Annotated in this window: 48 protein-coding genes and 1 pseudogene (1 of these 49 only partly in view); 28 read left to right on the top strand and 21 right to left on the bottom strand. The window is 67.2% G+C overall.

The window, feature by feature from the left end; all coding sequences use genetic code 11:
- Window positions 1-1500, bottom strand: partial view of a DUF1254 domain-containing protein gene (locus GA0116996_RS11405; RefSeq protein WP_244159813.1) — the 5' portion only. It extends 30 nt beyond the left edge of the window; the window shows 1500 of its 1530 coding nt (coding positions 1-1500); its start codon is at window positions 1498-1500; its stop codon lies beyond the left edge, outside the window.
- Window positions 1501-1872: 372 nt separating this feature from the next.
- The gene (locus GA0116996_RS11400) at window positions 1873-3183 is read right to left on the bottom strand and encodes an MFS transporter (protein ID WP_092310885.1); all 1311 of its coding nucleotides are present in this window, start codon (window positions 3181-3183) and stop codon (window positions 1873-1875) included.
- A gap of 344 nt (window positions 3184-3527) precedes the next feature.
- Between GA0116996_RS11400 and GA0116996_RS11395 the strand changes: the two genes are divergently transcribed.
- Complete coding sequence (locus GA0116996_RS11395; RefSeq protein WP_167355495.1) at window positions 3528-7505, top strand: DUF748 domain-containing protein; 3978 nt, start codon at window positions 3528-3530, stop codon at window positions 7503-7505.
- A gap of 106 nt (window positions 7506-7611) precedes the next feature.
- Window positions 7612-7809, top strand: a complete 198-nt coding sequence (locus GA0116996_RS11390) for a rubredoxin (RefSeq protein ID WP_018008339.1) — start codon at window positions 7612-7614, stop codon at window positions 7807-7809.
- Window positions 7810-7847: 38 nt separating this feature from the next.
- Here the strand turns inward: GA0116996_RS11390 and GA0116996_RS28615 are convergent.
- The 3 genes and pseudogenes from GA0116996_RS28615 to GA0116996_RS11385 all read right to left on the bottom strand — a co-directional run.
- Window positions 7848-8000, bottom strand: a pseudogene (locus tag GA0116996_RS28615) (Zn-dependent hydrolase); the annotation flags it as partial.
- Between the two features lie 21 nt (window positions 8001-8021).
- On the bottom strand, window positions 8022-8186 hold the full coding sequence (locus tag GA0116996_RS28265) for a hypothetical protein (protein WP_167355494.1): 165 nt from the start codon (window positions 8184-8186) through the stop codon (window positions 8022-8024).
- 44 nt (window positions 8187-8230) lie between these two features.
- Entirely contained in the window at window positions 8231-8410 is a 180-nt protein-coding gene (locus GA0116996_RS11385) for a hypothetical protein (protein ID WP_041228702.1), read from the bottom strand.
- Window positions 8411-8692: 282 nt separating this feature from the next.
- Between GA0116996_RS11385 and GA0116996_RS11380 the strand changes: the two genes are divergently transcribed.
- The 6 genes from GA0116996_RS11380 to GA0116996_RS11355 all read left to right on the top strand — a co-directional run bounded on the left by GA0116996_RS11380 (window position 8693) and on the right by GA0116996_RS11355 (window position 14326).
- Window positions 8693-9196 (top strand): hypothetical protein, encoded by a 504-nt coding sequence (locus tag GA0116996_RS11380; RefSeq protein WP_092310879.1) that lies wholly within the window; start codon window positions 8693-8695, stop codon window positions 9194-9196.
- A gap of 236 nt (window positions 9197-9432) precedes the next feature.
- Complete coding sequence (locus GA0116996_RS11375) at window positions 9433-10791, top strand: cytochrome c oxidase subunit II (RefSeq protein ID WP_092310877.1); 1359 nt, start codon at window positions 9433-9435, stop codon at window positions 10789-10791.
- Between the two features lie 10 nt (window positions 10792-10801).
- Window positions 10802-12559 (top strand): cytochrome c oxidase subunit I, encoded by a 1758-nt coding sequence (gene ctaD / locus GA0116996_RS11370; protein WP_092310875.1) that lies wholly within the window; start codon window positions 10802-10804, stop codon window positions 12557-12559.
- Window positions 12556-13203, top strand: a complete 648-nt coding sequence (locus tag GA0116996_RS11365) for a cytochrome c oxidase subunit 3 family protein (protein WP_092310872.1) — start codon at window positions 12556-12558, stop codon at window positions 13201-13203. The genes ctaD and GA0116996_RS11365 overlap by 4 nt, the downstream gene beginning before the upstream one ends.
- 23 nt (window positions 13204-13226) lie before the next feature.
- Complete coding sequence (locus tag GA0116996_RS11360; RefSeq protein WP_092310869.1) at window positions 13227-13943, top strand: heme-copper oxidase subunit III family protein; 717 nt, start codon at window positions 13227-13229, stop codon at window positions 13941-13943.
- 8 nt (window positions 13944-13951) lie between these two features.
- Window positions 13952-14326 (top strand): cytochrome C oxidase subunit IV family protein, encoded by a 375-nt coding sequence (locus GA0116996_RS11355; RefSeq protein ID WP_092310866.1) that lies wholly within the window; start codon window positions 13952-13954, stop codon window positions 14324-14326.
- Window positions 14327-14392: 66 nt separating this feature from the next.
- On the opposite strand, the gene GA0116996_RS11350 is transcribed toward GA0116996_RS11355, so the two are convergent.
- The gene (locus GA0116996_RS11350) at window positions 14393-15820 is read right to left on the bottom strand and encodes an NAD-dependent succinate-semialdehyde dehydrogenase (protein WP_092310863.1); all 1428 of its coding nucleotides are present in this window, start codon (window positions 15818-15820) and stop codon (window positions 14393-14395) included.
- A 130-nt stretch (window positions 15821-15950) separates the two neighbouring features.
- Complete coding sequence (locus GA0116996_RS11345; RefSeq protein WP_092310860.1) at window positions 15951-16745, bottom strand: MHYT domain-containing protein; 795 nt, start codon at window positions 16743-16745, stop codon at window positions 15951-15953.
- Window positions 16746-17002: 257 nt separating this feature from the next.
- Here GA0116996_RS11345 and GA0116996_RS11340 point away from each other — a divergent pair, with 257 nt between their 5' ends.
- The 5 genes from GA0116996_RS11340 (at window position 17003) to GA0116996_RS11320 (ending at window position 22588) form a co-directional block, all read left to right on the top strand.
- Window positions 17003-18493 (top strand): MATE family efflux transporter, encoded by a 1491-nt coding sequence (locus GA0116996_RS11340; RefSeq protein WP_092310857.1) that lies wholly within the window; start codon window positions 17003-17005, stop codon window positions 18491-18493.
- A gap of 434 nt (window positions 18494-18927) precedes the next feature.
- On the top strand, window positions 18928-19389 hold the full coding sequence (locus GA0116996_RS11335; protein ID WP_092310854.1) for a tripartite tricarboxylate transporter TctB family protein: 462 nt from the start codon (window positions 18928-18930) through the stop codon (window positions 19387-19389).
- Window positions 19390-19402: 13 nt separating this feature from the next.
- Window positions 19403-20905 carry a tripartite tricarboxylate transporter permease gene (locus GA0116996_RS11330; protein ID WP_092310851.1) on the top strand — a complete coding sequence of 501 codons (1503 nt, stop codon included), beginning with the start codon at window positions 19403-19405 and terminating at the stop codon, window positions 20903-20905.
- Window positions 20906-21117: 212 nt separating this feature from the next.
- Window positions 21118-21444 carry a helix-turn-helix transcriptional regulator gene (locus tag GA0116996_RS11325; RefSeq protein ID WP_092310830.1) on the top strand — a complete coding sequence of 109 codons (327 nt, stop codon included), beginning with the start codon at window positions 21118-21120 and terminating at the stop codon, window positions 21442-21444.
- A 259-nt stretch (window positions 21445-21703) separates the two neighbouring features.
- The gene (locus tag GA0116996_RS11320; RefSeq protein WP_092310828.1) at window positions 21704-22588 is read left to right on the top strand and encodes an alpha/beta fold hydrolase; all 885 of its coding nucleotides are present in this window, start codon (window positions 21704-21706) and stop codon (window positions 22586-22588) included.
- 4 nt (window positions 22589-22592) lie between these two features.
- Here GA0116996_RS11320 and GA0116996_RS11315 read toward each other — a convergent pair whose 3' ends face one another.
- Window positions 22593-23480, bottom strand: coding sequence for a LysR family transcriptional regulator (locus GA0116996_RS11315; RefSeq protein ID WP_092310825.1), 888 nt, complete (start codon window positions 23478-23480; stop codon window positions 22593-22595).
- A 188-nt stretch (window positions 23481-23668) separates the two neighbouring features.
- Here GA0116996_RS11315 and GA0116996_RS11310 point away from each other — a divergent pair, with 188 nt between their 5' ends.
- From GA0116996_RS11310 to GA0116996_RS11250, 13 genes are all read left to right on the top strand, one after another.
- Complete coding sequence (locus GA0116996_RS11310) at window positions 23669-24664, top strand: Bug family tripartite tricarboxylate transporter substrate binding protein (RefSeq protein WP_092310822.1); 996 nt, start codon at window positions 23669-23671, stop codon at window positions 24662-24664.
- Between the two features lie 19 nt (window positions 24665-24683).
- Complete coding sequence (locus tag GA0116996_RS11305) at window positions 24684-26069, top strand: MmgE/PrpD family protein (protein WP_092310819.1); 1386 nt, start codon at window positions 24684-24686, stop codon at window positions 26067-26069.
- A 442-nt stretch (window positions 26070-26511) separates the two neighbouring features.
- On the top strand, window positions 26512-27066 hold the full coding sequence (locus tag GA0116996_RS11300; RefSeq protein ID WP_092310816.1) for a carboxymuconolactone decarboxylase family protein: 555 nt from the start codon (window positions 26512-26514) through the stop codon (window positions 27064-27066).
- A gap of 43 nt (window positions 27067-27109) precedes the next feature.
- Window positions 27110-27910: an SDR family NAD(P)-dependent oxidoreductase gene (locus GA0116996_RS11295; protein WP_092310813.1), complete on the top strand. Its 801-nt coding sequence runs from the start codon at window positions 27110-27112 to the stop codon at window positions 27908-27910.
- A 45-nt stretch (window positions 27911-27955) separates the two neighbouring features.
- Complete coding sequence (locus tag GA0116996_RS11290; RefSeq protein ID WP_092310811.1) at window positions 27956-28291, top strand: tripartite tricarboxylate transporter substrate-binding protein; 336 nt, start codon at window positions 27956-27958, stop codon at window positions 28289-28291.
- 16 nt (window positions 28292-28307) lie between these two features.
- Window positions 28308-29270 carry an SMP-30/gluconolactonase/LRE family protein gene (locus GA0116996_RS11285; RefSeq protein ID WP_092310808.1) on the top strand — a complete coding sequence of 321 codons (963 nt, stop codon included), beginning with the start codon at window positions 28308-28310 and terminating at the stop codon, window positions 29268-29270.
- 53 nt (window positions 29271-29323) lie between these two features.
- On the top strand, window positions 29324-30283 hold the full coding sequence (locus tag GA0116996_RS11280; RefSeq protein WP_244159811.1) for a Bug family tripartite tricarboxylate transporter substrate binding protein: 960 nt from the start codon (window positions 29324-29326) through the stop codon (window positions 30281-30283).
- Between the two features lie 283 nt (window positions 30284-30566).
- Window positions 30567-31562, top strand: a complete 996-nt coding sequence (locus tag GA0116996_RS11275) for a tripartite tricarboxylate transporter substrate binding protein (RefSeq protein WP_092310805.1) — start codon at window positions 30567-30569, stop codon at window positions 31560-31562.
- Between the two features lie 50 nt (window positions 31563-31612).
- Window positions 31613-32407 (top strand): enoyl-CoA hydratase/isomerase family protein, encoded by a 795-nt coding sequence (locus tag GA0116996_RS11270; protein ID WP_092310802.1) that lies wholly within the window; start codon window positions 31613-31615, stop codon window positions 32405-32407.
- A 2-nt stretch (window positions 32408-32409) separates the two neighbouring features.
- Window positions 32410-34512: an acetate--CoA ligase family protein gene (locus GA0116996_RS11265; RefSeq protein WP_208601244.1), complete on the top strand. Its 2103-nt coding sequence runs from the start codon at window positions 32410-32412 to the stop codon at window positions 34510-34512.
- Between the two features lie 39 nt (window positions 34513-34551).
- Window positions 34552-35367 (top strand): alpha/beta fold hydrolase, encoded by an 816-nt coding sequence (locus GA0116996_RS11260; protein ID WP_244159810.1) that lies wholly within the window; start codon window positions 34552-34554, stop codon window positions 35365-35367.
- A gap of 30 nt (window positions 35368-35397) precedes the next feature.
- The gene (locus GA0116996_RS11255) at window positions 35398-36732 is read left to right on the top strand and encodes an MmgE/PrpD family protein (RefSeq protein ID WP_092310793.1); all 1335 of its coding nucleotides are present in this window, start codon (window positions 35398-35400) and stop codon (window positions 36730-36732) included.
- Between the two features lie 148 nt (window positions 36733-36880).
- The gene (locus tag GA0116996_RS11250) at window positions 36881-37705 is read left to right on the top strand and encodes an IclR family transcriptional regulator (RefSeq protein WP_092310790.1); all 825 of its coding nucleotides are present in this window, start codon (window positions 36881-36883) and stop codon (window positions 37703-37705) included.
- Between the two features lie 126 nt (window positions 37706-37831).
- Here the strand turns inward: GA0116996_RS11250 and GA0116996_RS11245 are convergent, their stop codons facing one another.
- The 8 genes from GA0116996_RS11245 to GA0116996_RS11210 form a co-directional block, all read right to left on the bottom strand.
- Window positions 37832-38611, bottom strand: a complete 780-nt coding sequence (locus GA0116996_RS11245; RefSeq protein ID WP_092310787.1) for a DUF4397 domain-containing protein — start codon at window positions 38609-38611, stop codon at window positions 37832-37834.
- A gap of 359 nt (window positions 38612-38970) precedes the next feature.
- Entirely contained in the window at window positions 38971-40005 is a 1035-nt protein-coding gene (locus GA0116996_RS11240) for a diguanylate cyclase (RefSeq protein ID WP_181487065.1), read from the bottom strand.
- Between the two features lie 52 nt (window positions 40006-40057).
- A complete protein-coding gene (gene cheB / locus GA0116996_RS11235) occupies window positions 40058-41095 on the bottom strand; it encodes a chemotaxis response regulator protein-glutamate methylesterase (protein ID WP_092310784.1) in 1038 nt (345 codons plus the stop codon).
- Window positions 41092-43410, bottom strand: coding sequence for a hybrid sensor histidine kinase/response regulator (locus GA0116996_RS11230; RefSeq protein ID WP_092310782.1), 2319 nt, complete (start codon window positions 43408-43410; stop codon window positions 41092-41094). Before GA0116996_RS11230 ends, cheB begins: the two co-directional genes overlap by 4 nt.
- Window positions 43407-44135, bottom strand: a complete 729-nt coding sequence (locus GA0116996_RS11225) for a chemotaxis protein CheW (RefSeq protein WP_092310779.1) — start codon at window positions 44133-44135, stop codon at window positions 43407-43409. The genes GA0116996_RS11230 and GA0116996_RS11225 overlap by 4 nt, the downstream gene beginning before the upstream one ends.
- Window positions 44128-45423 (bottom strand): CheR family methyltransferase, encoded by a 1296-nt coding sequence (locus GA0116996_RS11220; protein WP_092310776.1) that lies wholly within the window; start codon window positions 45421-45423, stop codon window positions 44128-44130. Before GA0116996_RS11220 ends, GA0116996_RS11225 begins: the two co-directional genes overlap by 8 nt.
- Window positions 45420-45896, bottom strand: coding sequence for a chemotaxis protein CheW (locus GA0116996_RS11215; RefSeq protein WP_092310773.1), 477 nt, complete (start codon window positions 45894-45896; stop codon window positions 45420-45422). Before GA0116996_RS11215 ends, GA0116996_RS11220 begins: the two co-directional genes overlap by 4 nt.
- Before the next feature lie 39 nt (window positions 45897-45935).
- On the bottom strand, window positions 45936-47552 hold the full coding sequence (locus tag GA0116996_RS11210; RefSeq protein WP_092310771.1) for a methyl-accepting chemotaxis protein: 1617 nt from the start codon (window positions 47550-47552) through the stop codon (window positions 45936-45938).
- A 254-nt stretch (window positions 47553-47806) separates the two neighbouring features.
- On the opposite strand from GA0116996_RS11210, the gene GA0116996_RS11205 reads away from it, so the two are divergent.
- Window positions 47807-49135: a putative bifunctional diguanylate cyclase/phosphodiesterase gene (locus GA0116996_RS11205; RefSeq protein WP_092310769.1), complete on the top strand. Its 1329-nt coding sequence runs from the start codon at window positions 47807-47809 to the stop codon at window positions 49133-49135.
- 338 nt (window positions 49136-49473) lie between these two features.
- On the top strand, window positions 49474-52170 hold the full coding sequence (locus GA0116996_RS11200; RefSeq protein WP_244159807.1) for a DUF6600 domain-containing protein: 2697 nt from the start codon (window positions 49474-49476) through the stop codon (window positions 52168-52170).
- 93 nt (window positions 52171-52263) lie between these two features.
- Here the strand turns inward: GA0116996_RS11200 and GA0116996_RS11195 are convergent, their stop codons facing one another.
- From GA0116996_RS11195 to GA0116996_RS11175, 5 genes are all read right to left on the bottom strand, one after another.
- Entirely contained in the window at window positions 52264-53436 is a 1173-nt protein-coding gene (locus tag GA0116996_RS11195) for an ABC transporter substrate-binding protein (RefSeq protein WP_092310764.1), read from the bottom strand.
- A 121-nt stretch (window positions 53437-53557) separates the two neighbouring features.
- Window positions 53558-54265, bottom strand: a complete 708-nt coding sequence (locus GA0116996_RS11190; protein ID WP_062803471.1) for an ABC transporter ATP-binding protein — start codon at window positions 54263-54265, stop codon at window positions 53558-53560.
- Entirely contained in the window at window positions 54252-55016 is a 765-nt protein-coding gene (locus tag GA0116996_RS11185) for an ABC transporter ATP-binding protein (RefSeq protein ID WP_092310761.1), read from the bottom strand. Before GA0116996_RS11185 ends, GA0116996_RS11190 begins: the two co-directional genes overlap by 14 nt.
- The gene (locus GA0116996_RS11180) at window positions 55009-56040 is read right to left on the bottom strand and encodes a branched-chain amino acid ABC transporter permease (protein ID WP_092310758.1); all 1032 of its coding nucleotides are present in this window, start codon (window positions 56038-56040) and stop codon (window positions 55009-55011) included. The genes GA0116996_RS11185 and GA0116996_RS11180 overlap by 8 nt, the downstream gene beginning before the upstream one ends.
- Before the next feature lie 10 nt (window positions 56041-56050).
- The gene (locus tag GA0116996_RS11175) at window positions 56051-56914 is read right to left on the bottom strand and encodes a branched-chain amino acid ABC transporter permease (RefSeq protein WP_092310755.1); all 864 of its coding nucleotides are present in this window, start codon (window positions 56912-56914) and stop codon (window positions 56051-56053) included.
- Window positions 56915-57038 lie beyond the last annotated feature (124 nt).

The following is a 57038-nucleotide window of genomic DNA, read 5'->3' as shown; positions in this document are numbered from 1 at the left end:
CCAGGACTTGTCGAACCAGGGCTGCAGCGGACCGTACAGGCGGAAAATCGTAAACCAACTCTTGCCCGGAACCGTCTGCACCCAGTTTTCAACATTAGCGGGTCGCTCAGGGCTGAAGTAGACATCCACGCTGCCGTCCGGATTCGACTTCGGTCTGGTCTGGCTGGAGAGGCTGGGGAACCGCTGGTCCGTTTGCAGCATGGAGCGCGTCTGTGTGTCATATAGGACAACCGACCAGAAATCCTTGACCGGCACCTTGGCGGGTACGCGCAAACGATAGGTCTTTGCACCATCGAACGGCTGGCCGCTCGCATCCAGATTGGCCGTTGCGTATTGTGAACCGACCCCCGGCATCGCCACGGCCATTGCCGGTGTGTTGACCGTGGCCGCATAGAAGAACAGGGTCCGCGCGTCGAAATTGCGGGCCCCGCCCCTGGTCAGCCATTCGTAGCTGCCGCCGATGAACGGTGTATTCCAGTGGGCATCCGGATAGATCTTCGCTTCCTTGGCGCGGTTGCGAAAATCAATCGAACGGGCAATGGCGTTCCCGGTGGCGACTGCGTCGGTGAGGATTTTCTTCATGCGGGCATCGGGCGCAAAGGGCTGGCCCTTGACCAGTCCGATGGCATTAAAGATGCCCATCATGTCGGGGCCGTAGGAATCCTCCGGTTCTTCCTGGATGATCTGGTCAACCTCGGAAAAGAAGCTGAAATCGTTGGCGTGCACCGTATTCATTTCCCGGCCAGAAAGCTCGACGAATTTTGGCGCGTGCGGCCGGCCAGCCTCGGCGAGCGGGTAGACGCGCATGTGTTGCCGGATGCTGTCCACTGCCGCCCGGGTCGACCCGTCCTTCATAAAGCCGCGACCCAGCACCAGGTTGCCGTAGGTCGGGGATTTGAAGGTGAAATAGCCTTTCGGCACGGTACCCTTGTAATCCGGCGGCAGGATCAGGTACTTCCCGCCCTTGCCCTTGTCAGGGCCGGCATTGCCCAGGTCGGCAACATAGCGGAACCAGAAGTCATTAACCACGCCCAGCACGCCAGGCGGACTCTCGATGACGATGGGTCCGTTCCTGAGGTCAATCCAGGTTGCGTAGTAAATGCTTTCGGTATTGGCCGTCAGGTACAGCGACCTTGAATCCATCAGGTCCTGAAAGATGCCGATGGTCCCGTTGACTGCGCCGACGGCACGACTGCCGGTGCGCAGGGCCACCATGGAGGCGCCGGGAATACCGTTGAGAAAGGCTTCGATGCCGCGGCTGAAATCCAGCTGGTCATAGACCCTGGTTGCGGTTTCCTCGGTCGGCACACCGTCGAAGAAGCGCAGCGTGCCGATGCGTGTTTCAACCTTGTCCGGCGTCGTGATCTGCGGCGGAATCGGCGTCGTCATCTTGTACGTTCGCTGCTCGGCCCGGGCGGGCACGGTGGCGAGCATGGCTATCGCGACGGCCAATACGGCCCTCTTCAGTACTCTCGGGGTGCGGTGCGGGCCGTTCGACATGAACTCCTCCTTGCGCAAATCGTTTCCGGATCGGCGGCTTCGGGCCTTTTGCCAGAAAATCCTGCCCGGGACTGGGACGCGGGCGACCCCGAGGAGCCATCCCAGGGGTATACGTCTGTCACGGCACATTGGCACAACGACGTTACGGATCATCCCTTAAGGATCTTTTGTTCGGCAATTGAAAGATTTAGTGTTGCGAAGTAAAAGATCCCTCAGCAAGGTATTGCGGGGCGCGATCGCATTTGATGCGTGAATTCGGCGCAATCAAGCGTTATTTGGTGCTGTCGGTCTGCAGGGCAGGTGGGTGCCCGTCGGTCCGCGCAAAAAAAGGAGGGCGCCCGCCCTCCCTTCTTGCCTGTCGCAACGGCGGTATCACCCCCGCGACCGGTCCTTGACGAACAGCGCCGTCACCATGCCAAGCACGCACAGCGCCACCACATAGTGCGCGGGCGCCAGCGGATCGTTCTTCAGCATCAGCGTCACCACCATCGGCGTCAGGCCGCCGAAGATCGCATAGGACACGTTGTAGGAGAACGATAGCCCCGAGAACCGCACCTGCGCGGGGAACGCGTTGACCAGCACGAACGGCACCGCGCCGATGGTGCCGACCAGGAAGCCCGCCAGCGCATAGAGCGGCAGCAGCAGGTCGGGGCGGGTGAAGATGGTGGTGTAGAACGCGTAGGCGCAGACCGCCAGCAGCAGGCCGCCGAAGAACAGCGTGCGGCGCGCGCCGATGCGGTCGGCCAGCGCGCCCGAGACGATGCAGCCGAACGTCAGGCACAGCGTGGCCACGCTGTTGGCGACCAGCGCCGTGCGCGCGTCGAAGCCATACAGCTTCTGCAGGAAGGTGGGCGTCATCAGGATCACCACCACGATGCCGGCCGACAACATCCAGGTCAGCAGCATCGATACCGCGACGCTGCCGCCGTGGTCGCGCATCACCGACTTCAGCGGCATTTCGGCAGCCAGCGCCTTGCGCTGCTGCAATTCGGCAAAGACCGGCGTCTCATGCAGCCAGCGCCGCAGGTACATCGAGGCGATGCCGAACACGCCGCCGATCAGGAACGGCACCCGCCAGCCGTAGTCGGCCAGTTCGGACGGGGTGAACACCGTATTGATGCCGGTTGCCACCAGCGAGCCCAGCAGGATGCCGGCGGTCAGCCCCGCCGTCAGCGTGCCGCAGGCATAGCCGACATGGCGCGCCGGCACGTGCTCTGAGACGAAGACCCAGGCGCCCGGCACTTCGCCGCCGACGGCCGCGCCTTGCAGGATGCGCAGCACCAGCAGCAGCACCGGCGCGGCCAGCCCGATCGACTGGTAGGTCGGCATCAGCCCCATCAGCAGCGTGGGCACGGACATCAGCAGGATCGACAGCGTGAACATCTTCTTGCGGCCGAGCAGGTCGCCGAAGTGCGCCATGATGATGCCGCCCAGCGGCCGCGCCAGGTAACCGGCCGCGAAAATGCCGAAGGTCTGCAGCTGGCGCAGCCAGTCGGGCACTGACGGCGGGAAGAACAGCTGCCCGATCACCGTCGCGAAGAAGACGAAGATGATGAAGTCGTAGAATTCGAGCGCGCCGCCCAGGGCGGCAAGGGAAAGGGTCTTGTAATCCTGGCCGGTGAGCGCGCGCGCGCCGGCGCGCGGCGTGCCGACACCCGCGGCGGTACTGCTGGTGGTAGACATGGAATGGACTCGCATGGAAGAGAACGCATGCGAAGCGCGCAGCACGGAATAACGTGATGGGTGTGGCCGGAGGGTACAGCGCAGGGGAGGCAGGCACGACGCGGCGGGTAAGCCACAGGCTTGCGACGGGACGCTTCGCAAAGGACGTAAAGATACCAGATCGGCGCACGGGCCGTTGAGCGGTCAAAACCGGCGCCGACCAGCGGCAGTCACGCGCGAGAGCCGCGCCGGGCCCAATTTCTTTGCTTTGTCCTGAACCGTTGCCATAATGTCGAAAAATGTGAAATCCGGGGCACAAAGCAGCGTGCAGCGCCGGGTTGCGGGGTCGGAATTTCTGGAACGTCATGGCATTCAAGCAATCCATCCAGGTGGCAGCCACGGTGGCTGCCACGCCGCGCGGCCGGCTGGCCGTGCGCATTGCGGGCGGCGTGGCGGCGGCGCTGGCGGTGTTCGGGCTGGCGGGGTATTTCGGCGGCCCGCCGCTGATCAAGTACCTGGTCGAAAAGAACGCGACCGAGGCGCTCGGGCGCAAGGTCACGCTGGGGCAGGCGCATGTGCGGCCGTTCGAACTGGCGGCCACGCTGACCGACCTGACCATTTACGAGCGCGATGGCAAAACGCCGGCGCTGACGCTGGGCGAGGCGCAGGCCAATACCTCGCTGGCCTCCATCTGGCATCTGGCACCGGTGGTGGACAACCTGCATGTCGACCGCCTGGCCGTGCACGTTGTGCGCGGCGCCGACGGGCGCATGAGCTTTGCCGATGTGCAGGAGAAGTTCGCGGCGCTGCCGCCCAAGCCGGCCGATGCCGAGCCGGCGCGCTTCTCGGTGAACAACATCGCGGTTACGGGCAGCAGCCTGCGCTATGACGACAAGCTGCTCGACACCACGCTGCGCGTCGACAACCTGACGCTGACGCTGCCGTTCCTTTCCAACCTGCCGCACGACGTCGAGATCGTGACCCGCCCCACGCTGAGCGCCAAGGTCAACGGCACGCCGCTGGCACTGGACGGCGAGGTGCTGCCCTTTGCCGATTCACGCCAGACCCGGCTCAACGTCAACCTGGACGGGCTCGAGGTGGCGCGGATGATGGCGTTTGCGCCGGCTTTGCGCGATGCCGAGGTCAAGTCCGGCAAGCTCGATACGCGGCTGACGGTGGCGTTCCGCCAGCAAAAGGACACGCAGGAGATGGTGGTGATGGGCACCGCCGCGCTGCGCGATGCCGACGTGCGCACGCACGCCGGCCAGCCGCTGGTCCGCAGCGGCAAGCTGGCGGTCGATATCGCCAGGCTGGAGCCGCTGGCGCATCGCGCGCAGCTGCGCAGCGTCGAGATCGAAGGACTGGCGGTGGAGGCGGCGCGGCGCGCGGACGGCTCGCTGAACCTGGCCACGGCTTTCCTGCCGCAGGCGGTGAGCCGGTCCACCGATGGCGTGGCGCCGGCACCCGCGCCGGCCTCGGCCCCGGCTGCCGCTTCGGCCGCACCGGCCGCCCCGGCGACGGCCGCGTCCAAGGAAGTGCCGTGGCGCTACGCCGTCGACCGCATCGTCCTCAGGCAGGCCCGGCTGGGCTTCGAGGACGCGCTGGCGCCGTCGGGGCCCGGCAAGCTCGCGCTCGGGCCGCTCGATGCCGAGGTCAAGGGCTTTGCCGGCACCGACGGCGACAAGCCCGTGCGCGTCGAGGCCACGCTTGCGGTGGCCGACGGCCAGACTCTGCACCACACCGGCGACCTGCTGCTGCGCGACGGCTCGATGGCCGGCACCCTGGAAACCACCGGCTTGCGCCCGCAGGGGTTTGCCGCCTGGTGGCCGCGCGAGCTGCGCAGCCAGTTCGGCACCACCGCGGTCAATGCGGAACTGCACTACCGCATGGCGTGGGGCACGCCGCAGTTCCAGTTCGTGCTGGAAAAATCGAGGCTGGAGCTGGCACCGCTGTACCTCGCCACGCGCGACCCGGTGGTGATGCCGGCGGCCGCCGCGCCGCGCGGCAGCGAAGCCAACGCGCATGCCGGAGACAGGCCGCAGGGCGCCGGCCGCAGCACGCGTGAGCGCGCCGGCGACCGCAGCAGTGGCCGGGATGGTGCCGCGCTGCCGCTGCTGCAGGCGCAGAAGCTGGTGCTGGACGATATCCAGTTCGACCTCGCCAAACAGACCTTTGCCACCAGCCAGGTCACGCTGGCGCAGCCGCAGATCGCCGCCACGCGCGACCATCGCGGCGAACTGCTCGAGATGGCGCGGCTGTGGGCGAGCGAATCCGCGCAGCAGGCGCGCGCCGCGCCGCGGCGCACGGCCCCGGCCAGCGCCAATGGTGCCAACGGCGCTGCTGCCGGCGGCGGCTGGAAGGCCAATATCGGCAAGGTCGTGGTGGAAGGCGGCAGCGCCCGCCTGGCGGACTACCAGCCGGCGCAGGCCAACCGCGGCCGCCCGGTGATCCACCAGTTCCGCAATATCGGGCTGAGCACCGGCGCCGTGGCCTGGCCGCTGACGCCGGCGGCGGTGCCGGTCAAGCTGCATGCCGAATCCGGCCGCCGCGGCGTGATCGGCCTCGATGGCACCGTGCTGCCGGCGCTGCCGGCCAGCCGGCTGCAGCTGGACCTGCGCCAGGTCGACGTGAGCCCGTTGCAGCCTTACCTGGCCGACCGCTTCAACGCCGCGCTGCGCAGCGGCACGCTCACGGTCAAGGGCCGGCTCAATGTCGATGCGCCCGCCGGCAAGCCGCTTGCCGCGCATTTCAACGGCAATGTGCAGACCGGCAATGTGCGCACGGTGGACCGCGTCAGCGGCGACGACTTCCTGCGCTGGCGCTCGCTGGCAGTGTCGGGAATCGACTTTGCGATGGACGAGAGCAAGGGCCCGATGCGCGTCAGCCTGGGCAATATTGCGCTGTCCGACTTCTACGCCCGCGTGATCCTGAACGCAAACGGGCGCCTGAACCTGCAAGACGTGCTGGCCGGCGGCGCGGAGAAGGGCGAGGCCGCACCGTCGACCAGCCTGACCCAGGCCAACCCGGCCTCGGCGCCGGCCTCGGCGTCGGCCGCGCCGGTGCAGGTCGGCGACACACGTACCGCCCAGGTCGAGCAGAAGCCGGGCGGGCCCAAGCCGCAGATCCGCATTGGCGGGGTCTCGGTCGACAAGGGCAACATCAATTTCTCGGACTTCTTCGTCAAGCCCAACTACACCGCCAACCTGACCGGCATGAAGGGCTCGGTGTCCAAGGTGTCGTCGGGCGATCCCACGCCGGCCGACCTGGTGCTGGACGGCCGCATCGACGACGATGCGCCGGTCAATATCAGCGGCAAGCTCAATCCGCTGGGCGAGCAGTTGTTCCTCGATATCGCCGCCAAGGCCGCGGGCGTGGAACTGACGCGGCTCACCCCCTATGCCGCCAAGTACGCAGGCTATCCCATTACCAAGGGCAAGCTGACCGTCGACCTGGCCTACAAGATCGAGAACGGCAAGCTCGATGCGCGCAACCACCTGTTCCTCGACCAGCTGACCTTCGGCGAGCGCGTCGACAGCCCCGATGCGACCAAGCTGCCGGTGCTGCTGGCGGTGTCGCTGCTCAAGGACCGCAACGGCGTGATCGACGTGAACCTGCCGGTGTCGGGCTCGCTGTCGGATCCGGAGTTCAGCATCGGCGGCGTGATCGTGCGCGTGATCGTCAACCTGCTGACCAAGGCGATCACGTCGCCGTTCTCGCTGATCGCCTCGGCCTTCGGCGGCAGCGGCGAGGAGCTGGGCTATGTCGAGTTCGCGCCCGGCACCGCCACCCTGACCCCGGCGGCGAAGGACAAGATCGCCAAGCTGGGCCAGGCGCTCAATGACCGGCCCTCGCTGCGGCTGGAAATCAGCGGCCGCATCGATCCCGCCACCGACGAGGCCGGCGCGCGCCGCGCCTGGCTGGATGCGCGCGTGGCCGAGCAGAAGCGCCGCGACCTGCGCGACAACGCGCAGGCCGGCGCCGAGGCCGGCGACGACGAAGCCGGCGAACAGGGCGCCGAGGTCAAGGTATCGAAGGCCGAATACCCGAAATACCTGGAGCAGGTCTACAAGCGCACTTCGATGAAGAAGCCGCGCAACTTCGTCGGCTTTGCCAAGACCCTGCCGCCCGAGGAGATGGAAAAGCTGCTGATGGCCAACGCCACCGTGACCGAGGCCGACCTGAAGCGCCTGGCCGAGCAGCGCGCGCTGGTGGTCAAGCAGGCGCTCGAACGCGAAGGCAAGGTGCCGGAAAGCCGGCTGTTCCTGACCGCGCCCAAGCTCAGCGCCGAGGGCCTCAAGGACAAGGGCACGCCCAACCGCGTGGACTTTTCCGTCCGCGGCTAGTCCGGGTGGCGGCGCCGCAACCTGCGGCGCCGCCACGGGCCCAGCGCCGAAAACCGGTATGATTCGGCCCGGACAATCCGTTACATCGCCGAACCAGGAGTGAATTTTGCAGCAGGAGCCAATGGAAGCCGCCGTCGCCTACAAGACGTGGGTGTGCGTGATCTGTGGCTGGGTGTACGACGAAGAGCAGGGCTGGCCGGAAGACGGCATCGCCCCCGGCACGCGCTGGGAGGACATCCCCGATGACTGGCGTTGCCCGGAATGCGACGTTGGCAAGGGCGAATTCGCCATGATCGAGCTGTAACGCGGCAGGCACTTCTTAGTTGTGATTTTCTGGCGGGCTTACCACTGAGCCTGGGCCACCATAACCACAAACAGCACGGTGGTGGCGGGCCGGGCGTCCTCGATCTCGTTGTGGCTCATGCCGTCCTTGCACGGCACGAAGATCATCGCCGTCGGCTGCGAGTTCCGAAGGGCGCAAGCGTGACTCCCGGACGCCGCGGGGGCGCTGGTCGCTCAGCCGTGCCTGCGCGGCGCGTGCCGGCTCAACCCCGCGCGCTGACGCTGCGCCATGCAGCGCCGATACCGCATCGTATGCGGACGGCTGCAGCGCCACAGCGCCCAGAATACGGTAATGCACAGCAACGCCGCCATCATGACGGCAAGCAGGCCGATCGACATGGCGGCCCTCCTCCCGGCTGGGTGTCGAGCAGACCCCAGCGGAGTCAGATCAGCAGCGGTAATGCCTCCAGCACCAGCACCGCGACCAGTGCGCCGATCAGCGCGCCCATGGTGCGGCAACTGATGCGCAGGAACTTGGCGGTCACCGGGATCGAGCCCATGGCGATCACGCCTACCAGCGCCATCGGAATCAGGAATACAAGATCATGCGCGGTGAAGTGCATGGCGGTCTCCTGTCTCTCTCTTTTGTGATTCCAGTATAGGCAGTGTGTGCCGTATGGATGGTGTGCGCATCGGGATTGTCCCCGATGCGGCGCTTGTCCTTGTCCCGGCAGGTATCGGAGCCCGCACTTGCACGGGCCGGGCCGTTGCGCGACGTACGCAATCCGAGCCTTTTTTCGGCTTGCCGCTCTCGAAGCGCTGAACCCGTGTCCTATGCTGAGCAGAGACGCGGGGCGTGTTTCCCCTTTCGTGCGATGCCCCGCCGACGAGAGACGGAGGTGGTTATGGAACTTCACATGCGATCGCACCACTACGTGCGGCGCCTGCCGGACTGGACCGCGGCAGCGGTTTCGGGCCTGGCGGCGGGCGCGTTGCTGCTGGTGCTGGAACTGTTCTGGTCGTCGATGGTGTCGGGCGTGAACCCCTGGGTGGCGACGCGCATGATCGCGGCGATCGTGATGGGGCCTGAGGTGCTGCAGACCTCGCTGTTCAGCGTCGGCACCGTGGCCGCGGCGCTGGTGATCCACTTCGTGCTGGGCGCCGTGCTGGGCATGATCCTGGCGGCAATCCTGGCGCCGTTCACGCTCGATTCCAGCCTGGGCCTGGCCATGCTGGCGGGCGCGGTGTTCGGGGTGGTGGTCTACGTCTTCAATTTCTATGTGATGACGCGGGCGTTCCCGTGGTTTGTCGAGGTGCGCGGCTGGCATACCTTGGTCGGACACCTGATTTTCGGCATCGCGGCGGCGGCGTGTTACTGGAAGCTGGAAAGCAAGGACGTGTCGCACTGAGCCGAAGCCGGCCGGATGCGGCCGATACGCGGCCAGTACACGGCCGGGCACAAAGCGCCGCAGCGGCGGCGGGGATCACGGGTTCCCGCCGCCGCTTTTTCCTTGCGCGCGCGCTTGTGCAGTGCGACACCGATGCGCCGGCGTGTCGCCTTGCAGTGACCTGACGGCATGCACTAGTCTTATCTCTACCTGCGTGACTTGCGCATCCCTCGCCGCGCGCGAGGAGGAGGGTGGATATGGCGATGGCCATCGCACTCGTCGTCATGGTTGCCGCATCGGTGCTCTTCCATTTCCTGAGCCCGTGGTGGGCAACGCCGCTGGCGTCCAACTGGAAACAGATGGACGACACGCTGACCATTACCCTCGTCATCACCGGCATCTTCTTTATCGGCATCAACCTGTTCGTCGGCTACATCGTCTGGCGCTTCCGCCATGATGCGCCGCATCCCAACGGCGGCAGCGGCCACCGAGCGTCCTATCACCCCGAAAACAGCAGGCTGGAACTGTGGCTGATCGGCGGCACCACGCTGGGCGTGATCTTGCTGCTGGCGCCGGGTTTGTTCGTCTACGCCGACTACGTGCGCCCGCCGCGCGAGGCGATGGTGATGGAAGTGGTCGGGCAGCAGTGGTCGTGGGCCTTCCGCTTTCCCGGCAAGAGCGGGCAGCTGGGCGCTTCCGACGCGCGCTTCGTCACCGGCGCCAATCCGCTCGGGCTGGACCCGGACGATCCGCGCGGGCTCGACAACATCGTTATCGTCGGCCCGGAGGTGCACCTGCCGCTGAACCAGCCGGTCAAGGTGCTGCTGCGCTCCAAGGACGTGCTGCATGACTTCTACGTGCCGCCGTTCCGCGCGCGCATGAATATGGTGCCGGGCATGGTGACGTCATTCTGGTTCACGCCGACGCAGACGGGACGCTTCGACATCCTGTGCGCGCAGCTGTGCGGCGTGGGGCATTACAACATGCGCGGCACGGTGGTGGTGGAAGAGCCGGCCGCGTTCGAGGCGTGGCTGGCAAAGCAGCAGACCTTTGCCATGACGCTGGCGAAGGCCGCGGCGCCACCCGCTGCGATGGCCGCGGCAGCGCCAGGTGCCGCGGGCGCGGCCGGCACCATCGAGAAGGGCCGCGCGCTGGCGCAGAGCAAGGGCTGCGTCGGCTGCCACAGCATCGACGGCAATCCGGGCGTGGGGCCGACCTGGAAGGGACTGTACGGCAAGACCGAAAGCTTTGCCGACGGCAGCAGCGCCAGGGTGGACGATGCCTTCCTGCACAAGGAGATTGCGGACCCGCATGCGCGGCTGGTCAAGGGCTACGGTCCGGTGATGCCGAAGGTGCCGATCAGCGACGACGAGGTCGCGGCGCTGACCGCGTATATCAAGTCGGTCAGCAGCGGCGCGGCCGACGCCGGCACGGTGGCGCCGGTCGCTCCCGCGGACGTGCCGCCGGGGCCAGCAGCCGCCACCAGCGCCGCCACGACCGCGGCGGCGGGTTCGGCAGCACCCGCGGCCACGGCCGGCGCCGCGTCCGGCACCTATACCACTTCGACGGCCGTCGCGGTGCCGCCCACGGCTGCGCCCGCGCCGCCGCGCCAGTGAGGAGACCCGCATGGCCTACGCCGATGACGCCGCCCATCATGCGCCGCAGAGCTTCTGGACGCGCTATGTCTGGAGCCAGGACCACAAGGTCATCGCCGTGCAATACACCATCGTGGCGATCGTGGTGGGCCTGGTGGGCGTGGCGCTGTCGAACCTGATGCGCATGCAGCTGGGCTTCCCGGGCCGCTTCGAGTTTATCGACGTCAACCGCTACTACCAGTTCGTCACCATGCACGGCATGATCATGGTGATCTACCTGCTGACCGCGCTGTTCCTGGGCGGTTTCGGCAACTACCTGATCCCGCTGATGGTGGGGGCACGCGACATGGTGTTCCCCTTCCTCAACATGCTCAGCTTCTGGGTCTACCTGCTGTCGGTGATCGTGCTGCTGGCCAGCTTCTTCGTGCCGGGCGGGCCCACCGGCGCGGGCTGGACGCTGTATCCGCCGCAGGCCATCCTGCCCGGCACGCCGGGGCACGACTGGGGCATCATCCTGATGCTGGTATCGCTGGCGATCTTCATTGTCGCGGCGACGATGGGCGGGCTCAACTACGTCACCACCGTGCTGCAGGCGCGCACCGAGGGCATGACGCTGCTGCGCATGCCGCTGTCGGTGTGGGGCATCTTCATGGCGACCATCCTCGCGCTGCTGGCGTTTCCGGCGCTGTTCGTGTCGGCGGTGATGATGCTGCTCGACAAGACCATGGGCACCAGCTTCTTCATGCCGGCGATGGTGTCGATGGGGCAGCAGCTGCAGTACAAGGGCGGCAGCCCGCTGCTGTTCCAGCACCTGTTCTGGTTCTTCGGCCACCCCGAGGTCTATATCGTCGCGCTGCCGGCCTTCGGCATCGTCTCGGACCTGATCAGCGTGCATTCGCGCAAGAGCATCTTCGGCTACCGCACCATGGTCTGGGCGATCCTGGCGATCGGCGTGCTGTCGGTGGTGGTGTGGGCGCACCATATGTTCGTCAGCGGCATGAACCCGTATTTCGGCTTCTTCTTCGCCACCACCACGCTGATCATCGCGATCCCGACCGCGATCAAGGTCTACAACTGGGTCATCACGCTATGGCGCGGCGATATCCATTTCACCGTGCCGATGCTGTTCGCCATCGCCTTCATCAGCACTTTCATCATCGGCGGGCTGACCGGGCTGTTCCTGGGCAACGTCAGCGTCGATATCCCGCTGTCGAATACCTACTTCGTGGTGGCGCACTTCCACATGGTGATGGGCGTGTCGCCGATCCTGGTGGTGTTCGGCGGGCTCTACCACTGGTATCCCAAGGTGACGGGGCGGATGCTGGACGACAGGATGGGCAACATCCACTTCTGGGTGACCTTCGTCGGCACCTATGCCATCTTCTTCCCGATGCACTACCTGGGCGTGCTCGGCATGCCGCGGCGCTACTACGCCTGGGAGAACTACGCCTTTATCCCGGAATCCGCGCATGTGATGAACATGTATATCTCGGTGGCCGCGTTCGTGGTCGCCACGGCGCAGCTGATCTTTGTCTTCAACCTGTTCTGGAGCCTGCGGCACGGGCGCAAGGCCGATGGCAACCCGTGGCGCGCGGCCTCGCTGGAATGGCAGACGCCGCAGACCCCGCCCGCGCACGGCAACTGGGGCCCGCACCTGCCGGTGGTGTACCGCTGGGCCTATGCCTACAGCGTGCCGGGCGCGCGCGACGACTTTATCGCCCAGAACGCGCCGCCGGAAGAAGGCGGGCCGGAGCCTGAACCGCACGCCAGCCGTGGAGCCGTAGCATGAACGCCGACGCCGTCTACAAGGTCAGCCGCGACGACTTCGGCGGCAACCCGTCCGGCGAGAACGCCGCCAACCGCCATCCGCAGCGCCGCGCACCCGCCAGCATCGGCCTGTGGGTGTTCATGGGCGTGGTCACGTCGCTGTTCGCGCTGTTCCTGACGGCCTACGCGCTGCGCATGGACAGCCCCGACTGGCACCGCATCGCGCTGCCGTGGCAGGTATGGCTGTCGACCGCGCTGCTGGCCGCGGGCAGTGTGGCGATGGCGGTGGCCTCGCGCGCGGCGGGCCGGGGCGAGATGGCCGCGGCCAGGCGCGCGCTGCGCCTGGGCGGGCTGGGGGCGGCCGCTTTCGTCGCCTCGCAGCTGTGGGCATGGCAGGCGCTCGGCGCGATGCAGGTGATGCCGGCCGGCAATCCGGCCGGCAGCTTCTTCTACCTGCTGACCGCGATGCACGGGCTGCACGTGCTGGGCGGCCTGGCTGGCTGGGGCTTCGCCATGACGGCGCGCGGCAGCGGCGAGGCCGCGGTGCTGCGCCTGCGGCTGTGCGCGCGCTACTGGCATTTCCTGCTGGCGGTGTGGGCGGTGCTGCTGGCGGCGCTGGGATGGCTCACGCCCGAACTGGTGCGCTACATCTGCGGCACGGCCTAGCGCCGGCGGCAAGGAGGACCGGCATGTCCACGCAACTGTCTTCACCATCGGCCGCCCCCGCGGTCGCGCCCGCGCCGCCCGCGCCGCCGCTCGGCGGCGTGCGCGGCATGCTGGCCGACTGGTCGGCGGACCAGCAGGCCTTCAAGGTGTCGTGGGGCAAGGCGATGATGTGGATCTTCCTGCTGTCCGACACCTTCGTCTTCAGCTGCTTCCTGACCGGCTACATGACCGTGCGCATGTCGACCACGGTGCCGTGGCCCAACCCGAGCGAGGTGTTCGCGCTGCACGTGGGCGGCGCCGACATCCCGCTGCTGCTGATCGCCATCATGACCTTCGTGCTGATCACCAGCAGCGGCACCATGGCGATGGCGGTCAACTTTGCCTACCGCCGCGCGCGCCGCGAATGCGCGACGCTGATGTTCATCACCGCGGCGTTCGGCGCGCTGTTCGTCGGCATGCAGGCCTTCGAATGGACCAAGCTGATCGTCGACGAGGGCGTGCGGCCGTGGGGCAACCCGATGGGGGCGGCGCAGTTCGGCTCCACCTTCTTCATGATCACGGGCTTCCACGGCCTGCATGTGTCATGCGGCGTGATCTACCTGCTGGTGGTGGCCACGCGCGTGCTGCGCGGGCGCTACGAAGCGACCGGCAACTACCAGATCGTCGAGATTGCCGGCCTGTACTGGCACTTCGTCGACCTGGTATGGGTGTTCATCTTTGCGCTGTTCTATCTCTGGTGAGGGTGGCCATGGCATCGAACCCTGCAACCCCCGCGGCGCCTGCAACGCCTGCGCATGCCGCTGGCGGGGACGCCGCGCACCACGGCCAGCAGCATCCGATCGGGCTGTACCTGAAGATCTGGCTGCTGCTGTTCGTGCTGTCCGCGCTGTCGTACATGGTCGATTACTTCCATGTCAGCGGCTACCTGCGCTGGACCCTGATCCTGCTGTTCATGTCGCTGAAGGCCGGGTTGATCGTGGCGGTGTTCATGCACATGGCATGGGAGCGCATGGCGCTGATCTGCGCCATCCTGATCCCGCCGCTGTGCCTGCTGGTGCTGGTCTGGCTGATGGCGGAAGAAGCGAATCATACGTTCCTGACGCGCGGCATCTTCTTCCGCTGACGGGGAGGCGCCGCCGGCCCCGGGGAGGGAGCCGGCGGCACGCCGCCTTGGACGGTGCCCGGGCGCTCAGGCCTGGGTGATGAACTTGGTCACCAGGTAGCCGTCGAAGGTCTCCAGGCCGCCTTCGCTGCCGATGCCCGAATCCTTGATGCCGCCGAACGGGGTCTCGGCCAGCGCCATGCCGAAGTGGTTGATGTTGACCATGCCGGCTTCGAGGCCATTCGACACCTCGGTCGCGGTCTTCAGCGAGTTGGTGAACACATACGATGCCAGGCCGAAGGGCAGGCTGTTGGCGCGGCGCAGCACCTCGGCGGTGTCCTTGAAGCGCGTCACCGGCGCTACCGGGCCGAACGGCTCGTCGGTCATCAGGCGCGAGTCGTCGGGCAGGTCGGTGACCACGGTGGGGGCGAAGAAGTATCCCTTGTCACCCAGGCGCGAGCCGCCCGCCACCACCTTGCCGCCACGCTGGCTGGCATCGTCGAGGAACTGCTCCATCGACAGCACGCGGCGCTCATGCGCCAGCGGGCCCATCTGGGTGCCGTCTTCCAGGCCGTTGCCGACCTTGATCGAGCCGATCACCTCGGTAAAGCGCGCCAGGAAGCGGTCATAGGCCTTCTCCTGGACGTAGAAGCGCGTGGGCGACACGCACACCTGGCCGGCGTTGCGCAGCTTGAAGCGCGCCAGCATCTCGGCGGCCGGGTCGATGTCGGCATCGTCGAACACCAGCACCGGCGAATGCCCGCCCAGCTCCATGGTCACGCGCTTCATGTGCGCGCCGGCCAGCGCCGCCAGCTGCTTGCCCACCGGCACCGAGCCGGTGAAGGAGATCTTGCGCACGATCGGCGATTCGATCAGGTAGGTCGAGACCTCGGCCGGCACGCCCCAGACGATGTTGAGCACGCCCGGGGGCAGGCCGGCATCGTGAAACAGCTGCGCCAGCGCCACCACCGCGCTGGGCGAGTCCTCCGGTCCCTTCAGGATCAGCGTGCAGCCCGCGCCCACCGCGGCGACGATCTTGCGGATGGCCTGGTTGAAGGGGAAATTCCACGGCGTGAACGCGGCGCAGACGCCGATCGGCTCGCGCACCACCAGCTGGCGCACATTGGGCTGGCGCGGCGGGATCACGCGGCCGTAGATGCGGCGGCATTCCTCCGCGTGCCAGTCGGCGTGCTCGGCGCAGACCATGATCTCGCCGACTGCCTCAGCCAGCGGCTTGCCCTGGTCCAGCGTGATATTGCGGCCGATGTCGCGGGCGCGCTCACGGGCGAGCTCGCCGACGCGGCGCAGAATCTTGCCGCGCTCCAGCGGCGAGGTCTTCTTCCAGGTTTCGAAGGCGCGCTGCGCGGCGGCCAGGGCGCGGTCCAGGTCGGCGCGCGTGGCGTGCGGCAGCTGGCCCAGCACTTCCTGCGTGGCCGGGTTGATGACCTCCTGCTCGCGCCGGTCGCCTCCCTTGATGAATTCCCCGTCGATATAGAGGGCGAGATCCTGGTACATGCGTGTTCTCCTGGTGGGCGGTGAAACCGCAAGCTTAACCCGGCCGCCGCGTTCATGCAGCGCGCCGGGTGCCGGCCCGCCAGGAATGTGCGGGAACGGGCGCGCTGGGCGCCGGCCCGTTCGTCCGCGGTCAGGCGGAATCGCGGGTGCGTGCCATGGCGGGGGTTCCGGCCACGGCGCCGGTGCGCGTGGCCTCCACCACCAGGATCACCAGCAGCGTGATCAGGCTCAGCCCGAACACCGCATAGCCGATGCTGTCGCCCTCGATCGCAAACAGGCTGGGCGCGTAGGTCGGGCTGGTGCAGATCATGGTGCCGGCCGACATGCCGGTGTAGTGCATGCCGCAGACTGCCACTCCCATCACCACGGCCGCCGCCAGCTGCTTGCCGCCGGTCTTCACCGTGACGGCCAGCCACAGCGCCACCACCGACACCACCACCGCGATCACCACCGACAGCCCGATGATGGCGAGATCCCAGTCGAAGCGGGTATTGGAGCGGATCGCCGCCATGCCGGTGTAGTGCATCGCCACCACGCCCAGTCCGGTCAGTACGCCGCCCTGCACCACGTTGCCGGTACGGCTGCCGCGCGGCCGCGACGCGATTGCCAGGCCCGCGCCGGCCAGCACCATCACCACCAGCAGCGAGGCCAGCGTGGTGAACAGCCCGAACTCGCGGTGGGTCGGGGTCTGGTAGGCGACCATGCCGATGAAATGCATCGACCAGACCGCGCCGCCGCCCAGCGCCACGCTGGCGCACAGCAGCCGGTCGACGTCCAGGCGCCCGTCGGGCTGTCGCACCCGGCGCGACCAGCGCAGGCCGACGTAGGCGCCGCACACCGAGATCAGGAAAGACAGGCCCACCATCGGCCAGTCATAGGCAAACGGCACCAGGGCGCCGGCAACAGGCTCGAAACCGACAAACATGACCCCACCTCCTTGTTTTGACAGCGACGGAAGGCGCTCGCGCAGGTCGGATCCATCCGGATAAGCCCGAACAATCCCGGATATCACCGTCCGGCAGCCGGCCCGGGACGCGCTGGTCCCTTGCGGAGTATGGGGTCGCCGGCCATCGCCGGAAAATAACTCATTCAGGTAAAAAACGGCGCGAGACGCAGCCTGGCGTGCTTGAAGCGCCCTGTAGGCAGGCATAGACTGGGCGGATTTCCGCCAGCCGACGCCCCATGAAGCCCGATGCCAGACTGACCACCGGCCCGATCGGCCGGACCTTGCTGCTGTTCTCGCTGCCGGTGCTCGGCAGCAACATCCTGCAGTCGCTGAACGCCTCGATCAACTCGGTCTGGGTCGGGCGCTTCCTGGGCGAGGCCGCGCTGACCGCCACCTCCAACGCCAACATCATCCTGTTCTTCCTGCTCGGCGTGGTGTTCGGCATCAGCATGGCCAACACCATCATGATCGGCCAGGCCGTCGGCGCGCGCGACGTCGACGAGGCGCGCCGCGTGGTGGGTACCAGCACCACTTTCTTCGTCGCGCTGTCGGTGCTGGCCTCGGCGTTCGGCTATTTCTACACCCCCGACATCCTGGCAGCGATGCGGACCCCGCCCGACGCCGCGCCGCTGGCGGTGGCCTATCTGCGCATCATTTTCCTGGCGCTGCCGTTCATGTACTTCTACAACTTCGTGATGATGACGCTGCGCGGCGCCGGCGATTCGCGCACGCCGTTCTGGTTCATGCTGCTGTCGGTGGTGCTGGACGTGGTGCTCAACCCGGTGCTGATCTTCGGCGTGGGCCCGATCCCCGCCATGGGCATCGCCGGCTCGGCGCTGGCCACGCTGATCGCCCAGCTCGCGAGCCTGGCGGCGATGATGGCGCTGCTGTACCGGCGTCGGCATTTCCTGCTGCTGCATCGCGGCCAGCTGGCGCTGCTGGTGCCGGCCCCGGCGATCCTGCGCGCGCTGGTGGTCAAGGGCCTGCCGATGGGCCTGCAGATGGTGGTGATCTCGTCGTCCGCGATCGTGATGATGGCGCTGGTCAACGCCTATGGCTCGCAGACCACCGCCGCATATGGCGTGGCGTCGCAGCTGTGGACCTATGTGCAGATGCCCGCGCTGGCGGTGGGCGCCAGCGTGTCGTCGATGGTGGCGCAGAACGTCGGCGCCGGGCTGTGGCAGCGCGTGGCGCGCATCACGCGCATGGGGCTGCTGTTCAACGTGGCCATGACCGGCGCGCTGGTGGCGCTGATCTACCTGTTCAACCGCCATTCGCTGGGCCTGTTCCTCGGCACCGACGGCGTCGCCATCGGCATCGCCCAGCATATCAACGTGGTGGTGCTGTGGTCGTTCATCCTGTTCGGCTTCACCATCGTCATCTTCGGCACGGTGCGCGCCACCGGCGCGGTGATGGCGCCGCTGGTGATCCTGTTCCTGTCGATGTGGGTGATCCGGCTGCCGTTCGCGTGGGCGCTGGGCCCGCGCATCGGCGCCGACGCGATCTGGTGGAGCTTCCCGCTCGGCTCGGTGGTGTCGCTGGCGCTGGCGCTCGGCTACTACCGCTTCGGCAACTGGCGTGGCAGCCAGATCCTGCCCGCCGTGGCGCATCCCGCGGAGGCGGTGGGGCAGGCGCCCGATACCAGCATGGGCACGCCCTGTGAAGACGCCGGCGAGGTTGTCGATGCGGCGAGCAGCGCCAGGCCAGCTGCCGAAGCCGCTCGCTGATTGCTCTGCGACGTCCGCATTGAAAGCCTTCCGAAAGATCGATGTGTCATCGTGTCATCGCTGGCACTCCCTCCCAGCGCGCGCGTGCCCGCCGACCCGGCAGCGGCGCGCGTCTTTGCGGCCGCACCCTTGCGTCGATGCAAGGGTGCGCGCCGTCTTGTTTCGCCTGACGTTCCTGTCGAGTCTCCGTTCGGATTCCTTGCGTCCAAATACATCACAACGTGATGTATTTGCGCATGCGCCATCGCCGGATTTGCCTTGTTTTAAGGGGTTATTGGTAAATACCCCTAAAACCGGACAAATGAAAGGCACCTGAAAGATCACGTCTCTAAGGTTCGGGTCAACCGTCGGGAAGCATGCCGTCCTGCATGCGCGGCGCGCCTGAGCCAGTGCGCCCCCGGCACGGCATTTCGTGAACTTTGAGGAGAATCGTTTTGCGCATACGCAGCCAAAAGGACTTTGCCTCCGGCCTGATGTTCATCCTGGTCGGGCTGGGCTTTTCCTGGGTCGCTCGCGGCTATTCCATGGGGACGGCCGCCAAGATGGGACCCGGATATTTTCCATTCCTGCTGGGCCTGGTGCTTGCCGTGCTGGGCGCGGTGGTGTTGCTGACTTCGATGTCGCCGAAGGGCGAGCAAGACCATCTGGCGCGCTGGGACCTGAAGACCCTGCTGTGGATCCTGGGCTCGGTGGTGCTGTTCGGCCTGCTGCTCAAGCCGCTGGGCATGGTGCTGTCGGTGTTCGTGCTGGTGCTGGTGTCGTCGATGGCGAGCCATGAGTTCAGCTGGAAGGGCGCGCTGCTCAACGCGGTGGTGCTGGTGCTGATCAGCCTGGGCGCGTTCGTGTACGGCATCAACCTGCAGATGCCGGTGTGGCCGGCCTTCATCACCGGTTAAGGAGCGCCGCATCATGGAATTGTTTGAACACCTCGCGCTGGGCTTCTCCACGGCGCTGTCGCTGCAGAACCTGGCCTATGCCTTCCTGGGCTGCGTGCTGGGGACACTGATCGGCGTACTGCCGGGCCTGGGGCCGCTGGCCACCATCGCCATGCTGCTGCCGATCACCTACACGCTGCCGCCGGTGGCCGCGCTGATCATGCTGGCCGGCATCTACTACGGTGCGCAGTATGGTGGCTCGACCACCGCCATCCTGGTGAACCTGCCCGGTGAATCGTCGTCGGTGGTGACCACCATCGACGGCTACCAGATGGCGCGGCGGGGACGAGCGGGGGTGGCGCTGGCGACAGCGGGTCTGGGCTCGTTCTTCGCCGGCTGCGTGGCCACGCTGATCCTGGCCGCCTTCGCCACGCCGCTGTCGGAAATCGCCTTCAAGTTCGGCCCGGCCGAATACTTCTCGCTGATGGTGCTGGGGCTGATCGGTGCCGTGGTGCTGGCTTCCGGCTCGCTGCCCAAGGCGATCGCGATGATCGTGCTGGGCCTGCTGCTGGGCCTGATCGGCACCGACGTCAACTCGGGCGCCGCGCGCTTCTCGTTCGACGTGCCGGAGCTGACCGACGGCATCGACTTCGTGGCGCTGGCGATGGGCATGTTCGGCTTTGCCGAGATCATCGCCAACCTGGAGCAGAAGGAAGCCCGCGAGACCTTCACCAACAAGGTCACCAACCTGTTCCCGACCCGCGAAGACTTCAAGCGCATGATCCCGGCCGTGCTGCGCGGCACCGCGCTGGGTTCGGCGCTGGGCATCCTGCCGGGCGGCGGCGCTTCGCTGGCTTCGTTCGCGGCGTACTCGCTCGAGAAGAAGACGTCCAAGAACGCGCACGAATTCGGCAAGGGCGCGATCGAAGGCGTGGCCGGTCCGGAATCGGCCAACAACGCCGCGGCGCAGACCTCGTTCATCCCGCTGCTGACGCTGGGCATCCCGCCCAACGCGGTGATGGCGCTGATGGTGGGGGCGATGACTATCCACAACATCCAGCCCGGCCCGCAGGTGATGACCAGCAACCCGTCGCTGTTCTGGGGCCTGATCGCCTCGATGTGGATCGGCAACCTGATGCTGATCATCCTGAACCTGCCGATGATCGGCATCTGGGTGAAGCTGCTGACCGTGCCGTACCGCTTCCTGTACCCGGCGATCCTGGTGTTCTGCGGCATCGGCGTGTACTCGGTCAACAACCAGACCTTCGACGTGTTCATGGCCGCCGGCTTCGGCGTGATCGGCTACCTGTTCCTGAAGCTGAAGTGCGAACCCGCGCCGCTGCTGCTCGGCTTCGTGCTCGGGCCGATGATGGAAGAAAACTTCCGCCGCACGCTGCTGCTGTCGCGTGGCGACTTCAGCGTGTTCGTGACCCGGCCGCTGTCGGTGGGCCTGCTGATCGCAGCCGCCGCGCTGGTGGCAGTGGTGGCGCTGCCGTCGATCAAGGCCAAGCGCGAGGAAGCGTTCCAGGAAGACTAGCGCCAGCGCGCGCCCCGGAATGGCGCCGGCGCCTTGACCGCGACCGGCGTACGCAATGCAAGCATTCGGGGTGCCTTCGCGCACCCCGTTTTCTTTTGCGGACGCGCCGCGCATCCGCGCCCTTATTCCCAGAGAGTGCCCGACTGCGGCAGCAGTCATGGACTGCGCATGATGATCAGGATTCCGCACCATCCGGTGCGCCGACAGCGCCCATGAAACCGCCTACCCTTGACCGGTTTTTCTCCAGAATCTATGTGCTCAAGCTGGTCCAGTCCAGCCCGTCGACGGTGCTCAGCCTGGTCGACCGGCTGCGCGAGCGCGGCATCGACAAGAACATCCGCTCGCTGCGGCCGATCCTGCGCAGCCTGATGATGGCCCGCGCCATTACCGCGGAGCTGGTCGAAGGCAGCGGCCGCGTGTATTGCATCACCGCGCAGGGGCGGGCGGAGCTGGAGTCTTATATCTCGCACCTGGCCGTGCTGAAGGCGGAGCTGGAACCTGCCGACGAAGCGCTGGGGCGAGCCGATGCCCAAGTCTGAACCGATGGTGCAGCCCCGGCAGGTGGAACGCCGCAGCAGTTCGCCGCGCTGATCGGCCGGAAAGTGAAGACCCGGAGCGGTCGTAGCCAGGCTCGGCATCAAGGCTGACTAATCGCAAGAAGGGGTGGGCGCATCCGACGCCAGCCCTATAACTGTCAGTCAGATTCCATATTGGAATTTGTGCGACGGCCTCGGTAGAGTGGACTGGCCAAGGAACAGCAGTTCGCTGTCCTTGCGTGAACACTAAGGAGACCAGCTCATGGCAAGCAATACGGAACAGAAAGCCCTCCCAACATCCCATGCGCACATCCAGTCGAGCGTAGTACGAAGATATGACGTGCCGCGCTCAGCATCGATTTCGATCGAGGTCTATGAGTTGGGTACCGGTCCGACTATTGTGTTGTTGCCATCGCTCGGGCGCGGCGCTACCGACATGCTGGAACTTGCTGAGCCGCTGTCGTCCGCCGGATACCGGGTTCTCTGCCCGGAGCCGCGCGGCAATGGCCGCAGCACGGGCCCGCTGGCCGACAAGACGTTGCACGATTGGGCTGAGGATATCGCGGCGGTGATCGAGCACGCAGGCCAGGCCCCAGTCGTGATCGTCGGGCACGCACATGGCAACTGGATCGCGCGCACCGTAGCGAGCGATCGACCGGACCTGGTGCGCGCGCTGGTATTGCTGGCGGGCTCGGCAGGGAAGGTGCCGAAGGGCGTAGATGCCGTGCCGATTCCACCGGAAGTGCGCGCCCAGATCGAGCGTTGCGGGGATACAGCCTTGCCGGATCCGGTACGTCTGGAAAGCCTGCGAGCGGTGTTCTTCGCGCCCGGTAACGACCCTGAACCATGGCTGCACGGCTGGAATACGGAGTTGATGACCATGCAGACGCTTGCACAGAAGCGCACGCCAGTCGATGACTTCTTTGCCGGCGGCAACGTACCGATCCTGAACGTGCAGGCCGAGTTTGACGTCATCGCGCCGCAACGCTATGCCGGCGTGCTCAGGGAGTACCTGGGCGATCGTGTCACCAACCTCACGATCCGCGGTGCCGCGCATGCCTTGCTACCGGAGCGGCCCGATGAGGTGGTGAGTGCCATCCTCAGCTATCTGACCGCGCTGGCGCCTAGGGAAAGCGTGGCCGCATGACGCGCTATTCCGCGATCGGCTCGCTCATCACCTCATCCAGGACTCGCTGGACCAGGTCGCTGGGCGCCTGTTCTCGCCAGATTGCATAGAGCTGGATATGGCCGGCGGTCTGTCCGATCTCGCGGAACACCACACCCGGTAGTCCAGCCCGTGCGTAGGAGCGAGGCACCAGGGCCACGCCCAAGCCGAGCTTCACCATCTGGAAGGTGGTCAGCGGGTTCCGTGCCGTATGGGCAATGACGGGACTGAAACCCGCATGCAGGCATGAGGCAATCATGCCGTCAAACAGTGCTGGCGCATGCTCGCGCGAGAACGCGACTAACGGTATGCCTTCCAGATCCCTGAGCGTCAGATCAGGCTTCGTTGCCAGCGCATGGCCTTCCGGCACGACGACCGTGAAATGCTCGGTGAAAATGGGGGCCTTGCCCAGTCCACCTCGCGTGGGGACCGAATGCACGATGCCGATATCGAGCTTGCCCTGTAGTACGGCATGCGCCTGATCTGCCGAGCCCATGTCGGTCACGGCAATGTGCAAGCCGGGGAAGCGCTCCGCCATGCGCGTCAAGATGGTCGGCAGCACATGGAAGATTCCCGATGTCACCATCCCGATCTGCAGCGTGCCGATCTCTCCGGCCGCGGTGCGCTGCGCTTTAGTCACAGCCACGCGGACTTGTTCGAGCATGGCCCGGCAATCCGCCTGGAATGCGCGACCCGCATCGGTCAGGCGTACTTCCCGACGGTTCCGGACGAGCAGTTCGACACCCATCTCGTCCTCCAGCGCCTTGATCTGCTGAGAAAGCGGCGGCTGCGACATGTGCAGGCGCACGGCGGCCTTGCTGAAGTTCAGTTCATCCGCGACGGTGACGAAGTAAAGCAGTTGTCGGAGTTCCATGCCGTTGATATTTCATGCGTGACGGGCCACTAGGATAGCCGCAACGCGCTTGCACAGGTCCCGCGCTGCGTCATACGCGAGCCCTATAACTCATGGTGCGAAACAGTATTGGACGGCATCCATGCCCGTCCCTACAGTGCCCTGCATAGCGCGGCGCGATGACCGCGCGGCGACCCAAGGAGACAGGCATGGAAAGGAAAGTTGGTATGCGGCGCCGCGCGGCGCTTGGCGCTATTGGCGCGGTGGCGATGATGGCCGGGTGGAACCCGGTCGCATTTGCAGCCGACGCGTATCCCAATCGCCCGATCAAGATGATCATCCCCTACACCCCAGGAGGGTCGATCGACACGGTGGGTCGCCTGGTCGCTGCGCAACTGCAACGGCAGATGGGGCAGGCAATTGTGATCGAAAATCGGCCCGGCGCATCGGGAATGATCGGATCTGAAGCCGTGGCAAAGGCGCCGGCCGATGGCTATACGCTACTCTTCAATGCCTCCAGCCAGGTCTACTTGCCGCTGGTTGCGAAAAACGCACCGTACGACGCGATCAAGGACTTCACGCCGATTGCGCAAGTGGGCCACGTGCCGCTGATCGTCGTGGCCAACACCAACCTTCCTTTCAATTCTCTGCGCGACCTGGTCAAGCTGGCGAAGGCCAAGCCGCGGACCTACACCTGGGCCACCTCGGGCCTTGGCACCACGAGCCATCTCGCGGAAGAGATGATTCGCCATGCATTCAAGCTGGACATGGATATCGTGTCCTACAAGGGCGCCGTGCCGCAGTTGAACGACGTGATGGGCGGGCACGTATCGGCGGCGGTGTCGCCGATGCCGGGCGCCTATCCGTTCGTCAAGGCCGGACGCCTGAAGGTTCTGGCGGTCACCAGCAGCAAGCGAATTCCGCAGCTCCCCGGCGTGCCGACGGTAGCCGAAAGCGGCCTGCCAGGGTTCGAACTGCTCTCCTGGTACGGGCTCTGGGGTCCCGCCAACCTGCCGGCTGAGATCACCCGCAAGCTGTCGCAGGAGGTCAACAAGGCAGTGCGGGAAGCCAGCATGAAGTCGCGCTTCGACGACCTGGCGTTCGAAACGGTGCAGTCCACGCCGGAACAATTCAAGGTGGTGATCAAGGACGAGATCGACAAGGTTGCCGGCATCGTCAAGTCAGCCAATATCCGGATCGATTGAGAAGGCGTCGACGCTAATCATGCATCAGCAAACGAAATCGATGGCCATCACGCGCGATATCGCCGGATGGATCGCAGGGATACGCAATACCGATCTGCCAGACGCGGTGCGCCAGGCGGTTGGCGAACTCTCGCTGGATACGTTCGGCGCCGGGCTGACCGGGCATGATGAGCCTTGGTCGCTAGCTATCAGCGGTTGGGCGAGCGAGGGCTACGCCGCTCCGTGCGGCGTCGGGGCCCGGGCATGGGGCAGGCGTGGGAGGCGATACCGCGCCGCAGACGCGGCACTGGTGAACGGCGCCGCGGCACACGCCTACGAACTGGACGACTTCCATAACGCCAAGGTCCATCTGGGTGCGGTGGTATTGCCTGCGGTATTCGCGCTGGCGGAGACGCTGGACGCGCCGCCCGGACGGGTAGAGACCGCCATCGCAGTCGGCTACGAAACGATGATCCGCTGCTCGCTGGCGCTGCAGCCGGCGCGGGCGCGGATGAAGGGGTGGCATATGACGGCCGTGTGCGCGCCGATCGGCGCGGCAGCGGCCTCGGCAGTGATGCTCGGCCTCGATGCCGAGCGTACCGCCTGGGCCCTGGGCCTCGCCGGCACCCAGTCCGGCGGCCTCTTTGCCTTCGCCTGTGACGGCACTGATTCCAAGCGCTTTCATCCGGGACGCGGTGCACAGGCAGGTGTCATGGCTGCGGAACTCGCAGCGCGGGGCCTTTCCGGCCCGACCCAACTATTCGAAACCGCGGACGGTGGCTGGCTCAAGGCCTTCTCCGAGTCCCCCAGGGCGGAGGAGTTGCTGAACGGGTTGGGTAGCGAGTGGCATATGCCCAGGACCAACTTCAAGCCCTATGCCTGCTGCGGCAGTGCGCACGCCCATGTCGATTGCGCGCTGCGGCTCCGTGGCGACTGGGCGGGTACTGGACCCATCCGCGTCGGCATGCCCACCGTGGTCGATGTGCAATGCGGTTATCGCTACGTGCCGGGCAGCGTGCTCAACGCGCAGATGAGCGCCCGCTACGCGCTGGCGGTGGCCCTGCTGGACGGGGAGGTGCTGCCCGCGCAGTTCGCTGCAGGCCGCTTGTCGGATCCTGAGATCGTCGGACTCGCCAACGCGATCGAAATCGTGCGGGATCCAGAGCTCGACGCACTGTACCCGGCCAGCTTTTGTGGCTGGGTGGAACTGCAGTCGAGGAGCGGTGTGCCACTTCGCGAGGACCAGACCAACCCTTCGGGGTCGGCCGAGAATCCGGTCCGCACGCACTCGATCCAGCAAAAGTTCCGTGCGCTGACTGCGGGCGTGCTGGTCGCCGATCAGGCGCAAGCGCTGATCAACGCATTTGGCAACCTGGCGACAACACCCGTATGCCAGATCCTGGACACCGCGGAACCCGTCGCCTGACCTGGCTTACCTGTGTGGCACGCCGAGCGAGCGCAGCGCTCAGCAATGGCGGGCTCCCGGTGATGTCGCGCAGGGCCACTCCGGGGAGTGATGCCTTGCCCAGCGTAGCCGGTACCAAAGCGATTCCGCGGCCCAGGCCAGCCAGGCTGACCACGGACAGCAAGTGTTTGGCGTAGTGGCGGATATGCGGGCCGAAACCTGCCTGGATGCAGGTGGACGTGAGGGGCCAGTGGCGGTCGTTCGGACAGGTTGCGACTTATTCTAGAACGGAATCAGTCTCTTCCGAAATCTGTATTGGACGCTATCGCCGACGCCGACCAGAATACCCTTCATCAAACCAACAATGAAGCGGAGACAGCGCAGCCGATCTCGTCGGACGGCGCTCGAGCGGTGCCATGGCGCGCGCCCCGTTTCCGAACTCAAGACGGAGCGCAAGCGACAGATGGAACGTCTCAAGCCACTGAAACCCGAAGAACTGACACCCGAGCAGCAGGAAGTCCATGCTGCGATCGCTTCCGGTCCACGCGGGCAGGTTCGCGGTCCGCTTGCGATGTGGTTGCACCGTCCGGGGCTGGCAAACCGTGCCCAGGCGCTGGGCCAGTACTGCCGTTATGACTCATCGTTGCCGCCCCGGCTGTCGGAGCTCGCCATTCTGGTGATGGCGCGCACGTGGATGTCGGAATTTGAATGGTGGGCGCATAAGCCCATCGCCCTGAAGGCCGGGGTAGCCGAAGAGGTGGTGGAGGCGATCCGGACGGGACAGGAGCCGGTGTTTGGCAACGAAGACGAGCAGGTGATCTACGAATTCCTGACGGTATTGCACGCCACCCGCAATGTCCCGGATGCGCTGTACCAGCGCGCAATGGTGGTGCTGGGCAAGGACCGAGTGGTGGATCTCGTCGGCCTGGCCGGCTACTACACGCTGATTTCCATGACCATCAATGTCTTTGGCGTTGTGCCGCCCGATGGCAGCGCGCCCGAGCTCGCGCAAGCCTGAACCCCACAAACCACCCATTATCCGCAGCAAGGAAGGATTCCGTATGTCTCGCCGTCTCGAAGGAAAGGTCGTCATTGTCACTGGCGCTGGATGCGTTGGCCCAGGCTGGGGCAATGGTCGTGCGGTTGCCGTGCGCTTTGCGCAGGAAGGCGCCAGGATTTTCGCGGTCGACAAGAGCGGCGACGCGATGCGTGAAACGCTGGAGCGGCTAGAGGCCACCGGCGCCGAGTATGCCTCCCATCTGTGCGACGTGACGGACTCGGCTGCGGTCAAGGGCATGGTCGAAGCCTGCGTGGCGCGATTCGGGCGGGTGGATGTATTGGTCAACAACGTGGGTGGATCGGCCAAGGGCGGCCCGGTCCAACTCAGTGAAGCGGACTGGGACCGGCAGCTCAACTTCAACCTGAAGAGCGTCTTCCTCGCCTGCAAGCATGTTCTCCCCTATATGGAGCAGCAAGGCGGAGGGGCCATTGTCAACACGGCATCGACCTCCGGCATCCGCTGGACTGGCTCTTCGCAGGTCGGCTACGCGTCGGCCAAGGCGGGGATCATCCAGCTCTCGCGCGTGGTCGCCGTGGAATATGCCAAGAAGAACATCCGCGTCAACACGGTCATTCCCGGCCAGATGCACACACCAATGGTGGAAGTGCGCCTCGCAGGCCAACGTTCAGGCGGCGACGTGGAAGCGCTGCTGGCGCAGCGCCAGGCCCGCATTCCTCTTGGCTTCATGGGCGACGGCCGCGATACCGCCAACGCGGCGCTGTTTCTCGCGTCCGACGAAGCACGCTTCGTAACAGGCGCGGAGATCGTGGTGGATGGCGGCATGAGCGTGCGCTGCGATTGATCGACATCGCCACACGCACTAGCAGGTAGAGATCCGGAGTTTCAAATGAAGTCTTTCCATAGCAGCCGCCGCCAGGCCCTGGCCATGATCGCCGGCGCATTCCCGGACAAGCCAATCCGGCTGGTTGTCGCCTTCTCCGCCGGCGGTCCGACCGACATCATTGCCCGCGTGATCGCAAGGGACATGGGCACGCGGCTGGGGCAGCAGATCATCGTTGACAACCGGCCTGGCGCAGGCGGCAATATTGCTGCCGAGTTCGTGGCAAAAGCCCCGGCGGACGGCTACACACTGTTGTACAACAGCTCGTCGATCGCGATTTCGCCGGCCTTGTTCAATAACACCAGGCTCAATCCCGATCAGATCTTCGCGCCTGTTGCGTAACCTTCCCGGCAAAACGATGAGAATCACGGAATCCACTCTTGCACCGGCCGACCCGGTGCGTTATCCGGATGCGCGCGTCCAGGCACTGAGTCCGCGCTTCGACAAATACCACTTGCCTCTGGCAGCGATCGACCGCATCGCCACCGGCAGCCGCTGGAGCGAAGGGCCGGTCTGGTTCGGCGACGGCCGCTACCTGCTGTGGAGCGATATCCCGAACAACCGGATACTGCGGTGGGACGAAGAAAGCGGGCACACCACGGTGTTCCGCAGTCCCTCCAATCATGCCAACGGCAATACCCGTGACCGGCAAGGGCGGCTGATTTCCTGCGAGCATGGTGGCCGGCGGGTCACGCGCACGGAGTACGACGGCGGCATCACGGTGTTGGCGGACGGCTTTGGCGGCAAGCCGTTGAACTCTCCCAACGACGTGGTCGTGAAGTCAGACGGCTCGATCTGGTTCACCGACCCGCCATTCGGCATCGCCGGCTATTACCAGGGCGAGAAGGCGCAGCCAGAACTGCCCGAGCGGATCTATCGCATCGATCCCGACACGGGTCGACTGGATGTGGTTGCCGACGACGTCAGTGGTCCCAATGGCCTGGCCTTCTCTCCCGACGAAGAAGTGCTCTACGTGATCGAGTCCCGTACCCGCCCGCGGCGGATTCGCGCCTTCCAGGTTAGTAACGGTGGCAAGGCACTGGGCGAAAGTCGCGTGCTGGCAGATGCCGGCCCAGGGACCCCGGATGGCTTTCGGGTCGATGTCGACGGCAACCTGTGGTGCGGCTGGGGCATGGGTACGCCCGAGCTGGATGGCGTGCGAGTCTTCGCGCCGGATGGCGAACCGATCGGGCATATCAGCTTACCCGAGCGATGCGCCAACCTGTGCTTCGGCGGGCGACACCGCAACCGGTTGTTCATGGCGTCGTGTACATCGATCTATGCGCTGTATGTCAATACGCAGGGCGCACCAGGCGGCTGAGGGCGGCTGAGGGCGGCTAAGGGCGGATATCCGCACGAGTGAGGAGTTGCAGTATGAGCAGGGCTTTCCTGAAGGGATCGCTGGCAGCGCTGGTGGCGATGTCGTTCGGCCAGGCAGCCATCGCCGGCGACGTGGCGCGGATGGTGGTGGCATTCCCCGCCGGCGGGCCGGCCGATGCGCTGGCGCGTGCCATCTCCAGGCAGTTGGAGACGGAACTGAAACGCACCGTGATCATCGACAATCGGCCGGGTGCCAACGGCGCCATCGCGATCAGTGCCGTGACAAAAGGCCCGGCAGATGGCTCGGTGTTCTTCCTGACCAGCGCTGGAGCTATCGTTATCAACCCTGCGCTGTATAAGAACCTGTCCTACCGTCCGGAGCGTGACCTGGTGCCGGTATCCATGGTGGTCACGACGCCCCAGGTCCTGGTGGTGCCCCTTCAGTCCAAGGTGAACTCCGCCAAGGACCTCGTGGCCCAGAGCCGCGCGGGCGGTTCGGTGTCGCTGGCATCGTCAGGGATTGGCAGTATGCCGCACATGGCGATCGAATTGCTCAAGGCCGCGACCTCGGCTGAATTCTTGCATGTGGCGTACAAGGGCGCAGCGCCGGCCATCACCGACACGATTGGCGGGCAGGTCGACGCATTCTTTGGCGATGCGTCGGGCCTTGTGCCGTTCATCGAGGGAAAAAAACTGAAGCCTGTCGGGGTGACCACGTCCGGGCGGCTACCTTACCTGCCGGACGTGCCGACGCTGGACGAAAGCGGCATCAAGGGTGTCTATGCCGAAAACTGGTACGGTCTGATGGTCCCCGCTGGTACACCTCCCAAGATTGTGCAGGCGCTGAATGGCGCTGTCCGAAGAACACTGGAAAACAAGGACGTCAGGGCCAGTCTCGCGAAGATGGGATTGACGCCGGCACCGTCCACCGCGGCGGAGTTCTCCGATCGGATCCGCGCGGACGGGGGAAAGTGGTCCAGGTTGATTGCGGAGCGGAACGTCAAGCCCGAGTAAGGTGTTGGCCGGATCTTCCTCGGGCGTCTGATTAGAGGTCCTCAAGCTTCGGACTGGCGTTCTGGGACCGGTCTGGAGAGGGCGTGGGCCCGGCAGAGTTTGTGCGCTCTGCCGGGCTTTTTTTCGTTCCGGCGCTTTGTCGGTACATGCAAATTCCATGTAGTGGAATTGCGGGGGTGAATGTCAACGTGACAAGGCCTAAGCTGTCTCCAACAAATAAGACGCACGCGGCGTAGTTTGGCGAGTAAGCCGGCAGCGTTCCTATCCTTCCAGGAGACACTCCATGCATTCGATCCGTACCGGATTCTTCCGCCAGCTTGCCAAGGCTGCCATCCCCTTCATGATGGTCACCGCCGTGCCGCTCCCTGTACTGGCAGCTTTCCCCGACAAGCCGATTCGCCTGGTGGTGCCGTTCGCCCCCGGTGGCGGCACCGACCTGGTGGCGCGGGCAATGGGCATCACCATGGGCGAGGATCTGGGCCAGCCGGTCATCGTCGAGAACAAGCCCGGCGGCAGCACCATCATCGGGACCGACGCGGTGGCCAAGAGCGCCCCCGATGGCTACACGCTGGTCATGGCGACCATGGCCCACGCCGTTAACCCGAGCCTGCACAAGAAGCTGCCATTCGATACCGACAAGGCCTTTTCGCCGGTCATGCTGGTGGGGCGCTCACCCAATGTTCTCGTAGTGAAGCCGGACAGCCCGATCAAGACCGTGCAGGACCTGATCGTCGCTGCCAGGGCCAAGCCGGGCAAGCTGAACTACGCATCGCAGGGCGCGGGTACCTCCGCGCACCTGGCAGGCGAGCTGTTCAAGAAGCTGGCGAAGGTCGAGATCAACCACATCCCGTACCGTGGCGCCGGCCCGGCCATTACGGATCTGCTCGGCGGACAGGTTGATGTGATGTTCGCCACGGCGGCTGCGGTGGCGCCACACCTGGAGAGCGGCAAGCTGCGCGCGGTGGCGGTCACGACCGCGCAGCGTTCACAGGCGCCCGCGCTGAGCAAGGTGCCGACAATCGCCGAAGGCGGCGTGCCCAACTACGTGGCCGACAGCTGGTATGGCCTGTTTGTGCCGGCGGGTACGCCGCCGGCGGTGATCACGCGCCTGAACGCGGCGGCGAAGAAAGCCGTGCATACCGAGGCATTCCGCAAGCGCGCCGAGCAAGAGGGCCTCGCCGTGAGTGGCGGCACGCCGGACGAATTTGGCCGCTACGTCAAGGCCGAGAGCCAGCGCTGGAGCAAGATCATCAAGGAAGCCAACATCACCGCCGACTGAGCGCGGCGCCAACGACAGAACACATCAGATACACCGGACCGGATCAATTCATGGACAACTATTCCCTGATCGAACTGAAGATCGAAGCGGGCATCGCGATGCTCGCCTTCAACCGCCCCGACAAGCGTAATGCCATGAGTGATGACATGCGTACGGAATTCATCGATGCGCTGGAGCGCGTCGCGGCCGACAAGGCAATCCGCGCGCTGGTGCTCACCGGCAATGGCAAGGGCTTCTGCGCCGGCGGCGACGTGGCGGGGATGCAGCGCCGCATGGAAGCGCCGCAGGGTGAAGTTGGCTTTAACGGGTGGAGCCGCCAGCAGCGGGTGCACCACACCATCAAGTTGCTGCATACCATGCCGAAGCCCACGATTGCGGCGGTCAATGGCGCCGCGGCGGGCCTGGGAGCCGATACGGCGCTATGCTGCGATTTCGTCGTGGCCTCCGAATCGGCCTCGTTCTCGTGGTCGTATATCAACCGCGGGCTGATCCCGGATGGCGGCGGCATGTATTTCCTGCCGCGCCGCGTGGGCTTGTCGACGGCGAAGGAGCTGGTCTTCACCGGCCGAAAAGTCGAGGCGGAGGAAGCCAAGGCGTTGGGCATTGCAGACCGCCTGAGCAAGCCCGAAACGCTGATCGGCGATGCGCTGGCGTGGGCGGCAGAGCTGAGCCAGGGCTCGGCCACCGCCATCGCGCTGGGCAAGAGCATCATGAATCAGTCGTTCGAACTTCCCGCCGACCAGGTATTTGCGCAAGGCAGCCAGGCGCAGGGCATCTGCTACACCAGCACCGAGCATCGCGAGTCCGTGCTGGCTTTCCTCAATAAAGCCGCTAGCAAGGCCTGACCATGAACGCCATCCAACGACTTGTCACGCCGCGCAGTGTCGCCGTGATCGGGGCTTCCGCCGATCCCGCCAAAACCGCCGGCCGTCCGGTGTCCTACTTGCGCAAGCACGGTTTCAGCGGGGCGATCTACCCGGTCAACCCCAAGGTCAAATCGATCGATGGCCTGCGCTGCTATCCCGACATCGCGTCGTTGCCGGAAGTGCCGGATGTCGGCATCGTGCTGCTGGGCGCCGAGCGCGCCCACCTGGCGGTGCGCGACCTGGCGGCTCGCGGTGCGGGAGCTGCCATCGTGCTGGCCAGCGGCTATACCGAGACCGGCGCGGAGGGCGCCCGGCGCCAGGCCGAGCTGATCGAGGCAGCCGGCAGCATGCGCCTGCTGGGCCCCAACACCATCGGGCTGGTCAACCTGACCGACAATATTCCGTTGTCGGCCAGCGGCGCGCTGGAGATGGACCAGTTCCCGGCTGGCAGCATTGGCGTGGTCTCGCAGAGCGGCGGTATCCTCGGCGCCCTCCTGTCACGCGCCGCGGCGCGGGGTATCGGCCTGAGCAAGCTGATTTCCACCAGCAATGAAGTCGACCTGGACCTGGCCGATTTCATCGACTACCTCGCCGACGACGAGGCCACCCGCGTGATCGCGCTCTATGTCGAGAGCGTGCGCAACCCTGACACGTTCCGCCGCGCCGCGCTGAAGGCGGCGCGCGCCGGCAAGCCCGTGGTGGCGTTCAAGATCGGCCGCTCCGAAAGCGGGGCACGCGCCGCGGTCTCCCACACCGGCGCACTGGCCGGCGCCGACCGTATGTACGACGCTCTGTTCGAGCAAGTCGGCGTGATCCGCGCGCAAACCTTCTCCGACCTGCTCGACATGCCTGCGGCACTGGCAACGGGCCGCAAGCTGCGCGGCAAGCGCATCGCCATCCTGACCTCGACCGGCGGCGCGGGTACGCTGGTCTCCGACAGCCTGGGTGTGGCCGGCTTCGAGACACCGGCACCGGACGAAGAGACCGCGGCGAAGCTGCGGGCATTGCAGAAGGGTGACCATGCAGCGCTGGACCGCAACCCGATCGATGTGACCCTGGCTGGGCTGCAGCCCGACCTGCTGCGTGCCGCAATCCGGATCCTGCTCGAAAGCCCGAGCTATGACGCGGTATCGGTGATCGTGGGTTCGTCAAGCCTGGCAATGCCGGACCTGATGGCCGATGCGATCCGTGACTGCCTGCCCGACAGCGACAAGCCGGTGATCGCCTACGTCAGCCCGCATGCGCCGGAAGTCGCATCGCTGCTCAGTCGCCGCGGCGTGCCGGCATTCTCGGCGCCAGAGGCATGCACGGTAGCATTCGATGCGATGCTCCGCGCGAGCGAAATCGGGGCGGACGAAGAAGCGGGGACTGCCTCGCTGCCGCTGCCGGATCTGCACCCCTTTGGCACCGGCCCGCTTGACGAAGCCGCGGCAAAGACGCTGTTCGCCGGCTTTGATGTGCCGGTTGCGAAAGAGATTGTGGTCACCAGCGGCGACCAGGCGCGGGCGGCCGCGCAGGGCTTCGGCGGCAATGTCGTGCTGAAGGTGCTATCGGCCGAGATCACGCACAAGAGCGATGTCGGCGGCGTGGCCGTCAATGTTTCGCCCGCCGAGGTGGCGGAACGGCTCGCGAAGATGGCTTCGGACGTACAGTCCGCCACGGGAATCGTGCCTCGGCGTTACCTGGTGCAGGAGATGGTCAAGGGCGGGGTGGAGGTGATTCTCGGCATGCACCGGGATGCGCTGGGTACCGCCATCCTCCTTGGCATGGGTGGGGTTACCGCAGAGCTGTTCAGTGATACCACGCTGCGGCTGTTGCCCAGCGGCCACGGCCTGACGCGCCAGGCCGCACTGGAAATGATCCAGCGGCTGAAGACGGCTCCCCTGCTGCAGGGCTACCGCGGCCGGCCCAGGGCGGACGTGGATGCGCTGGCCGACGCCATTGTCGCCTTCTCGCGGATGGTGGCCACGCTGGGCGACAGGCTGATCGAGGCCGAGATCAATCCTGTGTTCGTACTACCGGAAGGGCAGGGCGTCGTGGCCGCAGACGGCGTGGCGGTACTGGCCGACGGCGGCAATCGCTAATGAGGCAACGGCATGCGCGGTGAGCGGGAGAGTGCCCTGGTGACTTCTGTCGACGGCTGCGAGGTCGTCTGGCGAAGCTTTGGCACCGGACCGACTACCGTCATGCTCCACGGCGGTCACGGAAACTGGCAGCATTGGGCGCGCAATATCGAGCCGCTTTCCCGGACACGCCGGCTGCTGGTGCCCGACATGCCGGGTTTTGGCGAGGCAGGGCCGGCACCATGCCCGGATTTGCCGGGCTTCGTCGATGTCCTGGCCCGCTCGCTGACGCAGTTGCCGCTGGATTGCGTTGACCTGGTGGGCTTCTCGTTTGGGGCGCTGGTGGCAGCACACCTGGCAACCCATGCGGGCCTGGTTCAGGTGAGCGTCGATCGTCTGGCGCTGATCGGGCCGGCTGGCCATGGCGGGCCACGGCGCATGACACAGGCGCTCGTCGACTGGCGCCGCTGTGAAAGCCCTGCGGCGCTGGCCAATGCAATGCGTCACAACTTGGCGGCATTCATGATTGCAGATCCAGCCGGGATCGATGACGAGGCCGTGGCTATCCATACCGAGGCTTGCCGTGCGACGCGTTTCCGCAGCAAGGCGATTTCGCGTGCCGGTGGTTTGCAAGACGTACTTGCCCGCTTCGCAGGACCAATACTGATGATCTGGGGCGAGAAGGACGTGACCATGTCACCTGAATCGCTCGCGGAAGTCGCCCGTAACGCTCGCGCAGGGGCGCCGGCAGGAGCGCACCCAGTCAGCGTCCAACTGGTCCCGCACGCCGGGCATTGGGTGCAATACGAGGCCCACCAGCAAGTCAACACGATGCTGAACGCGTGGCTGCGGCAGCGCGCTCAGACAATGACATAAGCCGGCCAGGGCCGGCTGAGAGGAACATCCATGTACGCAACAGAGGCTTTCGGGCCATTCTTCAGCACCGTCAAAGCTGGACCGCTGCCCGTCGAGGTACTTCACCATGCGAAGCGCGCGCTGATCGACTGGCATGCAGCACTGTTCCCGGGCCTTGACACGGAGGCGATACAGCGACTCCGCGGCGCACTGGAAGAGGAGTTCGGCCGGGGCAATGCCAGGCTGCCTGACGGGCAACATGTCACGGCGCGCGTTGCGGCGTTGCTCAATGGCGCCGCCGCTCACGCTGCCGAAATCGACGACAGCTTTCGCGACGCGATGTATCACCCCGGTGCTCCCACCATTGCCGCCGCGATCGCTGCCGCGCAGGACGCAGGCGCCACCGGTGAGCTGCTGCTGAAGGGGATCGTGGTTGGCTATGAAGTGTCGACCCGCATCGGCGTGGTACTGGGCCGCGCGCATTATCGCTACTGGCATAGCACCGCCACCGTCGGCACCTTCGGCGCGGCGGCGGCGGCCGCGTTTATCTATGGCGCGACCGAGGAGCAGCTTGCGCACGCGCTGGCAACCGCGGCAACCTTCGCTGCCGGCCTGCAGCAGGCATTCCGCATGGACTCGATGTCCAAGCCCCTGCACGTGGGCCGCGCGGCAGAGGGAGGCGTGCTGGCTGCCCGTGCTGCCGTTGCCGGTATCACCGGTTCGCTGGATGTGCTCGACGGCGAGACGGGACTTGGCCGTGCCATGTCTGACGGCCCGGAATGGGGCGCGTTGGCCACGACACTGGGCAAGGATTTCCATATCTGCCGACTGACCTTCAAGAACCACATCGGCTGCGGCCACACGTTTGCGGCCATTGACGGCGCGCTCGCCCTGAAGGCGAAGCTGGGCATCGACACCTCGCAGATCCGGCGCATTCACGTTGCTACCTACCGTCCTGCACTGGAGATCGCCTGTTACCTCGATCCCAGGACGGAGAACGAGGCCAAGTTCAGTCTCAAGTACATCGTCGCTACCGCCCTGGTGCACGGCAGCGTACGCCTGTCGGCCTACGCACCGGAGCGGCTGCGGGACGATGAGACGCGCCGGCTGATGGATTGCATGACAATCGAGGCCGATGCCGAGATCGATGGGTGGTTTCCCGGCAAGCGCGCAGCCAGGGTGGAGATCGAAACCCTGGACGGCGCCACGGCCGACTACCTTCAGCCAAACCGGAAGGGCGATCCCGAGGATCCGTTGTTGGACGCGGATCTCGACGGCAAGCTGATGGAACTGGCGTCCCCGATTGTGGGCGTTGATGCCGCACGTCGGCTGGCAGGGCGAATTTGGCATGTTGAATCCGAAAGTATCCGCGAACTGTTTGCGTGAAGGGGCTCCGGCCTTGCTTCCCGGCTACACCAGAGAGGCCGGCCGATGGGAGCAGGTGATGAAGGACAAGGAGATCCGCATCGAGTAGCATTCCCTGGAGTCACGCCAGCTACCGTCCGGACGGTCTGGCGAGCCTTGGATAGCTTTCATGTCAAACAGCACGCTCAGCATTGAACGGATAAAACCAGGTCGGGGCAAGGCAACGCCAAATCGCTCGCTCGAACGTGGCATTGCCGTGCTGCGCGCCTTCCGTGCCGGTTCCTCGATGCTGGGCAACAGTGAGATTGCGGAGCGCACCGGTTTGTCCCGGTCGACCGTCAGCCGGCTGACGCAGTCGCTGATCGAGACAGGTATGCTCGAATACATCCCGCAGTTTCGAGCCTATCGCCTTGCTGTGCCGGTGCTCAGCATGGCGCACGCCATGCGAGACAGCTCGCAGGTCCTCAAAGTCGCGGCGCCAATGATGGTTGAGGTCGCGATGCGACACAAGATTAACGTCGGCCTGGCGGCGCCCGACGGGGATGAGATGGTCTATCTCGAGTCGTTTCGCTACAACCGGCGACAGTCATTACGAACGGTGGTGAGCGGGCAGCGTATCCCGATGGCATTGACTTCGCTGGGCCGTGCCTACCTTGCGACGCTAGCACCCGAGGCGTTCAGCGCGACGCTTTTGGCGCTCGCTGAAAAACACCAGGGCCGCGGCTGGCGGAGCTTGCGGCGGGAAATCGAGGTCGCAGTCCTTTCGGTGCGAGAAAAGGGCTACTGCGCTGCTTCATGGCAGCCGCAGGTCATGGCGATGGCGACGCCATTACAGATCGGCGGCTATGGGGTCCATGCCTTGAACGTGAGTGTATCGACCCAGGAAGATGCCGAGGCTGTCGAGGCTGCTTTGGCAGAGCCACTGATGGACCTTGCGGCGGCGATACAGGCGCGGATGCGACGGCTGGAAAGTGAGATGTCCGGCGGCTCTTGAAGATCCTCCTGCGGAATGGATGGCGTTCCGTGGTCGCGTGCCGGCGATGAACCAAAAAAAGAGGCCAGTCCTTCCGGACCGGCCTCCCGCACGCTGCCCGCCTGCCACGGGCAACCGCGGCAGCGGTTATTGCGTCACCAGTTCCAGACCGGCTTGCGACTCGTCGTCGCCACGCGCCACCAGTACCTTGATCTTGTTCGGCGTCAGGCCGGCGATGCCATCCGACGGGATGGTGGTGATCAGCCAGTCAGCGTTATTCGCCAGCGTCAGCGCGCCTGAGTCGAAGATCACGGTCTTGGTGCCGGCAGTGGTAATGCGCAGGCGATAGGTGGTGTTGCCGTCCAGGTCGATCGAGTCCTGGCCCGAGGCCGGCGAGGCCTGCTTGTAGCCCACCGCGGCGAAGGTCGGGCCGACCGAGTTCAGGTCAATGGCGGGCATGGTCACGTAGATGTCGACGTTCTGCGCATTGAACGATGCGTTCAGCGCACGCACGCGCGCCTTGTTCGACAGCAGGCCCTTGCCGAACGGATCATCGATCGTCACCGTTTCCGCGGTTGCCGCCCCCGGCAGCGCCACCACGGTGTACTTGTGGCCGGTGGCCGCCACCAGGCTGGAGCGGGCCAGTTCGGTCTGCGTGCCGGCGGCGTTGAACGAGATCAGCTGGTTGCCGGTTTCGACGTTGAAATAGGTCGAAACAAACTTGTAGGGCTTGTTGACCATGCTGGTGAGCGCGCCGTTCTGCAGCACGTCGACGTTAGGGCCACCGGTGACGGCGTGGATCACGCGCACGCTTGGCTTGCTCAGGCCGATGCGGTCGTCGATGCCGTCATCGCCGCCGCCGCACGCTGTCAGCACTGCGGTCGCGGCCAGCGCGAGGCCGAGGAAAAGGGTCTTGGATCGAAGCATGGGTCACCTCTTGCTGTTAGAGTCAGAGACGAGCTGGCCCATGCCGGCGCGGGTCGCGGCGGCCCCGTGGCCAGTTGCTATCTGGTATGCAGGCGCGGGATCACGCTTGCCGTGATGCAACGATAGGTTTGAAGCGATAGGCCAGACAGGCGCGACGCTCCGAATTCAGTGTCGGACGATTCCGACAGGAGGTGATGCGGGCGCGCGGGGGCGGGGCGGCGCGCCTTGGCAGCGCAAGCGCGGCGGCGCGACGGGCCGCGGCCGCAGGCGGCCACGCCGCCTGCACAGATGTGTAACCGGTTGTTGCCACCGGACGTTGCGAGGGTTGGCCGGCACCCGCGTGCGGGTGCCGGCGCGGCTTAGCCCGGCGACATCGTGACCTGGTTGCGGCCATTGCGCTTGGCCTGGTAGAGGCCCGCGTCGGCCGCTTCCACCAGCTGGCCTGGCTGTGTGCCGGGCTGTGGCACCAGTACCGCGCCGCCGATGCTGACCGTGACGCAGTCCAGGGTGGGCGAGCCGCTGTGGGCGATGGCCAGCCCCTGCACTGCGCGCCGCACCTTTTCAGCCAGCAGCCGCGCGCCGCCCGGCGACGTCGCCGGCAGCACCATGGCGAACTCTTCGCCGCCGAAGCGCGCGGGCAGGTCGGTGGCACGCGCGCAATTGTCGCGGATCACCGTGGCGACGCGGCGCAACACCTCGTCGCCCGCAACGTGGCCATAGGTGTCGTTGTAGGCCTTGAAGGCGTCGACATCGATCATCAGCAGCGCCAGCTCGGTCTGCTCGCGCAGCGCGCGGCGCCATTCCGCCCCCAGGTATTCGTCGAAATAACGCCGGTTGGACAAGCCGGTCAGGCCGTCCGAGTTGGTCAGGCGCTGCAGCTCCAGGTTGGTTTCCAGCAGTTGCTGCTGGCTTTGCCGCAGTGCACGATAGGCTTCGTCGCGCTGCAGCTGGTTCACGTAGGAGCGCGAGTGATAGCGGATCCGCGCGATCAGCTCGATGCTGTCCGGCAGCTTGACCAGGTAGTCGTTGGCGCCGGCGGCAAACGCCGCGCCCTTGGTCGCGGCCTCTTCCTTGGTCGACAGCACGATGATCGGGATATCGCGCGTGGCGGGGTTGTCGCGATAGCGCTGCACCAGCGTCAGGCCGTCCACGCCCGGCATCACCAGGTCCTGCAGGATCACGGTGGGCTTGGTGCGCTGCGCCACGGCCACCGCTTCATCCGGCTGCGAGCAGTAATGGAAGTCGATATCCGGCTCGCTGGCCAGCGCGCGGCGCACCGCTTCGCCGACCATGGCCTGGTCGTCCACCAGCAGCACCATGGCCAGGTACTCCTGCTTGTCGGTGGCGGGCGCCGGCGCGGGCACGGCGGAGGGGTTGGAGGATTCGGGTTGCATATTCAATTCCTGTTCTCGCGGTCCCGGCGCGGCCGGGATCCGCTGCATGCTTTCACGCGGGCGGCGCGGGCCATGGCAGTGCCGCGGGGCCACACGCCTGCACCAGCCGCGGCGCGATGCGCGGCAGCGGCAGGATCTCGGCGGCGGCGCCGAGCGCGGCGGCGGCCTTGGGCATGCCGTAGACGGCGCTGGTGGCACGGTCCTGGGCGATGGTCAGGAAACCGCGGTCGCGCATTGCTTTCAGTCCCAGCGCGCCGTCGCGGCCCATGCCGGTCAGCAGCACGCCGATCACGTCGCCGCGCCAGTGTTCCACCACGCTTTCGAAGAACACATCGATGGAGGGGCGATAGAGGTAGTCGCAGGGTTGTTCGGTGTAGGCCAGCCGGTTCGGGCCGGCCAGGCGCAGGTGGTCGTTGGTGCCGGCCAGCAGCACGGTGCCGGCCTGCGGGGTTTCGCCGGCGCGCGCAATGCGCACCGGCAGCGCGCACTGCCCGTCGAGCCACTCGGCCATGCCGGCGGCAAAGGCCTCGTCGACATGCTGCACGGTGACCACCGCGGCGCCGAAGTCGGCCGGCAGCGCGCCCAGCAGCGCGGCCAGCGCGGCCGGGCCGCCAGCCGAGGCGCCGATCGCCACCAGCCGCGGCGCGCTGCCGGCGCGCGGCGCCACCGCCAGCGTGTGCTGCGGTGCCACGCGCCCGGCCAGCAGGCGCGCGATATTGCGCAGCTTGCGCAGCAGCGGCCCGGCGGCAAGCTGCGCGTCGGCCTCGGCCAGCGTGGGGGTGTCGACCGCGTCGATGGCGCCATGGCCCATGGCGTCGAACACCTGCGTGGCGTTGCGGCCCAGGTCCATGGTCACCACCACGATGGCGCAGGGCGTGGCGGCCATGATCCGGCGCGTGGCCTCGACCCCGTCCATGACCGGCATCAGCAGGTCCATCAGGATCAGGTCCGGGGTCTGGCGCGCCGCCATCTGCACCGCCTGGGCGCCGTCGCCGGCAATCCACGCGATCTCGAACGACGGATCCAGCGCCAGCGCGCGGCGCAGCGCGGCCACCGCTAGCGCGGAATCATTGACGATGCCGATGTTCATGGACGTGCCTCGCCGATCAGGTCCTGGACCGCGTCGAGCAACGCGGCGTCGTGGAAACTGCCCTTGGCCAGATAATAATCCGCGCCGGCCTCCAGGCCGCGCTGGCGGTCCTGTTCGCGGTCCTTGTACGAAACCACCATCACCGGCAACTGGCGCAGCGCGGCGTCCTGGCGGATCCGGCGCACCAGCTCGATACCGTCCATGCGCGGCATGTCGATGTCGGTGATGACCAGGTCGAACGGCTCGGCGCGCAACACGTTCCAGCCGTCCATGCCGTCGACCGCCACCGTCACGTCGTAGCCGCGACCGGCCAGCAGCTTGCGCTGCAGCTCACGCACGGTGAGCGAGTCGTCCACCACCAGCACCCGGCGCGCGCGCGCCTGCAGGCTCGCCGCCGCGGCCTGGCGCACGCCTTCGATGCGGCCTTCGGAGACCAGCTTCTCGACCGAGCGGATCATGTCCTCGACATCGAAGATCAGCACCGGCGTGCCGTCGTCGGTCAGGCTGCCGGCGGCGATGTCGCGGACCTTGCCCAGTGCCGCGGGCAGCGGCTGCACCACCAGCAGGCGCTCGCCCAGCATGCGGTCGACGGCAATGCCGTAAGTGCGCTCGCCCTCGCCGATGACCACCACCGGTACCTGCTCGCGCGCCGGGGCGGCATCGGCGCCGGCGCGCTGCAGCATCTGCGCCGCGCTGACCAGCCCGATGGCGCGGCCCTCGTGGCGGAAATGCTGGTGGCCTTCGGTCTGCTCGATCTCGCCGCGCGCCACCGAGGTCGCGCGCAGCACGCGGCCCAGCGGGAAGGCATAGGCTTCGCCGGCCACGTCCACCAGCAGCGTGCGCACCACTGACAGTGTCAGCGGCAGCTCCAGGCTGAAGTGCAGGCCGTGACCGGGTTGCTGCGTCAGGCGCAGGCTGCCGCGCACGCGGCGCACCATCTCCTGCACCGCGTCGAGGCCGACGCCGCGCCCGGACACTTCGGAAACGGTGTCGCGCATGCTGAAGCCGGGCAGCAGCAGGAAGTCGAGCAGCTCCGCCTGCGACAGCCGCGCCGCCGTGTCTTCGGAGGCCAGCCGCCGGCGCACGATGGCGCGCCGCAGCGCATCCAGGTCGACCCCGGCGCCGTCGTCAGTGATCTCGATCTGCAGCCGGCCGGCGTTGTGGCGCGCGTGCAGCGTCACCCGGCCCTCCGCCGGCTTGCCCTGGGCCTGGCGCACCGCCGGCGCCTCGATGCCATGGTCCACGGCATTGCGCAGCAGGTGCGCCAGCGGCGCGTCCAGCGCCTCGAGGATGTCGCGGTCCACCTGCGTGCCGGCCCCGGACAGTTCCAGGTGCACGGACTTGCCCAGCGAGCGGCCAAGGTCGCGCACCATGCGCGCGTAGCCGGCCAGTCCGTCGGACAGCGGACGCATGCGCGACGCCAGTGCGCTGTCATAGAGCCGGCGTGCCAGCCGCGTGGCGCGATGGTCGTACTGCTCGAACTCGTCCAGCCGCGCCGCCAGTTGCTGCTGGCCATCGTCGAGCAACTGGCGCAGCTCGGCCAGCGCCGCCTGGGCGACCGATAACGCATGCGCGCCGGCGCCATCCTGCGTTTCGCGCAAGACTTGCTGCAGGGCGTCGGCAGCGCGCAGCGCGCGCGCCTGCTGGCGCCGCGCCTTTTGCAGCGACTCGCCGAATGGCCGCAGCCAGTGCGATTCGACCATGGCCTCGCCCGACAGCGCCAGCAGCTGGTCCAGCGCATCGGCGTTGATGCGCAGCATGCGCTCGTGGCCGTCGGCGGCATGCGCGGCTACCGGTGCCGGCGGTGCCGGTTCGGGGTCGAGGGCAGGCGTGGGCGAGGGGGCGGGTGTACCAACCGGCCTCGCGGCGGCGGCGGGCGCGTGCGCAGCGGCGGGCTGCGCTGGCGCGCCGCCGCCATCGAGCGAACTCAGCCGCTGCACCACCGCGTCGATCTCGGCACGGCCGGCGTGTTCGGACCAGTCCGGATCGCCGCCAGGCGGATGGCCGATGCGCAGCAAAAGGTCGGTGCCCTGCAGCAGCGCATCGATATGCGCGGCTGCCAGCGGCATGCCGCCCTGTGCGGCGACCAGGCAGTCTTCCATGGCATGCGCCAGCCGCACGCCGCCGTCGAGCCCGACGATGCGGGCCGCGCCCTTGAGCGAATGGGCCGCGCGCATGCACGCCTCGAGCTGCTCGGGCGCGCCCGGGTTGCGCTCAAGCGCCAGCAGGCCGGCGTTGAGGATTTCGGCCTGGGCGTCGGCTTCGAGCGCAAACAGTTCCAGCAGCGAGGCGTCGCGCAATTGTTCGGGATTCATGCCAGGCTCCGTGCCAGGGCCTGGCGTACCTGCGCGGCATCGAGCAGGCCGACGCTGCGGCCCTGGTCGACGAAGAGCGCCTGGGTATAGCGGGCCGAGGCGCGCGCCAGCGTGGCGGGCAGCGGTAGCAGGGCGGCGTGCCGCACCCGCACGATGCCGGCGACCTCGGCCACCGGCAGTGCGATCGCGGCGCGGCCCTGCCCAAGGATCAGGAAGCGGCTGCCCGCGGCGTCGAGCTCGGCGCGGGCTGCGCCCGCGTCGAACACATGCGCCAGCGACAGGCAGGCCAGCAGGTTGCCGCGCACCGCGGCCAGCCCGAGCACGGCGGCATCGCGCCGGTGCGGCAGCGAATGGACCGGGGCTGGCGCGGTGACTTCACCCAGCGCGGCGGTCGGCAGCGCCAGCCATTCATCGCCGATGCGGAACACCAGGCAGGCCATTGCGGTGCCGGCGTCGTCGCTATCGTCACTATCGTCGCCGTCGTGGCCCGCGCCGCCGCCGGCAAGGCTGGCGGCATCGGGCAAGCCCTGCAGATCCTGCTCCAGCTGCTGGGCGTCCAGCAACATGGCCGCGGCCTGCGCGTAGGTCGGGCAGTTGCGGCAGTGGGCGTGCTCGGCCAGCGCCGGGCAGCTGCCGTCGCCGCGCACGCCGATGCGGCGCCAGCAGTCGTCCACGCCTTCGGCGCGCACCACGGTGGCAAAGGTACGGTCGCGGGTTTCAGCCATGGTGCTTGCGGGTGTGGCGCTGCGCGCGCTGGCGCAAGCGGGTGGCGCCGTCGTGGTCGCCTTCGGTGTCGAGCAACGCGGCCAGGTGATACAGGCTTTCCTGGTGCGAAGGATCCAGGTAGAGCGCCTTGCGGTAGGCCGCATGCGCCTGGGCGACACGGCCGGCGGCGTCGTGCAGCACGCCGAGCATGCCATAGGCATCGGCCAGCGCGGCGCCATCGGCATCCGGCGCGGCGCGCTCGAGCAGCGCCACGCATGCAGCCGTGGCGGCGTCCAGCTCGCCGCGGTCGGCCATCGCCGCGATGGCGGCCAGCTCTGCGGCGCGCGCATCGGCAGCGGGCGGTGCGGGCGGCGGTGCAGCCGGCGCAAATGCCCGCGGCGCCGGCGGACGCATGGTCGCGGGCGGGCGCGGCAGCCGCGGCGGCGCCGCCATGCGGGGTGGCTGGGTGGCGTGGACCGGCGGGTGGGACGGGGCCCGCGCACGCTGCGTTGCGGCCGCCGGCTTGCGGAAGGCAAAGGTCAGCGGGACACCGACCGGCTCCAGCCCCTGCGCGCTCAGCACGCTCGCCTCGGCCGGCCCGACGAAGAGCAGGCCGTCGGCCATGGTCAGGCGCACCAGCGTCTGTACCGCCTGCCGCTGTCCGGCGGCGTCGAAGTAGATCAGCAGGTTGCGGCAGAACACAAAGTCATAGGGCGCCTCGCCCGCCAGCAGGCCGGGCTCGACCAGGTTGCCCTGCAGCAGCCGCACCTGCGCGCGCACGCGCGCGTCCAGCACGTAACCCATGGGCGTGGCGCTGAAATAGCGGTCGCGGAAGTCGAGCGGCGCGCTGCGGAAGGCATTGGCGCCGTATTGCGCCTGGCGCGCGCGGGCGAGTGCGCGCGCGCTGATGTCGACCGCGTCAATATAGAAGCGCCCCGGCGGCACGCCGGCATCGAGCAGCGCCATGGCGATCGAATACGGCTCTTCGCCGGTGGAGCAGGGCAGGCTGAGCAGCCGCAGTGTGCGCCTGCCGTCGGCAAAGGCGCGTTCGGCGGCAAAACGGCCCAGTGCCAGCAAGGCTTCGCGGTGCCGGAAGAACCAGGTCTCGGGCACCACCACGGCTTCGATCAGCGCCTGGAATTCGTCGGCGGTGCCCTGCAGCAGCTGCCAGTAGGCCTCGGTATCGGGCGCGTGCCGTGCCTGCTGGCGCTCGCGCACGGCGCGTGCCACCGCGCCGCTGCCGATGGCGCCGGCGTCCAGGCCGATGCGGGCCTTGAGCAAGGCTTCGATATGCGCGGCGGTGCTCACGCGGCGGTCTCCCCGGCAGCGTCGGCGAACAGCATGGCGTGGACCTCGTCCGGCAGCAGGGCGCCGACCCTGACCCATTGCACCAGGCCGCGCGCGTCATGCCGCACCGGGCCAAGGTAGCGCGGGCTGGCGCCAGCCACGCCGGCGTCGACGAACGATTCCGCCGGACAGCGCAGGGTCTGGGTGGCCGCTTCCAGGCGCAGGCCGAGCAGCCGCGCCGGTTCGCTTTCGGCGCGGCGGTAATGGACCAGCACCGTGCGCGTGCTGGTGCGCGGCGCCGCGGGCACGCCGGTGGCGAGCGCGGGCAGGTCGATCACCGGCACCGGCTGGCCGCGCCGCTCCATCAGGCCGGCCACCCAGGCCGGCGCGCCGGGAATCTGCTTCAGCCGCGTCAGCGGCAGCACTTCCGCGATCTCGGTGGCATCGAGCGCGTAGTGGTCGGCGCCAAGGCGGAACAGCAGGAAGAGTTTCATGGCGGCGGCGCGCGACGGCCCGGTGCGGGAACCGGCAGCCTAGACCTTGAAGCGCGACACGCCGCTGCGCAGGTCGTTGGCGACCAGCGTCAGCTCGTCGATCGCCTGGCTCGACTGGCGCAGCGATTCCACGGTCTGCTGCGCGGCCTCGGACAGTTGCATCAGCGCCTGGTTGATCTGCTCGGCACCGCCGGCCTGGGCCTGCATGCCTTCATTGACCATCAGCACGCGCGGCGCGAGCGACTGCACCTGGGCGATGATCTGCGACAGCTGGTCGCCCACCTGGGTCACTTCGGACATGCCGCGGCGCACTTCCTCCGAGAACTTGTCCATGCCCATCACGCCGGCCGACACCGCCGACTGGATCTCGCGCACCATCTGCTCGATGTCATAGGTGGCCACCGCTGTCTGGTCGGCCAGGCGGCGGATCTCGGTGGCTACCACGGCAAAGCCGCGGCCGTATTCACCGGCCTTCTCGGCTTCGATCGCGGCGTTCAGCGACAACAGGTTGGTCTGGTCGGCCACCTTGGCGATGGTGGTCACCACCTGGTTGATGTTGCCGGCCTTCTCGTTGAGCGTGGTCAGCTTGGCGTTGACCGAGCCGGCGGCATCCATCACATGCTGCATGGTGCCTTCCATGCGCGACAGCCCGACCTGCCCGGTACCGGCCAGCGTCGCGGCCTGTTCGGCGGCGCTGGAGACTTCGTGGATGGTGCGCACCAGGTCGCGCGCGGTGGCCGAGATCTCGCGCGAGGTCGCGCCGATCTGCGTGGTGGTGGCGGCGGTTTCGGTGGCGGTGGCCTGCTGCTGGCGCGCCGTGGCCGCGATCTCGTTGACCGAGGTGGTGACCTGGATCGCGGTGCGCTGGGCCTGGCCCACCAGCGACGTCAGCTCGCCGGTCATCTGGTTGAAGCCTTCCTCCACTTCCTGGAACTCGTCCTTGCGGCGCAGTGCCATGCGCAGGCGCAGGTCGCCGCCGCGGATGCCAGCCAGCAGGCCGACGATCGACTGCATCGGCACCGTGATCGCGCGCAGCAGCAGGTAGCCGCAGACCAGCGCCACCGCCACCGCCACGATCAGCGCGGCTTCGATGCCGATCTTCGCGGCATTGACGGCATCGTCGATGCCCTGCGCGGCGCGCGCGCTGACCGCGCTGTTGTCGTCGACCAGGCGCTGGGTCGCCTTGCGCGCGTCGAGCCAGCGGTCATGCGCCTCGCCGCGCAGCGCCGTCGCGGCGGCGGCGCCGTTCCACTCGGCCTGGCCCGACAGGACCTGGGTCGCCTGATCATAGCGGGCGCGCATGTCGCGATAGGCCTGGAACGCAGTCCGGTCTTCCGCGCGCGTGATGGTGGTTTCGTATTGCTGCTCCAGCTTGTCGAGGCGGCCGACCGCCTCGCTGGCTTGCTGCTGGAAGCGCTGGCGGTCAGCCTGGTCGGTGGCGTTGATGGTCTGCCAGGCCAGCACATAGCGCTCGCCCCAGATGCCGCGGATGCCGGTGCTGTAGTTCAGGCCGGGCAGGGCGTCGTGCAGCATCAGCGCGGTTTCGCGCTCGATCGCGACCAGGCGGGTATAGGCGACCACGCCCATCAGTGCCATGACCAGCAGGATCAGCGAAAAGCTTGCCAGGATGCGCGTGCGGATGGTCCATTCATTCACGGTGAGATCCCGGTGATGTTCTTGTTCAGGGCGCGGCCCGGGCCAGACTGAAGGGGGGCAGGGCGCCGATGCGCGGTAGGGTACTGTATGCGGCCGCCCGATTCAACGCGCAGCACGGTCCGCGCAGGCCCGGCGTTGCGCCGGCGCCTAGGGGTTTTGGCGTGTATCGGAACTGCTTGATTTTTTCCAAGTTTTCGTCACACTTGCTAAATTGCTAGCAGGTAACAATGTCGACAATCACAGATGGGGCAGGGATGGTGGCCAAGTCGGGGGCGAAGTCGGCTGGCGCCTCGCCAGGCTCGGATCTCGATCCGCTGACCGGCGTTGACAATCGCCAGGGCTTTCTGGAACGGCTGGAGGCACGCCTGCATAGCGAGGCTGTGCCACGCTGTGCATTGCTGCTGATCGGCATTGACGACTTCCGCGCCTTCAACGACATGCATGGCCATGCCGAAGGCGACGTCATTCTGCAGCGCGTGGCCCGGCGCCTGCGCGATGCCTCGCCCCGCGACGCCATCATCGGCCGCATCGGCAGCGACGAATTCAGCGTGCTGCTGCCGTCCATTGCCGATCCCACGCTGGTGCGCCATGTCAGCGCCGCGATCCTGTCGATGCTGTCCTCTCCCCACGAGCATGCCGGGCGCCGCCATCACGTGCTGGCCAGCATCGGCGCGTGCGTCGCGCCCGCGGCCGGCGAACAGGCCTCGGACATGCTGGCGGCGGCCAGCCTGGCGCTGGCCCGGGCCAAGCACGACGGCGGCCGCACCATCCGTTTCTTCAAGCCGCAGATGCGCTCGGACGTGACCACGCGGCTGTCGCTGGTGCAGGCCCTGCACGAGGCCTACGCACAGCGCCAGTTCGAGCTGCTGTACCAGCCGCAGGTCGACCTGCGCGACGGCCGGGTCCATGGCGCCGAGGCCCTGATGCGCTGGCGCCATCCCACCCGCGGGCTGCTGTCGCCGGCCGCGTTCATCGACGCGCTGGCCGGCAGCAGCATCGCCAGCGATGTCGGCATGTGGCTGCTGCAGACTGCGTGCGCCCAGGCCCGTGCCTGGGCGCTGGCGTTTCCGCGGCCGCCGCGGGTGGCGATCAACCTGTTCGCGGCCCAGCTCTCCGAAAGCCGGCTGCTGACCGAGGTCCGCCACGTGCTGCGGGCGCTGGAGCTGGCGCCTGACTGCCTTGAGATCGAGATCACCGAGACCATCGCCCTGCAGCAGGGCGACGAAGTCTCGGACCAGCTGCAGGCGCTGCGCCGCGACGGCATCACGCTGACCTGCGATGACTTCGGCACGGGCTATGCCTCGCTCAGTTTCCTGAAGTCGTTCCCGGTGGACCGGCTCAAGATCGACCAGTCCTTTATCCGCAACGTGACCGTAGACCCGGTCGACGCGGCCATCGTGCGCTCGGTGATCAACGTGGGCGCCAGCCTGCACATCGGCGTGGTGGCCGAAGGCGTGGAAACCCCCGAACAGCGCGACTTCCTGCTCGCCAACGGCTGCCATGAGGCGCAGGGCTACCTGTACGGGCGCCCGATGCCGGCCGAGCGGCTGACCGAGATGCTGCGCCAGCAATCCGGCCGCTAAGCGGCATCCGGCCCGGGCCAGCCTGTCCGGCGCACCGAAGTTGTTTCCACCTTTGACGGCTGGTCCGCCGTGGCCACGGCGGCGTCGCCCGCCGGCCCGCCCGCAGCCTGCCGCGCGCACCGGCCGCGCCGCCCGGCGCCGGCGCCGGGCGAAATACGAGCTTACAAACTGTGCCGCGCCGAACGCGCCGCCGCACCCCGGGGCCATGTATGGTGACAATAGGGTGGCCGCCGGCGTGGGCCGGCCTGCCCGCCGACCCGTGTCGGGTCCCGCTCCTCCCTTCCATGTCTGATTCTTTCCAATCCGCTGGCCGCTTTACGGGCCGCCCTGGCGGCCGCATGGTGCTGACTGCGCTGGCGGCCGCAGCCGGCCTTGCAGTGGCGGCTGCTGCACTGGCGCAGGTGCCCGGCGCGCCGGGCGAACCCTACCTCGATGCCCCGGTGGCCGACGCCGCGCAGCAGCAGGCCGATCCTTCCTCGCGCATCGCCACGCTGACCGCGGTCGACGGCAACCTCAGCTTTGCCCCCGCCGGCTCGGACGCCTGGGCCGCGGCCGGGCTGAACCGGCCGGTCACCACCGGCGACCGGCTCTGGCTGGAACCCGGCGGACGCGCCGAGCTGCACGCCGGCACGGTGGCGCTGCGCATGGGCGGCGCCACCGCGGCCAGCATCCTGAACCTCGACGACAGCACCACGCAGGTCAAGCTGACGCAGGGCACGCTGCAGGTGCGCGTGCGCGCGTTGCCGCCGGGCCAGACGGTCGAGGTCGATACCCCGAACCTGGCCTTCGTGCCGCGCGAGCCCGGCGACTACCGCCTGGACGTGGCGCCCGACGGCAGCACCACCACCGTCACGCTGCGCCATGGCAGCGCGGTGGTCTATGGCGACAGCCGCACCATCGAACTGCAGCGCGGCGACCGCATGCGCTTTGCCGGCACCGACCTGGCCGATGCAGGCGGCGGCCCGGTGGCCGAAGACGGGTTCGATCGCTGGACCGCGGCGCGCGACGCGCGCGAGGATGCTTCGCAGTCGGCGCGCTACGTGCCGCGCGAGATGCCGGGCTACGCCGCGCTGGACGGCTATGGCGACTGGCAGGAAGACCCGGGCTACGGCGCGATCTGGTTCCCGCGCGCGGTCAGCGCGGGATGGGTGCCGTACAGCACCGGCCACTGGGCCTGGATCGCGCCGTGGGGCTGGACCTGGATCGACGACGCGCCGTGGGGCTTCGCGCCCTCGCACTATGGCCGCTGGGCCTATGTGGGCTCGCGCTGGGGCTGGGTTCCCGGGCCGCGCGTGCGCCCGTGCTATGCCCCGGCGCTGGTGGCCTTTGTCGGCGCCGCCGGGCCCAACTGGAGCGTGCGCGTCGGCAGCGGACCGGGCGTGGCCTGGTATCCGCTGGGTCCGCGCGATGCCTACCGGCCGGTCTATCGCGCCAGCCCGACTTACGTCGCCCGCATCAACCGGGTTACGGTCAACAACTTCGTGATGGGCGACCGCCGCCCGCCGCCTTACGTCAACCGCACCGTGCCCGGCGCCATCACCGGCATGCCGGCGCGCAACTTTGTCGAAGGACGCCCCGCGCGCGGCCTGCACCGCCCCGAATGGCGCAACGTGCCGGCGGGCGAGGCCCACGGCGCGCCGCCGGTGGCGCCGGTCAAGGGCAGCCTGGTAGGCGCGGCGCCGCCGCGCCCGCTGCCGCCGCAGGCCCGCCACGGCTTCGAACGCCAGGCCATCGCCGCGCGCCCGCCCGGGCGACCGGCCACGGACGACCTGGCCCGGCGCTTTGCGCGCGAGGGCGGGGTCGTGCCCGGTGCCGGCCCGGCCTGGCGCGGCGGCAACGAGCGCCGGCCCGGCCGCGACGCACGGCCGGTGCCGGACGTGCGCATGAGCCAGGCCGCGATCGCATCGCGCGACCACGCTCCAGTCCAGCCGCGCCCCGGGCGTATCGATGCCGACGGCGACGGCCGCGCGGATCGCAACGATGCCCAGCCTCGGGGCGAGCCCTGGCGCGGCCCTGGGCGGGGCCAGAGCACCCGGCCCGACGAGGCGCGCGGCTTTGCCGGGCAGCCGGGCGTGCCAGGGGATGCCCAGCGGCAGCAACAGGCCATGCAGCGTGAGCAGCAGCGCCAGCAGATCGAGCAGCAACGTGCCCTGCGCGAGCAGCAACGGCAACTGGACGAGCAGCGCCAGCAGGGCATGCCGCCCCGCCAGTGGGCCGATGGTCAGGAGCGCCCCGACCCGGCGCGGCAATCGCAGGAAATGCAGCGCCAGCGCTTCGAGCAGCAGCGTGCCCTGCGCGAGCAGCAACGGCAACTGGACGAGCAGCGCCAGCAGGGCATGCCGCCCCGCCAGTGGGCCGATGGTCAGGAGCGCCCCGATCCGGCCCGGCAATCGCAGGAAATGCAGCGCCAGCGCTTCGAGCAGCAGCGGCAGAGGGAGGAAGGGCAGCAGCGCCAGGCCGAACAGCAGCAGCGGCAGATGCAGGACCAGCAGCGTGCGGCGCAGGAGCAGCAACGACAGCAGGCCATGCAGCGGCAAGCGGATCAGCAGCGCCAGATGCAGGACCAGCAGCGCGCGGCGCAGGAGCAGCAGCGCCAGCAAGCCATGCAGCGGCAAGCGGATCAGCAGCGGCAGATGCAGGACCAGCAGCGCGCGGCGCAGGAGCAGCAACGGCAGCAGGCCATGCAGCGCCAGGCCGAGCAGCAGCGCCATATGCAGGAGCAGCAACGGGCCATGCAGGAGCAGCAACGCCAGCAGGCCATGCAGCGGCAGGCCGAACAGCAGCAGCGCCATATGCAGGAACAGCAACGCGCGATGCAGGAACAGCAGCGGGCGATGCATGAGCAGCAGCGCCAGCAGGCCATGCAGCGCCAGGCCGAACAGCAGCAACGGCAGATGCACGAGCAGCAACGGCAGATGCAGGAGCGCCAGCGCCAGCAAATGGACCAGCAGCGGCAGATGCAACAGCAGCAACGCGCGCAGCAGGAGCGTGGCCAGATGGAAGCGCGCCAGGGCCGCGACGGCGATCGCCGCTAGTCACGCCCGCCCGCCGCAATGAAAAAACCCCGGCATGCCTGGCGACATGCCGGGGTTTGTGCTGCCGGTGCCGAGCCGGCAGCTTGTCTCGCGTTACTTCGCCAGTTCCGACAAGCGGACCTGCGAGATCTTGCCGTTCTGCACCCAGCCGACCACGGTGTCGGCCATCGATCCGCCCTTGGCGTCGATGCCGTCGACTTCGTTGGGATTGACTTCCTTGGCCAGGCCCTTGACCGCATCCGGCATCTTCGCGCGGATCGCCGCCGCATCGCTGGTGGTGCCGGCCAGCTTCATTGCCCCGGCCAGCGCATACACCATGGTGTAGTTCAGCGACATCTCGGTGGTGGCATCGCGCCCGTCGTGCAGCTTCTTGTAGCGGGCGTTGAAGGCCTGCGCGGCGGGACGGCTGTCGTTGACCAGCGGCAGCACGCCGATCGAGCCCTCCAGCATGCCCAGGCCGTTGGTGACGCGCGCCATCTCGTCCATCTTGGCCTGGTCCATCACGATAAAGCCGCCCTTGAAGCCCAGTTCGCGCGCCTGCTTGACCACCAGCGCGGTCGGCTCCGACGGGCCGCCGACGAACATCACGTCCGGCTTCTCGCTGATGGCGCGCGACACGCCGCTGTAGAAGTCGGTGGCCTTGGTGTACGACATCGGGTTGTTCGCCACCACCTTGCCGCCGGCGGCTTCCCAAGCCGGCAGGAAGGCCTGCACCCAGGCCTTGGCGTAGTCGTGGTCGGCCGGCGCCAGCGCCACGTTCTTGCCGTAGCGCTTCATCTGCGCCTTGATGAACGGCTCGATATAACCGGTGTAGGCCGGCGGGATGCGGATGGTCAGCTTGTTGCCGGCATCGGTGATGCGCGGCACGCTGGAGTAGGCCATCACCAGGAATTTCTCCTGCTCGTTGAAGGCCTGCAGCGCGAAGATGCCGCCCGAATGCGGCACGAACACCGCCGGGGTCTTGTGCTGCTGCACCAGGCGGCGCCCGTTGATCGCGGCCTCGGCGGGCGAGTATTTGTCGTCCAGCGCCACCACCTCCAGCTTGACCTTCTTGCCCTTGACCTCCAGGCCCGAGGCATTGATCTCGTCGACGGCCATCTGCACGCCCGACAGCACGTTCTTGCCATACAGCGCGGCGCCGCCGGAAAGCGGGCCGGTGTAGCCGATCTTGACCACTTCCTGCGCCAGCGCGGCGCCCGAGGCCAGCATCGCGGCCACGGCGGTGGCGGCCAGCGGGAAGATGCGGCGCATGAGGTTGTTTTGCATGGTGTTGTCTCCTGAAAGTACGGCTTGTCAGTTCCGGTTGTCTTCAATGACCCCTCGGTTTTTTTCCCTCTCCCGCGTGCGGGAGAGGAAGTACGTAATCGGTAGTGGTGGCCTTTCGGATTCAGCCCCCGATATACGCCTTGCGAATCCCCTCATCCTTCAGCAACGCATCCCGGTCTCCTTCCATCACGATTCTTCCGCTCTCGATCACATAGGCGCGATGCGCAATCCCCAGCGCCGCGTAGGCGTTCTGCTCGGCCAGCAGCACCGTCGTGCCCGCGCGGTTGATGCGCTGGATGATCTCGAACATCTGCTTGACCACCAGCGGTGCCAGGCCCAGCGACGGTTCGTCGAGCAGCAGCGCGCGCGGGCGGCTCATCAGGGCGCGTCCCAGCGCCACCATCTGCTGCTGCCCGCCGGACAGCGAGCCGGCCGCATCGTCCTTTTTCTGCCGCAGGATCGGGAACAGTTCATAGACCTCGTCCAGCGTCTTGCGGATGCCCGCGCCGTCGCGCCGATGCACATACGCGCCCAGCACCAGGTTCTTCTCCACGCTCATGGCCGGGAACAGCTTGCGTCCCTCCGGGCAGTGCACCAGCCCCGCCTGCACGATCTGCGACGGCTTCATGCCGGACAGCTCGCGCCCGTCGAAGCGCATGCTGCCGCCGCTGATGCGGTGGATCGCGCTCATCGCCAGGAAGATCGAGCTCTTGCCGGCGCCGTTGGCGCCCAGCAGCACCACCAGCTCGCCGGCGCCGGCGTGCAGGGTGATGTTGTCCAGCGCGCGGAAGCTGCCGTACGACAGCGAGACGCGTTCAAGCTGCAACATGGTCGGCTCCCAGATAGGCCTCGATGACATGCGGATCCTGCTGGATCTGCGCGGGCGTGCCTTCGGCGATCTTCTCGCCGTAGTTCAGCACCATGATCTTGTCGGCCAGCCGCATGATCATGTCCATCTTGTGTTCGATCAGGCAGACCGTCTTGCCATGGCGCACCATCTTGCGGATCAGCTCGGCCAGGCCGACGGTCTCTTCCGGGTTGACGCCGCCGGCCGGCTCGTCGAGCAGCAGCAGCTCCGGGTCCGTCGCCAGCGCCAGCGCGAAGGCCACGCGCTTGCGTGCCTCCTGCGTGATGTCGGCCGCAATCTCGTGCGCCAGGTGCGACAGGCCGACGAAGTCCAGCGCGGCCTCGGCCTTGTCGCGGCACAGCCGCTCCTCCTCGCGCAGGCGCCGGGTGTTGAACAGCACGTCGCCCAGCCCGGAACGCGTACGCAGGCGGTGGCCGACGATTAGGTTGTCGAGCACGGTGGCGCGGTCGAACAGCGCCGTCGCCTGGAAGGTGCGGGCCACGCCCAGGCGCGCGATCTGGTCGGCGCGCAGGCCGGCGATGTCCTGGCCCTTGAACAGGATCTGGCCGGAGGAGGGCGCATGGGTGCCCGCGACCAGGTTGAAGAAGGTGGTCTTGCCGGCGCCGTTGGGGCCGATGATGGCGTTGATATGGCCCTGCTCGAAGGTCACCGAGACATCGTGCACGGCGGTCAGGCCGCCGAATTTCTTGGTCAGGTTGCGGATCTCAAGCATGGTCGGCTCCGGCGCGGGTGGTCGGTACAGAGGCGGTGTTGCTCGCGGCGGCGGGCTGGGCCAGCTTGCCGCGCCGCTCGGCGGCGGCCTTGCGCGCCTGCTTCTTCAGGTAAGAGCCGACGATGCCGTCGGGCACGAAGATGATCAGCAGGACCAGCACCGGCCCGAACACCAGCATGCGGTAGTCCTGCATGAACTGCAGCGACTGCGTGATCCACGGCACCAGCACCGCGCCCAGCAGCGGCCCGAAGATGGTGCCGATGCCGCCCACCAGCATCGACATCACCATGTCGAAGGTCAGGTCGGTGCGGGCGATGTCCGGGCCCAGGAAGCGCACCTGCCCCGCGTACAGCGCGCCCGCAAAGCCGGCGTAGCCCACCGACAGCACGAACGACAGCACCTTGGTGCGCATCAGGTTGAGGCCCAGCGCCTCGGCCAGCGCGTCGCTGTTGCGCACGGCCATGAAGCTGCGCCCCAGCAGCGAGGTGACGATGCGGTGCATCAGGAATACGCCGACCGCCAGGAAGGCCAGCACCAGGTAATACTGCGCCTGCACGCTGTCGAAGCCGATCGGCCCGATCGCCGCCGGCACCGGGATGCCGATCAGGCCCACCGTGCCGTGCGTCAGGCTCTCCCACTTCTCGATCAGCAGGTAGATGATGTAGCCCACGCACATGGTGAAGATCGAGAAGTAATGGCCCTTCAGGCGCAGCGACACCACGCCGACCACATAGCCCAGCACCATGCACAGCACCCCGGCCAGCACGAAGGCCAGCCAGAACGGCACCTGGTAGTCCACGGTCAGGATCCCCAGCGTGTAGGCGCCGATGGCCATGAAACCGCCGTGCGCCAGGTTCAGCTGCCCGGTATAGCCGGTGATCAGGTTCAGTCCGAGCGTGGCGATGGCATAGATGAAGGCCAGCGTCATCACGGTCAGGTAGTAGCTGTTGGGCGTGACCAGCGGGAAGGCGATGGCGCAGGCCAGCAGCAGCATCCAGCCGGTCTTTCCTTGCAGTGCTTTCATGTCGTACTCCTCAGGCTGCCTTGCCGGCAAACAGGCCCTGCGGCCGGATCGACAGGATCACCACCAGCAGCACGAACGCGATGATGTCCTTGTAGTCGGTGGAAACGTAGAAGCCGCCGAAGCTCTCGGCCATGCCGATGATCAGCCCGCCGACGATGGCGCCGGGGATGCTGCCCATGCCGCCGAGGATGATGATGACGAAGGCCTTGGTGATCACCAGGTTGCCCATGCTCGGGTAGACCAGGTTGATCGGCGCGTACAGCGTGGCGGCGATCGCGGCCAGCGCGCCGGAGATGGCGAACACCAGCAGGGTCACGCGCGTGGCGTCGATGCCGACCAGCGCCGCGCCTTCGCGGTTCTGCGCCATCGCCATGATGGTGGCGCCGGTCATGGTGCGGGTCAGGAACAGGTGCAGCAGCACCATCAGCGCAAAGGCGGCGCCGATGATCAGCAGGCGCTGCAGCGGCGCGGTCAGGCCGAACACGTCGACGATCTGACCATACGGCGTGGGCATGCGGTGGAAGTCCGCACCCCACAGCGCCTGCGCGCCGGCTTCCAGAAACAGCAGGATGCCGATGGCGGCGATCATGTCGTGCAGCTCGGGCGAATTGCGCAGCGGGTGGAACACCAGCCGGTCGGCCAGCATCGACAGCACCGCCACCACCAGCGCCGCGCCCAGCATCGCCAGCCAGTAATTCACGCCCAGCGCGGTCATCAGGTAGTGCGACACGTAGGCGCCGGCCATGTAGAAGGCGCCGTGCGCGAAATTGGGCACGTGCAGGATGCCGTAGACCAGCGTCAGGCCAAGCGCCACCAGGCTGTACACGCCGCCCAGCGTCAGGCCGTTCAGGAACTGTTGAAGGAACAATGCCACGGGGGTACCTCTTACGGTTCAGAAAACCAGGCACGCGCCGGCAATGGCCGTGCGTGTTCCGTCGCGGCGGCGACAAGCGCGGCCGCGCAGATGAAATCGGGGCGCGGTGGGTCAGGCCGGCGGC

It is taken from the genome of Cupriavidus alkaliphilus (assembly GCF_900094595.1).
Taxonomy (GTDB): Bacteria; Pseudomonadota; Gammaproteobacteria; order Burkholderiales; family Burkholderiaceae; genus Cupriavidus; species Cupriavidus alkaliphilus.
The sequence above is the reverse complement of the archived record's forward strand: the minus strand, read 5'-3'. Positions and strand labels throughout refer to the sequence as shown.

Coding starts and splice junctions, on each gene's coding strand:
- GA0116996_RS11345 (WP_092310860.1), bottom strand. CDS start 16,745: ATGTTTGTCGGTTTCGAGCCTGTTGCCGGCGCCCTGGTGCCGTTTGCC.
- GA0116996_RS11280 (WP_244159811.1), top strand. CDS start 29,324: ATGAGCAGGGCTTTCCTGAAGGGATCGCTGGCAGCGCTGGTGGCGATG.
- GA0116996_RS11240 (WP_181487065.1), bottom strand. CDS start 40,005: ATGCAACCCGAATCCTCCAACCCCTCCGCCGTGCCCGCGCCGGCGCCC.
- GA0116996_RS11380 (WP_092310879.1), top strand. CDS start 8,693: ATGGAACTTCACATGCGATCGCACCACTACGTGCGGCGCCTGCCGGAC.
- GA0116996_RS11185 (WP_092310761.1), bottom strand. CDS start 55,016: ATGCTTGAGATCCGCAACCTGACCAAGAAATTCGGCGGCCTGACCGCC.
- GA0116996_RS11395 (WP_167355495.1), top strand. CDS start 3,528: ATGGCATTCAAGCAATCCATCCAGGTGGCAGCCACGGTGGCTGCCACG.
- GA0116996_RS11400 (WP_092310885.1), bottom strand. CDS start 3,183: ATGTCTACCACCAGCAGTACCGCCGCGGGTGTCGGCACGCCGCGCGCC.
- GA0116996_RS11265 (WP_208601244.1), top strand. CDS start 32,410: ATGAACGCCATCCAACGACTTGTCACGCCGCGCAGTGTCGCCGTGATC.
- GA0116996_RS11230 (WP_092310782.1), bottom strand. CDS start 43,410: ATGAATCCCGAACAATTGCGCGACGCCTCGCTGCTGGAACTGTTTGCG.
- GA0116996_RS11285 (WP_092310808.1), top strand. CDS start 28,308: ATGAGAATCACGGAATCCACTCTTGCACCGGCCGACCCGGTGCGTTAT.
- GA0116996_RS11290 (WP_092310811.1), top strand. CDS start 27,956: ATGAAGTCTTTCCATAGCAGCCGCCGCCAGGCCCTGGCCATGATCGCC.
- GA0116996_RS11205 (WP_092310769.1), top strand. CDS start 47,807: ATGGTGGCCAAGTCGGGGGCGAAGTCGGCTGGCGCCTCGCCAGGCTCG.
- GA0116996_RS11245 (WP_092310787.1), bottom strand. CDS start 38,611: ATGCTTCGATCCAAGACCCTTTTCCTCGGCCTCGCGCTGGCCGCGACC.
- GA0116996_RS28265 (WP_167355494.1), bottom strand. CDS start 8,186: ATGTCGATCGGCCTGCTTGCCGTCATGATGGCGGCGTTGCTGTGCATT.
- ctaD (WP_092310875.1), top strand. CDS start 10,802: ATGGCCTACGCCGATGACGCCGCCCATCATGCGCCGCAGAGCTTCTGG.
- GA0116996_RS11360 (WP_092310869.1), top strand. CDS start 13,227: ATGTCCACGCAACTGTCTTCACCATCGGCCGCCCCCGCGGTCGCGCCC.
- GA0116996_RS11325 (WP_092310830.1), top strand. CDS start 21,118: ATGAAACCGCCTACCCTTGACCGGTTTTTCTCCAGAATCTATGTGCTC.
- GA0116996_RS11305 (WP_092310819.1), top strand. CDS start 24,684: ATGCATCAGCAAACGAAATCGATGGCCATCACGCGCGATATCGCCGGA.
- GA0116996_RS11385 (WP_041228702.1), bottom strand. CDS start 8,410: ATGCACTTCACCGCGCATGATCTTGTATTCCTGATTCCGATGGCGCTG.
- GA0116996_RS11310 (WP_092310822.1), top strand. CDS start 23,669: ATGGAAAGGAAAGTTGGTATGCGGCGCCGCGCGGCGCTTGGCGCTATT.
- GA0116996_RS11275 (WP_092310805.1), top strand. CDS start 30,567: ATGCATTCGATCCGTACCGGATTCTTCCGCCAGCTTGCCAAGGCTGCC.
- GA0116996_RS11315 (WP_092310825.1), bottom strand. CDS start 23,480: ATGGAACTCCGACAACTGCTTTACTTCGTCACCGTCGCGGATGAACTG.
- GA0116996_RS11300 (WP_092310816.1), top strand. CDS start 26,512: ATGGAACGTCTCAAGCCACTGAAACCCGAAGAACTGACACCCGAGCAG.
- GA0116996_RS11200 (WP_244159807.1), top strand. CDS start 49,474: ATGGTGCTGACTGCGCTGGCGGCCGCAGCCGGCCTTGCAGTGGCGGCT.
- GA0116996_RS11255 (WP_092310793.1), top strand. CDS start 35,398: ATGTACGCAACAGAGGCTTTCGGGCCATTCTTCAGCACCGTCAAAGCT.
- GA0116996_RS11250 (WP_092310790.1), top strand. CDS start 36,881: ATGTCAAACAGCACGCTCAGCATTGAACGGATAAAACCAGGTCGGGGC.
- GA0116996_RS11190 (WP_062803471.1), bottom strand. CDS start 54,265: ATGTTGCAGCTTGAACGCGTCTCGCTGTCGTACGGCAGCTTCCGCGCG.
- GA0116996_RS11350 (WP_092310863.1), bottom strand. CDS start 15,820: ATGTACCAGGATCTCGCCCTCTATATCGACGGGGAATTCATCAAGGGA.
- GA0116996_RS11215 (WP_092310773.1), bottom strand. CDS start 45,896: ATGAAACTCTTCCTGCTGTTCCGCCTTGGCGCCGACCACTACGCGCTC.
- GA0116996_RS11270 (WP_092310802.1), top strand. CDS start 31,613: ATGGACAACTATTCCCTGATCGAACTGAAGATCGAAGCGGGCATCGCG.
- cheB (WP_092310784.1), bottom strand. CDS start 41,095: ATGAACATCGGCATCGTCAATGATTCCGCGCTAGCGGTGGCCGCGCTG.
- GA0116996_RS11195 (WP_092310764.1), bottom strand. CDS start 53,436: ATGCAAAACAACCTCATGCGCCGCATCTTCCCGCTGGCCGCCACCGCC.
- GA0116996_RS11340 (WP_092310857.1), top strand. CDS start 17,003: ATGAAGCCCGATGCCAGACTGACCACCGGCCCGATCGGCCGGACCTTG.
- GA0116996_RS11330 (WP_092310851.1), top strand. CDS start 19,403: ATGGAATTGTTTGAACACCTCGCGCTGGGCTTCTCCACGGCGCTGTCG.
- GA0116996_RS11320 (WP_092310828.1), top strand. CDS start 21,704: ATGGCAAGCAATACGGAACAGAAAGCCCTCCCAACATCCCATGCGCAC.
- GA0116996_RS11365 (WP_092310872.1), top strand. CDS start 12,556: ATGAACGCCGACGCCGTCTACAAGGTCAGCCGCGACGACTTCGGCGGC.
- GA0116996_RS11375 (WP_092310877.1), top strand. CDS start 9,433: ATGGCGATGGCCATCGCACTCGTCGTCATGGTTGCCGCATCGGTGCTC.
- GA0116996_RS11295 (WP_092310813.1), top strand. CDS start 27,110: ATGTCTCGCCGTCTCGAAGGAAAGGTCGTCATTGTCACTGGCGCTGGA.
- GA0116996_RS11180 (WP_092310758.1), bottom strand. CDS start 56,040: ATGAAAGCACTGCAAGGAAAGACCGGCTGGATGCTGCTGCTGGCCTGC.
- GA0116996_RS11355 (WP_092310866.1), top strand. CDS start 13,952: ATGGCATCGAACCCTGCAACCCCCGCGGCGCCTGCAACGCCTGCGCAT.
- GA0116996_RS11225 (WP_092310779.1), bottom strand. CDS start 44,135: ATGGCTGAAACCCGCGACCGTACCTTTGCCACCGTGGTGCGCGCCGAA.